The 57384-nt window shown below is 60.7% G+C and carries 49 protein-coding genes and 1 tRNA gene; 26 read left to right on the top strand and 24 right to left on the bottom strand.

Features of this window, described 5'->3' with window-relative positions; genetic code table 11:
* Positions 1-22 precede the first annotated feature (22 nt).
* Complete coding sequence (locus tag V7756_RS13625) at positions 23-2908, bottom strand: ribonucleoside-diphosphate reductase subunit alpha (RefSeq protein WP_335610733.1); 2886 nt, start codon at positions 2906-2908, stop codon at positions 23-25.
* 445 nt (positions 2909-3353) lie between these two features.
* Here V7756_RS13625 and V7756_RS13620 point away from each other — a divergent pair, with 445 nt between their 5' ends.
* A complete protein-coding gene (locus V7756_RS13620; RefSeq protein WP_335610732.1) occupies positions 3354-4088 on the top strand; it encodes a response regulator transcription factor in 735 nt (244 codons plus the stop codon).
* Entirely contained in the window at positions 4085-5680 is a 1596-nt protein-coding gene (locus V7756_RS13615) for an ATP-binding protein (RefSeq protein WP_335610731.1), read from the top strand. The genes V7756_RS13620 and V7756_RS13615 overlap by 4 nt, the downstream gene beginning before the upstream one ends.
* Before the next feature lie 149 nt (positions 5681-5829).
* On the opposite strand, the gene V7756_RS13610 is transcribed toward V7756_RS13615, so the two are convergent.
* The 4 genes from V7756_RS13610 to V7756_RS13595 all read right to left on the bottom strand — a co-directional run bounded on the left by V7756_RS13610 (position 5830) and on the right by V7756_RS13595 (position 9852).
* A complete protein-coding gene (locus V7756_RS13610) occupies positions 5830-6453 on the bottom strand; it encodes a QsdR family transcriptional regulator (RefSeq protein WP_335610730.1) in 624 nt (207 codons plus the stop codon).
* A gap of 359 nt (positions 6454-6812) precedes the next feature.
* On the bottom strand, positions 6813-7574 hold the full coding sequence (locus tag V7756_RS13605) for an SDR family oxidoreductase (protein WP_335610729.1): 762 nt from the start codon (positions 7572-7574) through the stop codon (positions 6813-6815).
* Positions 7575-7744: 170 nt separating this feature from the next.
* On the bottom strand, positions 7745-8614 hold the full coding sequence (locus tag V7756_RS13600; RefSeq protein WP_335610728.1) for an alpha/beta hydrolase family protein: 870 nt from the start codon (positions 8612-8614) through the stop codon (positions 7745-7747).
* A 371-nt stretch (positions 8615-8985) separates the two neighbouring features.
* A complete protein-coding gene (locus V7756_RS13595; protein WP_335610727.1) occupies positions 8986-9852 on the bottom strand; it encodes an alpha/beta hydrolase family protein in 867 nt (288 codons plus the stop codon).
* Positions 9853-10407: 555 nt separating this feature from the next.
* Here V7756_RS13595 and V7756_RS13590 point away from each other — a divergent pair.
* The 3 genes from V7756_RS13590 (at position 10408) to V7756_RS13580 (ending at position 16230) form a co-directional block, all read left to right on the top strand.
* The gene (locus V7756_RS13590) at positions 10408-11034 is read left to right on the top strand and encodes a flavin reductase family protein (RefSeq protein WP_335610726.1); all 627 of its coding nucleotides are present in this window, start codon (positions 10408-10410) and stop codon (positions 11032-11034) included.
* Positions 11035-11179: 145 nt separating this feature from the next.
* Positions 11180-13279, top strand: a complete 2100-nt coding sequence (locus V7756_RS13585) for a PQQ-dependent dehydrogenase, methanol/ethanol family (RefSeq protein WP_335610725.1) — start codon at positions 11180-11182, stop codon at positions 13277-13279.
* 251 nt (positions 13280-13530) lie between these two features.
* Entirely contained in the window at positions 13531-16230 is a 2700-nt protein-coding gene (locus tag V7756_RS13580; protein WP_335610724.1) for a LuxR C-terminal-related transcriptional regulator, read from the top strand.
* A 274-nt stretch (positions 16231-16504) separates the two neighbouring features.
* Here the strand turns inward: V7756_RS13580 and V7756_RS13575 are convergent, their stop codons facing one another.
* Entirely contained in the window at positions 16505-17878 is a 1374-nt protein-coding gene (locus V7756_RS13575; RefSeq protein ID WP_335610723.1) for a DUF1329 domain-containing protein, read from the bottom strand.
* 16 nt (positions 17879-17894) lie between these two features.
* Complete coding sequence (locus V7756_RS13570; RefSeq protein WP_442909001.1) at positions 17895-19592, bottom strand: DUF1302 domain-containing protein; 1698 nt, start codon at positions 19590-19592, stop codon at positions 17895-17897.
* A 349-nt stretch (positions 19593-19941) separates the two neighbouring features.
* Between V7756_RS13570 and V7756_RS13565 the strand changes: the two genes are divergently transcribed.
* Together V7756_RS13565 and rmuC are read left to right on the top strand one after the other, a co-directional pair.
* Positions 19942-21435: a helicase HerA-like domain-containing protein gene (locus V7756_RS13565; RefSeq protein WP_335610721.1), complete on the top strand. Its 1494-nt coding sequence runs from the start codon at positions 19942-19944 to the stop codon at positions 21433-21435.
* 285 nt (positions 21436-21720) lie between these two features.
* Entirely contained in the window at positions 21721-23295 is a 1575-nt protein-coding gene (rmuC, locus tag V7756_RS13560; protein ID WP_335610720.1) for a DNA recombination protein RmuC, read from the top strand.
* A gap of 59 nt (positions 23296-23354) precedes the next feature.
* Here the strand turns inward: rmuC and rnk are convergent, their stop codons facing one another.
* The gene (rnk, locus tag V7756_RS13555) at positions 23355-23762 is read right to left on the bottom strand and encodes a nucleoside diphosphate kinase regulator (RefSeq protein ID WP_335610719.1); all 408 of its coding nucleotides are present in this window, start codon (positions 23760-23762) and stop codon (positions 23355-23357) included.
* Positions 23763-24058: 296 nt separating this feature from the next.
* Between rnk and V7756_RS13550 the strand changes: the two genes are divergently transcribed.
* The 10 genes from V7756_RS13550 (at position 24059) to V7756_RS13505 (ending at position 31852) form a co-directional block, all read left to right on the top strand.
* Positions 24059-24916, top strand: coding sequence for an urease accessory protein UreD (locus V7756_RS13550; protein ID WP_335610718.1), 858 nt, complete (start codon positions 24059-24061; stop codon positions 24914-24916).
* A 14-nt stretch (positions 24917-24930) separates the two neighbouring features.
* On the top strand, positions 24931-25233 hold the full coding sequence (ureA, locus tag V7756_RS13545; protein WP_335610717.1) for an urease subunit gamma: 303 nt from the start codon (positions 24931-24933) through the stop codon (positions 25231-25233).
* A gap of 10 nt (positions 25234-25243) precedes the next feature.
* The gene (locus V7756_RS13540; protein WP_335610716.1) at positions 25244-25549 is read left to right on the top strand and encodes an urease subunit beta; all 306 of its coding nucleotides are present in this window, start codon (positions 25244-25246) and stop codon (positions 25547-25549) included.
* A gap of 15 nt (positions 25550-25564) precedes the next feature.
* Positions 25565-27265 (top strand): urease subunit alpha, encoded by a 1701-nt coding sequence (ureC, locus tag V7756_RS13535; RefSeq protein WP_335610715.1) that lies wholly within the window; start codon positions 25565-25567, stop codon positions 27263-27265.
* 33 nt (positions 27266-27298) lie between these two features.
* Positions 27299-27784, top strand: coding sequence for an urease accessory protein UreE (ureE, locus tag V7756_RS13530; RefSeq protein ID WP_335610714.1), 486 nt, complete (start codon positions 27299-27301; stop codon positions 27782-27784).
* 34 nt (positions 27785-27818) lie between these two features.
* On the top strand, positions 27819-28490 hold the full coding sequence (locus V7756_RS13525; protein WP_442909006.1) for an urease accessory protein UreF: 672 nt from the start codon (positions 27819-27821) through the stop codon (positions 28488-28490).
* A gap of 13 nt (positions 28491-28503) precedes the next feature.
* A complete protein-coding gene (gene ureG / locus V7756_RS13520) occupies positions 28504-29151 on the top strand; it encodes an urease accessory protein UreG (RefSeq protein WP_335610712.1) in 648 nt (215 codons plus the stop codon).
* 1 nt (position 29152) lies between these two features.
* Positions 29153-29737 carry a HupE/UreJ family protein gene (locus tag V7756_RS13515; RefSeq protein WP_335610711.1) on the top strand — a complete coding sequence of 195 codons (585 nt, stop codon included), beginning with the start codon at positions 29153-29155 and terminating at the stop codon, positions 29735-29737.
* A 209-nt stretch (positions 29738-29946) separates the two neighbouring features.
* Positions 29947-30420 (top strand): CreA family protein, encoded by a 474-nt coding sequence (locus tag V7756_RS13510; protein WP_335610710.1) that lies wholly within the window; start codon positions 29947-29949, stop codon positions 30418-30420.
* 79 nt (positions 30421-30499) lie between these two features.
* Positions 30500-31852, top strand: coding sequence for a TAXI family TRAP transporter solute-binding subunit (locus tag V7756_RS13505; RefSeq protein ID WP_335610709.1), 1353 nt, complete (start codon positions 30500-30502; stop codon positions 31850-31852).
* Here the strand turns inward: V7756_RS13505 and V7756_RS13500 are convergent.
* Positions 31792-32688, bottom strand: a complete 897-nt coding sequence (locus V7756_RS13500) for an alpha/beta hydrolase (protein WP_442909005.1) — start codon at positions 32686-32688, stop codon at positions 31792-31794. The genes V7756_RS13505 and V7756_RS13500 overlap by 61 nt on opposite strands.
* 124 nt (positions 32689-32812) lie before the next feature.
* Between V7756_RS13500 and V7756_RS13495 the strand changes: the two genes are divergently transcribed.
* From V7756_RS13495 to V7756_RS13475, 5 genes are all read left to right on the top strand, one after another.
* Complete coding sequence (locus tag V7756_RS13495) at positions 32813-33730, top strand: AAA family ATPase (RefSeq protein ID WP_335610707.1); 918 nt, start codon at positions 32813-32815, stop codon at positions 33728-33730.
* 8 nt (positions 33731-33738) lie between these two features.
* Positions 33739-34701 (top strand): DUF58 domain-containing protein, encoded by a 963-nt coding sequence (locus V7756_RS13490; protein ID WP_442909004.1) that lies wholly within the window; start codon positions 33739-33741, stop codon positions 34699-34701.
* Positions 34698-36752 carry a transglutaminase TgpA family protein gene (locus tag V7756_RS13485; RefSeq protein WP_335610705.1) on the top strand — a complete coding sequence of 685 codons (2055 nt, stop codon included), beginning with the start codon at positions 34698-34700 and terminating at the stop codon, positions 36750-36752. The genes V7756_RS13490 and V7756_RS13485 overlap by 4 nt, the downstream gene beginning before the upstream one ends.
* Before the next feature lie 48 nt (positions 36753-36800).
* Positions 36801-37265, top strand: coding sequence for a DUF3429 domain-containing protein (locus V7756_RS13480; RefSeq protein WP_335610704.1), 465 nt, complete (start codon positions 36801-36803; stop codon positions 37263-37265).
* Between the two features lie 98 nt (positions 37266-37363).
* Entirely contained in the window at positions 37364-38359 is a 996-nt protein-coding gene (locus V7756_RS13475) for a hypothetical protein (protein WP_335610703.1), read from the top strand.
* Positions 38360-38432: 73 nt separating this feature from the next.
* Here V7756_RS13475 and V7756_RS13470 read toward each other — a convergent pair whose 3' ends face one another.
* The 6 genes from V7756_RS13470 to V7756_RS13445 form a co-directional block, all read right to left on the bottom strand.
* Positions 38433-38771: a zinc ribbon domain-containing protein YjdM gene (locus V7756_RS13470; RefSeq protein ID WP_335610702.1), complete on the bottom strand. Its 339-nt coding sequence runs from the start codon at positions 38769-38771 to the stop codon at positions 38433-38435.
* Between the two features lie 111 nt (positions 38772-38882).
* Positions 38883-40265, bottom strand: a complete 1383-nt coding sequence (locus V7756_RS13465) for an MFS transporter (RefSeq protein WP_335610701.1) — start codon at positions 40263-40265, stop codon at positions 38883-38885.
* A gap of 117 nt (positions 40266-40382) precedes the next feature.
* Positions 40383-40685, bottom strand: a complete 303-nt coding sequence (locus tag V7756_RS13460) for a YrhK family protein (RefSeq protein WP_335610700.1) — start codon at positions 40683-40685, stop codon at positions 40383-40385.
* Positions 40686-40716: 31 nt separating this feature from the next.
* Entirely contained in the window at positions 40717-41130 is a 414-nt protein-coding gene (locus V7756_RS13455; RefSeq protein WP_442909000.1) for a GFA family protein, read from the bottom strand.
* A complete protein-coding gene (locus V7756_RS13450; protein ID WP_335610699.1) occupies positions 41127-42272 on the bottom strand; it encodes a YbaY family lipoprotein in 1146 nt (381 codons plus the stop codon). Before V7756_RS13450 ends, V7756_RS13455 begins: the two co-directional genes overlap by 4 nt.
* 83 nt (positions 42273-42355) lie before the next feature.
* Entirely contained in the window at positions 42356-43537 is a 1182-nt protein-coding gene (locus tag V7756_RS13445; RefSeq protein WP_335610698.1) for a BamA/TamA family outer membrane protein, read from the bottom strand.
* A gap of 228 nt (positions 43538-43765) precedes the next feature.
* On the opposite strand from V7756_RS13445, the gene V7756_RS13440 reads away from it, so the two are divergent.
* Positions 43766-44080, top strand: a complete 315-nt coding sequence (locus V7756_RS13440; RefSeq protein WP_335610697.1) for an EthD family reductase — start codon at positions 43766-43768, stop codon at positions 44078-44080.
* Positions 44081-44149: 69 nt separating this feature from the next.
* Here V7756_RS13440 and V7756_RS13435 read toward each other — a convergent pair whose 3' ends face one another.
* The 9 genes from V7756_RS13435 to V7756_RS13395 all read right to left on the bottom strand — a co-directional run bounded on the left by V7756_RS13435 (position 44150) and on the right by V7756_RS13395 (position 54380).
* Positions 44150-46468, bottom strand: a complete 2319-nt coding sequence (locus V7756_RS13435; RefSeq protein WP_442909003.1) for a fatty acid cis/trans isomerase — start codon at positions 46466-46468, stop codon at positions 44150-44152.
* Positions 46469-46670: 202 nt separating this feature from the next.
* Positions 46671-47426 (bottom strand): DUF2238 domain-containing protein, encoded by a 756-nt coding sequence (locus V7756_RS13430; RefSeq protein ID WP_335610696.1) that lies wholly within the window; start codon positions 47424-47426, stop codon positions 46671-46673.
* A gap of 14 nt (positions 47427-47440) precedes the next feature.
* The gene (locus V7756_RS13425) at positions 47441-48283 is read right to left on the bottom strand and encodes a DMT family transporter (RefSeq protein ID WP_335610695.1); all 843 of its coding nucleotides are present in this window, start codon (positions 48281-48283) and stop codon (positions 47441-47443) included.
* Between the two features lie 93 nt (positions 48284-48376).
* Complete coding sequence (locus V7756_RS13420; protein ID WP_335610768.1) at positions 48377-48784, bottom strand: PaaI family thioesterase; 408 nt, start codon at positions 48782-48784, stop codon at positions 48377-48379.
* A 42-nt stretch (positions 48785-48826) separates the two neighbouring features.
* A complete protein-coding gene (locus V7756_RS13415; protein ID WP_335610694.1) occupies positions 48827-49762 on the bottom strand; it encodes a PA2778 family cysteine peptidase in 936 nt (311 codons plus the stop codon).
* Between the two features lie 3 nt (positions 49763-49765).
* The gene (locus V7756_RS13410) at positions 49766-50161 is read right to left on the bottom strand and encodes a PA2779 family protein (RefSeq protein ID WP_442909002.1); all 396 of its coding nucleotides are present in this window, start codon (positions 50159-50161) and stop codon (positions 49766-49768) included.
* A 220-nt stretch (positions 50162-50381) separates the two neighbouring features.
* Positions 50382-51665 carry an NAD(P)/FAD-dependent oxidoreductase gene (locus V7756_RS13405; protein WP_335610692.1) on the bottom strand — a complete coding sequence of 428 codons (1284 nt, stop codon included), beginning with the start codon at positions 51663-51665 and terminating at the stop codon, positions 50382-50384.
* 104 nt (positions 51666-51769) lie between these two features.
* Positions 51770-53356, bottom strand: coding sequence for a DHA2 family efflux MFS transporter permease subunit (locus V7756_RS13400; RefSeq protein WP_335610691.1), 1587 nt, complete (start codon positions 53354-53356; stop codon positions 51770-51772).
* Entirely contained in the window at positions 53349-54380 is a 1032-nt protein-coding gene (locus tag V7756_RS13395; RefSeq protein WP_335610690.1) for an HlyD family secretion protein, read from the bottom strand. Before V7756_RS13395 ends, V7756_RS13400 begins: the two co-directional genes overlap by 8 nt.
* Before the next feature lie 103 nt (positions 54381-54483).
* On the opposite strand from V7756_RS13395, the gene V7756_RS13390 reads away from it, so the two are divergent.
* The 3 genes from V7756_RS13390 to V7756_RS13380 all read left to right on the top strand — a co-directional run bounded on the left by V7756_RS13390 (position 54484) and on the right by V7756_RS13380 (position 57268).
* Positions 54484-55386 carry a LysR family transcriptional regulator gene (locus V7756_RS13390; protein WP_335610689.1) on the top strand — a complete coding sequence of 301 codons (903 nt, stop codon included), beginning with the start codon at positions 54484-54486 and terminating at the stop codon, positions 55384-55386.
* Between the two features lie 81 nt (positions 55387-55467).
* Positions 55468-56943 carry a glutamate--tRNA ligase gene (gene gltX, locus V7756_RS13385; protein ID WP_335610688.1) on the top strand — a complete coding sequence of 492 codons (1476 nt, stop codon included), beginning with the start codon at positions 55468-55470 and terminating at the stop codon, positions 56941-56943.
* Between the two features lie 249 nt (positions 56944-57192).
* A tRNA-Ala gene (locus V7756_RS13380) sits at positions 57193-57268 on the top strand.
* The last annotated feature ends 116 nt before the right edge of the window (positions 57269-57384 follow it).

The raw sequence follows: 57384 nt of genomic DNA, 5'->3' as shown, positions 1-57384 counted from the left end.
GAGGCTTGCCGCTGGGCCTGCCTTATTGGCAGGCCTCGCAGTCGGGATCATCGATTGAGCAAGCCTGCGGCACGGGCGCCGGGCCAGCGGGCGCGGCGGCTGCCGTTGGCGCGCTGCCGCTGGACACGGCGTTCAGCTTGCCGGTGTTGACGGTCGACTTCTCGGTGCTGGTGGCGGCCAGGGCGCGGAGGTAGTAGGTGGTTTTCAGGCCACGGAACCACGCCATGCGGTAGGTCACGTCCAGCTTCTTGCCGGAGGCGCCGGCGATGTAAAGGTTCAGCGATTGTGCCTGATCGATCCATTTCTGGCGGCGGCTGGCGGCTTCGACGATCCACTTGGTTTCCACTTCAAAGGCGGTGGCGTACAGCGCCTTGAGGTCATCCGGGATGCGGTCGATCTGCTGTACCGAGCCGTCGTAGTACTTGAGGTCATTGACCATGACCGAGTCCCACAGGCCGCGCGCTTTCAGGTCGCGTACCAGGTAGGGGTTGATCACGGTGAATTCGCCCGACAGGTTCGATTTAACGTACAGGTTCTGGTACGTCGGCTCGATGGACTGCGATACCCCGGTGATGTTGGCGATGGTCGCGGTCGGGGCGATGGCCATGATGTTGGAGTTGCGAATGCCTTTCTTGGCGCGCGCACGCACCGGCTCCCAATCCAGGGTGCTGCTGCGGTCCACTTCAATGTACTTGGCGCCGCGCTGCTCGGTGAGGATGTCGAGCGAGTCATAGGGCAGTATGCCCTTGGACCACAGCGAGCCCTCGAAGCTGGAGTAGCTGCCGCGCTCTTCGGCCAGATCACAGGAGGCCTGGATGGCGTAGTAGCTGATGGCTTCCATCGACTGGTCGGCGAAGGCCACGGCTTCATTGGAGCCGTACGGGATGTGCTGCAGGTAGAGCGCATCCTGGAAGCCCATCAGGCCCAGACCCACCGGGCGGTGCTTGAAGTTGGAGTTCTTCGCCTGCGGCACCGAGTAGTAGTTGATGTCGATCACGTTATCGAGCATGCGTACTGCGGTGCGCACGGTGCGCTCGAGCTTGGCGGTATCCAGCTTGCCATCGGTGATGTGGTGCACCATGTTGACCGAGCCCAGGTTACACACGGCGATTTCATCGGCGCTGGTGTTCAGGGTGATCTCGGTGCACAGGTTGGAGCTGTGAACCACGCCGGCGTGCTGCTGCGGGCTGCGCAGGTTGCAGGCGTCCTTGAAGGTCAGCCAGGGGTGGCCGGTCTCGAACAGCATGCTGAGCATCTTGCGCCAGAGGTCGGCGGCCTTGATGGTCTTGTGCAGCTTGAGCTTGCCGTACTCGGTGAGCGCTTCGTAATACTCGTAACGCTCCTCGAAGGCCTTGCCGGTCAGGTCGTGCAGATCGGGCACATCGGACGGGGAGAACAGCGTCCACTGGCCGTCTTCGAACACGCGCTTCATGAACAGGTCGGGAATCCAGTTGGCGGTATTCATGTCGTGGGTGCGGCGACGGTCGTCACCGGTGTTCTTGCGCAGCTCGAGGAATTCTTCGATATCCAGGTGCCAGGTTTCCAGGTAACCGCACACCGCGCCCTTGCGCTTGCCGCCCTGGTTGACCGCGACGGCCGTGTCGTTGACCACTTTCAGGAAGGGCACAACGCCCTGTGACTGGCCGTTGGTGCCTTTGATATAGGCGCCCATGGCGCGCACGGGGGTCCAGTCGTTACCCAGACCGCCGGCAAACTTGGACAGCATGGCGTTGTCGTGGATCGCGTGGTAAATGCCGGACAGGTTGTCGGGCACTGTGGTCAGGTAGCAGCTGGACAGTTGCGGGCGCAGGGTGCCGGCGTTGAACAGGGTTGGCGTGGAGGCCATGTAGTCGAAGCTGGAAATCAGGTTGTAGAACTCGATGGTGCGCGCGGTCTTGTCTTCCTCTTCAATCGCCAGGCCCATGGCCACGCGCATGAAGAAGATTTGCGGCAGTTCGATGCGGGTGCCTTCGCGGTGCAGGAAGTAGCGGTCGTACAGGGTCTGCAGGCCCAGGTAACCGAACAGCTGGTCGCGGTCGTGGTTGATCGCGGCGCCCAGGGCTTCTAGGTCGAACTCGGCGAGTTTGGCGTCGAGCAATTCGTATTCGATACCGGCCTGGATATAAACCGGCAGCGTCTTGGCGTACAGCTCGGCCATGTCGGTGTGGGTGGCGCTGGTGGCGACGCCGAGGTGGCTGAGGGCTTCGGCGCGCAGGTTGTCGAGCAGCAGGCGGGCGGTGACCTGGCTGTAGTTGGGCTCACGCTCGACCAGGGTGCGGGCGGTCATCACCATGGCGGTGTTGACGTCGAGCTGGGTTACGCCGTCGTACAGGTTCTTCAGGGTTTCCTGCTCGATGTGGTTGGCGTCGACTTCGGCCAGGCCATCGCAGGCTTCCTGAATGACGGTGCGCAGGCGGCCCATGTCGAGCGGCTGACGGCTGCCGTCGGCCAGGGTGACGCGGATGCTGGGGTGCGCATCGGCCGGCGCGGTGGCTTGACGCTCCTTGCGCTGACGCGCGTGCTCTTCACGGTAGAGGACGTAGCTGCGCGCGGTCTTCTGCTCGCCCGAACGCATTAGCGCCAGTTCAACCTGATCCTGAATCTCTTCGATGTGCAGGGTGCCGCCGGAGGGCAGGCGGCGCTTGAAGATGGCGCTGATGGTGTCGGTCATCTCGTCCACGATCTGGCGGATGCGTGAAGAGGCGGCGGCCTGGCCACCCTCTACGGCGAGAAACGCCTTGGTCATGGCGACGCGGATCTTGTCGTCGGTGTAGGGCACCAGGGTGCCGTTGCGTTTGATGACGCGCAGCTGGCCCGGTGCGCTCATTTGCAATTCGTCGTTCTGCTGCTCCTGCTCGGCATGCACGTTGGTAGTTTCGTTACTGCTGGCTGACGGGGTGACGTGCATGACAGGCTCCTTTGTTGGGCACAAACACTATATGTAGTATCGGTTGAGGCGCTGCCGTAGTAATGGTGGCAGGGCGATCTATCAATAAAATGGGTGGTTTCAGCACTTGACGTCGCCGGGTAGGCTGTGAAGGTTAACCATATATATGGTTGTCTGAAACGACATTGGCACAAGATAGTGTGTGATCTGGGATGTGGCAAGCCGATTTTTTCATTGTTTTTTGCGCTCAGGGTCTTGACCAATGGCTTACGCGAGAGCCCATGCCGCTTTCGCGGGATTTCTGCCCTCAACTAGATGTAGTGATACTGTGCGCTGTGCCGCAAGCACGGGTGATCCCGACAAAATACTGTTGCAGGCAAGGCCTCTGCCGGGAGCCCCGAGGCTGTCTCGCTGGTGTTACAATCGCCGACCAAACGCGGTGAGCAGTCTTGGCAAGGTGGTGGGGATGGAAACAGACAAAAGTACGCTTCAGGACCACGGCACTATTCTGATTGTCGAGGACGACCACAAGCTGGCCGGCCTGATCAGTGACTTTCTGCAGCAGCAGGGCTTGAGCGTCGCGCTCGAGGCGGATGGTAGCGCTGCGGTGCAACGCATTCTCGATAGTCAGCCAGCGTTGGTAGTGCTTGATTTGATGCTGCCCGGCGAGGATGGTCTGTCCATCTGCCAGCGAGTGCGTGAGGCGGGTTTTGCACGACCCATTCTCATGCTGACGGCGCGCAGCGAAGACCGCGACCATATTCGCGGGCTTGAGCTGGGGGCCGATGATTACGTCAACAAGCCGGTGCGCCCGCAAGTGTTGTTGGCGCGCATTCGCGCGCTGCTGCGCCGCACCGCAGAGCCGGGCGAGGGCGGCACGCCCACGCGCCTGAGCTTCGGCAACCTGCTGATTGACAACGACCGCCGCGAAGCCTGGTTGAACGGCGATCTGATCGAACTGACCGGCGCCGAGTTTGACCTGCTCTGGTTGCTGGCCAGCAACGCCGGGCGCATCCTCAGCCGGGAAGAGATCTTTGTCTCGCTGCGCGGTATCGAGTACGACGGCCAGGACCGTTCCATCGATGTACGTATCTCACGCATTCGCCCCAAGATTGGTGATGATCCCGAATTGCCGCGCATCATCAAGACGGTTCGCAGCAAAGGCTACCTGTTTGTGGCGCCGGGCCCGGACCCGCAGTGAACTCCATTTTTATCCGCATCTACGGCGGCATGCTGTTGGTGCTGATTGCCGTGTCCTGTCTGGCGTTGATCAGTATTCGCCTGGTCAATGATGTGCGCGCCGAAGACTACCGTGAGCGCATGGCCACCGGCACCTTTCGCCTGATGGCCGACAACCTGCAACCCATGGATACTGCCGAGCGGCAGAAGGCGCTGGCGGTATGGTCGCGCTTGATCGGTGTGCCGCTGGAGATCAACTCGCTGGATGAACTCGGCCTGGAAGCCAGCAACTGGTCGCGGCTGATTCGCGGACGCGTGCTGGTGCGCGCGCGCGGCGCCGATGAGGTACGGGTTTTCAGCCTGATTGACCTGAGCGATGAGGCGGTACTCACCGCCGACATTCAGCGCATCTCCGAGCAGTTGGGGCGCGCGACGCTCTTTCTGATCGCCGATGAGCTGGTGCGTCATCCGGACAGTGAAATGCCACGTTGGCTTTCCGAACTGCGCCGCGACAAGGGCTTTGGTTATCCGCTGCGCCTGACCCGTCTGGCCGAAGCCGACATGGATGCCGACCAACTTCGCCGTCTGGATGAGTTCGACACAGTGCTGAGCCTGGGGCCGGAAGGCAATTCGGTGATGATGTACATGAAGATACCCGACACCGAGTGGGTGCTGAGCATGGGACCGGTGTATCAGATGCAGGAATATCCGACCGAGATGTTGCTGATAACCGGGTTGCTGGCGCTATCCCTCTCGGGGCTGCTGATCTATCTGCTGGTGCGCCAACTGGAGCAGCGCCTGATGAACCTGGAGTCGGCGGCGCTGCATATTACCCGGGGCAATCTGGACGCCCGCGCCGAAGTGATCGGTTATGACTCGGTTGGCAGTCTGGCGCGCGCTTTCAATGCCATGGCGCGCCATCTGCAAAGTCTGATGGCCGTGCAGCAGGAAATGATCGGCGCGGTATCACACGAGCTGCGCACGCCCGTGGCGCGCTTGCGCTTTGGTCTGGAGATGGTGGAAACGGCCGGCAGCGAAGAAGCGCTCAAGCGATATCTTGACAGCATGGACGGCGATCTCACCGAACTGGACCGGCTGGTGGACGAGATTCTTACCTACGCGCGGCTGGAGCAGGGCGCGCCGGCGCTGGTCATGGAGCCGGTCGACGTGGCTGCCGTGGTGGAGCAGGTGCTTGCCGAGCTTGCGCCGATCAACCCGCAGGTGCGCATCGAGCACGTTGACCGCTCGCGCGGCCGCGCGGGCTGGGTAGATGCCGAGCGGCGCTATCTGCATCGTGCCATCACCAATCTGGTGAGCAATGCGGCGCGGCACGCAACCGATCGGGTGCTGGTGACCACACGGGTAGTAGGCGGGCGCTGCCAGATCTGCGTGGAGGACGATGGTCCCGGCATTCCCGAGGCTTTTCGTGAGCACATCTTTACGCCCTTTTTGCGGCTGGATGACAGCCGCACCCGCGCGAGCGGCGGCTACGGATTGGGGCTATCCATAGTGCAGCGGGTGGTCTATTGGCACCGCGGCCACGCCACGGTAGAGGGTTCCCGCGGCCTGGGTGGCGCGGCCTTCATGATTGAATGGCCGCTGCGGCGGGAGTAGGGAAAGGCAGGTCAGTTCCCAGCCCTTATGGTTCAGGCTGGACGGCAATGCAGGGGGCTTTGAAGGCATGTGGTTGCCCGAGCGCGCAAGCATAGGTTTGCTGTGTTGCGCTTCAGAGCCCCATTGGGTCGATTCGGGACGTCGCTGACTTAAGCCTGGTGACCGTTTACCAGCAGGCGGAAGGCAGTAGCGGCGGGCGTCGGGTCGGGCTTGCGTGCACAGATCAGGTCACAGTAGATGGCACCTTCACCGATCTTGACGATGTACAGCGCCAGGCTTTCGGCGTCCATCTCCGGTTTGATCTTTCCAGCCTTTATCTGCTCTTCAAACATCCTGCGCCAGGTTTCCATCAGGCGCTCATGCAAGCCCGAAACACGCGAAGTCAGCAACTGCAGCCCCCATTGTGGCTCAGCCTGCAGAAAATCGTGCATGGGCTTGGCGTTGATCAAGGCAACGTTGATTTCGGTGTAGATCTGGGTCAGGTAATCAATGCCGTCCAACCCCGGGGTCTGATCGGCACGGGCGATCGCCTCATCGTAGATACGCTTGTACAGCGACCAGAGAATCTCGCCCATCAGCAGATCCTTGTTACCCACCCAGCGCATCAGGGTAGCGCGACCGATCCCCAGCTCTTCAGCCAGCAATGACAGATTGAGACGACGCCCTTCAAGCCACCAGGTGCGAGCCATACGAAAGGCACTCAGAGGCGTGGCGCGTTCATCTGATTTGCGTTTGGATAGTGCCATCGCCAAAGGTGTTTGATGGGTGCTCATTTTTGTCTGCCTAGCCAGTCTGATTTTGTATCGGCTATGGTAGCAATGACGATACCAAGAAGGAAAGTGTCCCGGCGGTGAAGCATCCTTTAATCGTAAGTAAATAAGACTTTATGCTCAGAAGCTGCGCGGGTTTCAACTTTTTATCAGAGGCGGATGACGTCGGATTTTTCGATTAACAGGGTATGTGTATCGGTGGTGGACAGACTCCGTACACTTGCTGCGGTGAACTTGCTCTAAAGGTCGGACGGATGACCAACGCCATCCGCCATGGCGGCGCGCCTGGGACCTTGTTCGCGCCGCAAAAAAGTACGCGGCGTTTGACCGGTATGCCGCACCGGCTTAGCGTAGTGCAGCGATTATCCGCGCCCGATAAAGGGCATCTTAGTCGCCATGATGGTCATGAACTGGATGTTGCTCTCCAGCGGCAGCGCCGCCATTTGCGCTACCGCCTGGGCTACGTGCTCCACATCCATTACCGCTTCGGCAGCAATCTCGCCATTGGCCTGGGGTACACCGCGTTGCATGGGAATGGCCATGTCGGTAGCGGCGTTGCCGATGTCGATCTGGCCGCAGGCGATGTTGTATTTGCGGCCATCCAGCGAGGTCGACTTGGTCAGGCCGGTCATGGCGTGTTTGGAGGCAGTGTAGGGCGCTGAGTTGGGGCGCGGGGCGTGGGCAGAAATGGAGCCGTTGTTGATGATGCGCCCGCCCATGGGCGCCTGCGCCTTCATCAGTTTGAACGCCTGCTGGGTGCAGAGAAAGGCGCCGGTAAGGTTGGTGTCGATGGTGGCGCGCCAGTGTTCGAACTTTATATCTTCCAGCGGCACGGGCGGCGCACCGGTACCGGCATTGTTGAACAGCAGATCAAGGCGGCCGTATGTCTTGCTGATCTGTGTGAAGAGCGCGGCAACCGAAGCAGGGTCGCGCACGTCGGATTCCACCGCCGTCGCGTGTTCTGCCAGCTCCGCCGCATCGTTAAGCGTGGCCTGCAGTTTGTTGGCGTTGCGACCGGTGAGCACCACCTGGTAGCCGGCGCGCAATAATGCCAGGGCAGAGGCGCGGCCGATGCCGCTGCCAGCGCCGGTTACCAATGCGACTTTGCGGTCGGGGTTGGTCATCGTTGTTCTCCTGTTGACGGTTTGCGGCAAGCATACAACAGCGCGGCAGAGGTATCTGTCGCCTGCAAGACAGGGCGGGAGAACCGGGATGCAGAAAAACGGCGGGCTGCCGAAGCAGCCCGCCGGGGTTTAGCCAGATAGCGCAAGCCCTTGGGCCATGCGCGATGAGCTTAGTTGATGCCCTTGCGGCGCACAGTCCAGCTGAAGTCGCTACACAGCTCGCAGTTACTCCCGTAGAAGGTATCTTCTGCGGCAGCATCATCCATCAGATGGTAACGGAACCAGGCAGTCGCAGGGCCGCGGAAATCGCCGGCATTGCCCACTGGCTCAAAGTGGCTGGCGCCACGTAGCTCACCCCAGAAAACCGGTACATTGGCGCGGTTGTAGACTGGCGCCTGGTTCAGCGTGGGTGTTGCAATGGTATCGGAGCCGCCCGAGATCAGGAACATGGGGCCGCTCTGGTTGCTTTGTGACGAACTGCGATGACCAAGGCCAATGGTGTAGGGCTGGAAGGGCACAGTGGCTTTGATGCGGTAGTTCTGACCAGCCATGATGGTGCCGCCGCCGCCTTGTGAGTGGCCCGCTGCGCCGATGCGGTTGAGGTCGAGTTTGCCAGCATAGGTGCCAGTGCTGCGATTGTTCTGATCCACCAGATAGTCGACACAGTTGAGCATGTCTTGGCCGGTGCCGGCGTTGGAGGTATTGGCCGCAACCACTACAAAGCCGTGGCTGGCCCAGTGATCCAGAAGACTGCGGTAAGTGCTTGGCGACGCGCCGGTACCATTGCCCCAGACGATGATGGGATGCTTGCGGTTATTCGCGCCCAGGGTGCTTGGACGATATACGGTGCAGCTAAAGCCAGCACTGCCGCTGGTGGTAGAAAACGAGCCGCTGCCGCTGAAGCTGGAAACGCCGGGAAAGCCAGTGCCGGTTGGATCACTGCTACCACCACCGCCACCACCCGGGTTGGTTGCGAGGGCGATTGAAGAAATACTGACGCCAAGGGCTAGTGCAGCGAACTTGAGAACAGGTGTTTTCATTGGGAAATTCCTTTCTGGTTCATTGTTTTTGTCTGGGCATGCCGAATCGTTGAGAGTTCGATTGCAGCAGAAGTTGAACCATAGTTATTCAATTCAATAAATAAACTCGCCTATTCGGGTGGCAGGCTGCGGCGGTATTTTATTTGTCTTGGCAAGTGTTATGAGTAAGTTTTCGTAATGTGATGATCTTGTTTGCTTTTGTTGATAGTGCATGGCGCACAATAAATCACCGGCGGGCAGTCATTAGCCCGAATGGGTGAGGGTGTGCTAACAAAGTTTATGGGGTAAGCATGAAGTTATTGAGGTGAAAGGCCGGGAACCGAAGGCGGAGCAACGTGGTTGCCCCGCCTCTTTCATACCAGGCTCAAGGCTTAGTTGATGCCCTTGCGACGGACTTCCCAATCGCTATCGGTGCACAGATCGCAGTTGCTGCCGTAGAAGAGTTCACCGGCGCTCTGATCATCCATCAGGTGATAGCGGAACCAGGCGGTGGAGGGCCCGCGGAAATCACCCGCGTTGCCGACCGGTTCAAAGTGGCTGGCACCGTCGAGCTCACCCCAGAACACCGGCACGTTGGCGCGGTTGTAGACCGGTAGCGAGTTCAGAGTGGGGGAGGCAATGGTATCGGCGCTGCCAGACATCAGGAACATTGGACCGCTCTGGTTGCTCTGCGATGAAGTGTTGTGGCCCAGGCCGATGGTGTAGGGCTGGAAGGGCGCGGTGGCTTTGATGCGTGGATCCTGCCCGGCCATGATGGTGCCGCCACCGCCCTGCGAGTGGCCGGCAGTACCCACGCGGTTGAGGTCAAGCTTGTTGGCGTAGGTGCCGGTGCTGCGGTTGTTCTGGGTAGTCAGATAGTCCAGGCAATCGAGCATCTCTTCACCGGTGCCGGCGTTCGAAGTGTTGGCGGCGATAACCACGAAGCCTTGGCTGGCCCAGTGCTCCAGCAGGTCGGCGTAGGTGGTGGGGGAGGCGGTGGTGCCGTTGCCCCAGACGATAATCGGGTGCTTGAGGCCGTTCGCGCCCAGGGTACTGGGGCGGAACACGGTGCAGCTCAGGCCCGCGCTGCCATCGGTAGTGGAGAATGAACCGGTCGCGGCAAAATCGGTTACGCCCGGAAAGCCGGTGCCGGTAGGGTCAGCGCTGCCACCGCCGCCGCCCGGGTTGGTCGCCAGCGCAGCCGTGGACAGAGCCATGCCCAGAGCGAGGGCAGTAAACTTGAGTGCGGATGTTTTCATGATGAATCCTTATTGTTGATATATTGTTTTCTGCAGTATGAGCAGCGGTTCATATCAATAGTGCTGCTCGTGGACTGGGACGCTAACTTTCACACTTTTATATTGATCTAACCTGAATGGGTGAATTACTGAGTTTTCGTGAAGTGGGTCCGCTATTGTTATACGCGCTGTGCGGCGCTTCTCAGTTTTCCCTGGCAGATGATTTCATTGAGATATCAGGTTTATGTAGCCCGCACTCAAAGTGTGCGGCCGCAGCGGTTTGTTCTGGCGCTGTTTTTGTTTCTGGAACGAGACTTAAATAAACTTGCAGTGGAACTTGTTGCGCTGAACAGTGTTCGTTGAGTTCAGGCTTTTGTGGTGAAGTGGCTCGTTAGCGGGGCAGGCTGTTGCCAGATATTCGATCACGGTAACCAGGCTTGCACGTACCACCCGATCGCAGCGGCGCGCACATCTGCGCGCGCCGAGCATCCATTCTTTGCTGGCGGACGGTTGGCGCGGGCTCGGGGATGGGCTACAAAGGGACTTGTTTGCCTGATGTATAGCCGGGAAGCCAAGATGTCTGACGATCAGTATTACTACGAACCCGCGCAGGGCCATGGCCTGCCGCACGACCCATTCAACGCCATCATTGGTCCCAGACCGATTGGCTGGATTTCTTCGCAGGACGCCGAGGGCCGCCTCAATCTGGCGCCCTACAGCTTCTTTAACGCCTTCAACTACACGCCGCCGATCATCGGCTTCGCCAGCGTGGGCCGCAAGGACAGCCTCAACAATATCGAGCAGACACGAGAGTTTGTCTGGAATCTGGTTACCCGCCCGCTTGCCGAGGCGATGAACCAGAGCTGCGCGGCTGTGGCGCCCGAGGTTGACGAGTTTCAGCTGGCCGGTCTGACGCCGGCTGCGTCACGCGTGATAACGGTGCCACGGGTGCAGGAGAGCCCGGTCAGTTTTGAGTGCCGGGTGACCCAGATACTGCAGCTGCAGGGGGTGGATGAAGTGAAGGTGCCGACCTGGTTGGTACTGGGAGAGGTCGTGGCGGTGCATATCGCCAAGGCCTTGTTGAAGGACGGTATTTACGACACCGCCGCTGCAGAGCCGGTACTGCGCGGCGGCGGCCCGGCCGACTACTTTCAGCCCGGACCTGAGTCACTGTTTCGCATGTGGCGGCCATCGCTGAACTGAACCGGGCAAAGGCGCAGGAAGCTCCGCGTCCGGGCCAGATGAAGGCGTCGCCAGGCTGGCCGCCATACCCCCCACAAGGGGGGTAATGATTGCCTCCTCGGCTGGCTAGCATCGGTGTCATGTATAAAAAGACGAAGAGAAAGCCATGACACATTTGATTCGGGGCGTTGGCCCCCTGCTGCGCCTGGCTGGCCTGGGTTTGAGTGCAGGACTGGCCAGTTTGAGCTGGATGACCACAGCACAGGCCGCCGACGTCGATGCGGCGGCAATGCAGGCATCGATTACCGATGGCAGCGAGTGGCTGAGTTACGACCGTACCTGGGCGCAACAGCGCTTCAGTCCGTTGCAGCAGATCAACACCGAAAGCGTCGATAAGCTGGGTCTGGCCTGGTCTATCGATCTGGACAACAAGCGCGGGCTGGAAGCTACACCGCTATATCACGACGGCGTGCTCTACACCTCATTGTCCTGGAGCCGGGTGATGGCCGTGGATGCCGGCAGCGGCGAAATCCTCTGGAGCTTCGACCCGCAGGTGAACAAGGCCAAGGGCCGTGATGCCTGTTGCGATGCGGTCAATCGAGGCGTGGCGCTCTGGCAGGGCAAGGTGTACGTGGGCACGCTGGATGGCCGTCTGATCGCGCTGGATGCCAAGACCGGCAAGCCGGTATGGACCCAGCAGACCACCGACAACAGCCAGCCCTACACCATTACTGGCGCACCGCGCGTGCTCAAGGACATGGTATTGATTGGCAATGGCGGCGCCGAATACGGGGTGCGAGGATATTTTTCTGCCTATGACGCGGCAACCGGTGAGCTGCGCTGGCGTTTCTATACGGTGCCGCGTGACCCGTCACAGCCGCAGGAACATGCCGAGTTGAATGAGGCGTTGAAAACCTGGAGCAAGGATACCGACTGGTCGTTGGGCGGCGGCGGCACTGCCTGGGACAGCATGGCCTACGATCCGGAGCTGGATCTGCTGTATGTGGGCACTGGCAATGGCTCGCCCTGGAACCGCGAAGTGCGCAGCCCTGGCGGCGGCGACAACCTCTATCTGTCCTCGATTCTGGCGCTCAAGCCCGAGACCGGCAAGCTGGTCTGGCACTATCAGGTCACCCCAGGCGACAGCTGGGACTTCACCGCAACCCAGCAGTTGACCCTGGCTGAACTGGAGATCGACGGCAAGCAGCGCCAGGTGATCATGCAGGCGCCGAAGAACGGCTTCTTCTATGTACTGGACCGCGCCACCGGTGAGCTGCTGTCTGCGGAGAAGTTCGGCAAGGTAACCTGGGCCGAGCGTATCGACATGGCCACCGGACGGCCGGTGGAAACTGCCGAAGCGCGCTACCAGAAAGAAACGCTGGTGATGTGGCCCAGCCCCTTTGGTGCGCACAACTGGCACTCGATGTCGTTCAGCCCGCTGACCAGGCTGGTCTACATCCCGTATCAGGAAGTGCCCGGCACCTACAGTAATGAGGCTGGCAGCTTTGTGCGCAAACGCGCCTTCAATACGGCGGCAGGGTCTTCCGAAATTACCGAGCTGCCGCGCGAATACACCTCCGGCGCGCTCTTGGCCTGGGACCCGGTCAAGCAGACTGCAGCCTGGCGGGTGGAGCGGCCCAACCATTGGAACGGCGGCACGCTGGTAACTGCGGGTAACCTGGTGTTCCAGGGCACCTCCGCTGGCCACTTGGAGGCTTACAGCGCCGACCAGGGCCAGGCATTGTGGCAATTCGATACCCAGACCGGCGTAATCGCGGCGCCCATGACCTATCAGCACAAGGGAGAGCAATACGTTGCGCTCATGGCCGGCTGGGGTGGCTCGGCGGCGCTTTTCGGGGGTGACGCCGCAGTAGCGACTGGCGTGCGCAATGTCAGCCGCATGCTGGTATTCAAGCTGGGCGGCGACAAACAGCTGCCAGAGCTCGCACCGGTTGCCGACAGTGAGCGGGTCCCCGAGCCGGTGGTGGCAGCGGCCAGCGACCTGGCTGCGGGCGAGACGCTTTATGCCCAGTATTGTGCCGTTTGTCACGGCACCGGTGTGGTGGGTGGCGGAGTATTGCCCGATCTGCGCCACAGCAGCGATGCGGTGCGCGGCGCCTGGGAGGCCATTGTGTTGCATGGCGCCTATCAGGCCAATGGCATGGCGGCGTTCGGCGATAGCCTCAACAGTGAGCAGGCCCAGCAGATCCGGCTCTATACCATGCAGCGCGAATACGCTACCTGGATCCAGAAAGCCAGGGAGTAGCACGAACCCGTCCAGGCTTCGGGTCAGACGATGACCCGAAGCATCTCTAGAGTCTTTACTCTAATATCACCAGATCTTATCATGGGCGCGCCAGCATGGTTTCGGGCGTGTCTCGCTTTTTCTGCCTGCTATGCTGACCCCAAGGCTGCTTGAAAACGGCCTGACAACAATAACAATAGATCGCAACAACGGCCGCTGACGGCACCTGCCGCGAGCCGACATAAGCGATCCGCGTTCAGCATGGATAGTTCATGAACATCAGATTCGGTGTGCAGCAGTGCGCCACCGCTCCAGACCCGGGGCAGGGCAGCGACGTTCCGCTTCTTTTGAAAACCAAGATCACTGCGCCGCGCCGCGGGCGTGGAATATTGCCGCGGCCACGTCTGGAGCAATACGCCAGCCTATTGAATGAGCGCCGACTGGCGATTCTTACCGCGCCCCCGGGCTTTGGCAAGACAACGCTGGCCAGTATCTGGGCCGAGGCGCTGCAGGCGCAGTCGCATGCTGTGGCCTGGCTCTCGCTGGACGCCGAAGACGACTCGGCCCAGCGGCTGCTGTTTTATCTCGCCGCCGCGTTGAAACAGGCCGATCCCGCGCTGGGGCAAGCCTGCCTGAGCCTGCGAGCCGAATTGACCCTTTTCTCGACCGAAACCCTGGCCAGCCTGCTGATCAACGAGCTCAGCCGCAGCGAGCAGCCCATCACCCTGTTTATTGACGACCTGCATTGCATTGACGATGCCGTGCTGGTGGACGCCCTGCGCTTTCTGCTACAGCGCGCGCCGGCCCACTTTCATATGGTATTTATCAGCCGTAACGAGCTGCCGGCGGCGCTGCTGGACCACCTTTACGCCGATGATCTGTTGCAGATCGATAGCGCTCAGTTGCGCTTTGAACTGGAAGAAACCCGCGACCTGTTACGCAAGGCCGGTTACGAGCCACAGGAGTCCAGCGACATCGGTCGTATTCAGGAATCGGCCGAAGGCTGGATTGCCGCCCTGCGCGCGTTTCTGCTGACGCCTGGCCACAACGTGGCACGTATTGCCCCCCGCAGCATCTGCAACCTGTTCGAGGAAGTGGTGCGGCATCTCGACGAGCCGCTGCGCCAGAGCCTGTACCCACTGGGCCTGCTGGAAAAGTTCAGCGAAGGTCTGCTGTCCGCTCTGCTTGGCCGGCAACAGGCCCGGCAGTTGCTCGAGCAACTGCAGCAGCGGCAGTTGTTTGTCACGGCGCTCGACCCTGACGAGACCTGGTTCAGCCTGCATCCGTTGTTTCGCGAGCACCTGAAGAAGGCCTATCTGAGGCAGCATGAAAACGAGGCGCGCGAGGTGCTGGTGCAGGCCGCACAATGGTTTGCCGAGCGCAAGCTGTGGCTGGATGCGATCAGGCTTGGGCTGGACAGCGGCGAAGTCTGGCAGGTCAAGGTCTGGATCGAGAACTGCGCAACCACATTGATCGAGCAGGGTGACTTCACCACTCTGGTCATTCTGGAAAAGCGCTGGAAGCTGCAGGCAAGCGATTGCCCCTTGCCGTTGAAAATGGCACGCGCCTGGGCCATGGGGTTGTCGCTGGAAATCGGGCCGGCGCACAAGCTGGCCAAACAGATAGAGGCTGAGCTCTGGGCCGAGCCGGACAGGGGGCAAAGCACTTCCATCTATTGGGAGGTGCAGGCGCTGCAGGCCATGCTGCTGGGGCTGGGCGATCACAACGTGCGTTCCGGTCCCTGGGCGCGGCGCTGTTATGATGCTGGCGTCACCCGACCCTGGGTCACCAACGTGCTGCTTAATCTGATGAGCGGGAGTCTGCTGCGCGATGCCAACTGGGAGGCGCTGTATCAACTGCCGCCGACTGCCGATGCACAGGACGGCAACCGCGGATACTTCCTGCATGAATGCTACCGTCAATCACTGACCGCGCTTGCCGAAGGCGCGCAAGGCCGTATTGGTTATGCGGTAGAGGGGCTGCAGGCTCTGGTCGATCAGATAGATCAGAACTTTTCGGACGGGCTGACCACGCCCAATCCGGTATTGCTGGCGTTGCCCAATGCGTTGCTGGCGCATTTTCACTACCTGCGCGGCGATAGCAGCCAGGCCGCTCGCTACCTGCAGGGCAACCTGGATTACATCAACATGGGCGGCTTTCTGGACGTTATCGCGCTGGCCTTTGTTACCACTGCGCGCCTGCAAGCACAGCAAGGCCAAGGGCTACGGGCGCGGCAAAGCCTGGAACAGATGGCTGCGCTCGCACTTCGGCGAGAGTGGCCACGCTTGCAATCCTGGACCTTGATGGAACGTGTGCGACTCTGCCTGCAGGAGCGCCGGGTACGTGAAGCCGCCGGCTGTGTACGCGAGCTGCAGCAGCTCCAGGCGCTGGCGCTGGACGATGGTGGCGTTGACCGTCGCCAGTTTGCTCTCCTGGCTGAGGTTTGGCTGGGGCTGGCTGGCCATCCCGTGCGCGCCGAGTTGATCGCCGATGCACAGGATCTGCTGATCGAGCTGCGAGATCGGCAGTTCTGGTTGATGACCGCCGAGCTGGGACTGGCGCTTGGCTTTTACCTGGCGACTCAGGGCCAGGAAGGGGACGTGCTGCTGATCGAGGCCTTGGGCTTGATACGGGACAGCGGCGCCGTAGCCCTGCTACGTGATATCGGCGTGGCCGAAGCGTGCGCAAGCCTGTCTGCCCATGTGCCGGCAAACTGGCGTGCAGAGGTCACCGCGCTGCTTGGTCGTAGCGAAGGAGCAGAGCAGGAAAGTGGCAGCTGTGCAGCCTTGCTGACGCTTACCGTCAAGGAACGTCAGGTCATGCAACTGGTGGCCGAAGGCAAGTCGAACAAGCAGATTGCCAAGGATCTGAGTGTTACTCCGGAAACCATCAAATCGCACATGAAGAGCATCTTCGCCAAGCTAAAGGTGGAGAGCCGAGCGCAGGCGGCGGTGATGTTGCAGCAGGGGTAGGCGCAGCCTTTGGCTGCGCCAGCTGCAAGCTGCAAGCTACAAGCTACAAGCCAAAGCAAAGGCAAAGGCAAAGGCAAAGGCAAAGGCAAAGGCAAAGGCAAAGGCAAAGGCAAAGGCAAAGGCAAAGGCAAAGGAAAAGCAAAGGCAAAAAACAGCGTTGGGTTTGGGTTTGGGTTTGGCTTGCAGCTTGCAGCTTGCGGCTTGCAGCTCAGAAGAGGGGGGTGCCCTGTCGCCCGGAGCAGCGGAAACGACAGGGGCTTGGTGTTGCTCGGTACTAGCGGATACCCGCCGCGCGCAGGGCGTTGGGGGTAAAGTCCGCGGAGGATGCTTCAAAGTCAAAGTCGTAGTTCTTGCGCTCTTCGTTGGTCATGCCCAGTGCCATGTAGCGACCGTTCTGCAGGTCGTACAGGGTTTCAGCGGCATAACCTGGTACTTGCTGGTCGAAGCGCTGCAGGGCGATGGACTCGGCCACACGCCACAGGCCGCCACGGCCGTCATAATGGTCGATTTCACCGGCCTGCCAGTTGTCTTCATCAATAAAGAAATGACGCTTGGCGTACACGTGGCGCTGGCCTTCGCGCAAGGTGGCTTCTACCTCCCAGACACGGTGAACCTCGTAGCGCACCATATCCTGATTGATATGCCCCTTCTGGATGATGTCGTCATACTCTACCTCACGCGAGGCGATGGCGAAGTTGTTGTAGGGGATCAGCAGTTCGCGCTTGCCCACCAGCTTCCAGTCATAGCGATCTGGCGAGCCGTTGTACATGTCGTAGTTGTCGGACACCCGCGTGCCATCGGCGCTCAGGGCCGGACCGTCGTAAGCGACCTGTGGTGCGCGGCGTACTCGGCGTTGACCGGCGTTATACAGCCAGGCGGCGCGCGGCTCTTTGACCTGGTTGATGTACTCGTGTACCAGCAGTACGTCACCGGCCAGACGTGAGGGCGAGAGCACCCGCTGAGTGAAGTAGAACATCAGATTGTCGGATATCTTCGGGCCATAGTCGGTCAGCGCGGTGGCAAAGCTGAAGGCATCCTGCAACACCACATAGGTGTTGGAGCCGTTGGCCTGCGGCGTGGCCTGTGCAATGGTGCGGGTGAAGCTGCCGCCGCGGTAGCGGGTGATGTGGTTCCAGATCACCTCGACGCCGCTTTGTGGAATCGGGAAGGGATAGGCCGTATCAAAGTTCTCCAGGCCGTTGCCACCTTCGGCCAGCCTGGTGTTCACCGCGTTGCGTGCGACGGCGTCAAAGACCTCCTGGGGGACGGTGGCGGTGCGTTTGGTCTGGAAGACGCGCAGCTTGTAGGTCTCGGGGTAGCGCTGCAGCATGGCCTTCTGGCCGTCGGTCAGCAGATCCTTGTATTGATCCATGTTGGCGGCGGTGACCACGTACTGGGGTTGCTCACCGGCAAAGGGGTCACCGTAGAAACCGTCTTCATCGACACTGGCTGCATTGGTCGCCATACCGCCGGTCCATTCGGGAATGGTGCCGCTGGCATTGCCGGCGCGCTCGGCGCCGAGCGGCGTCAGGGTGGTTTGCAGCTTGGCTGCTTCTTCCTGGGAAACCGCAGCGCTGACCGACAGGGCCAGGGTGCTCAGGGCCAGTACGCCGATCGTCTGGAGTTTCAGTTTTTGTAATGAGGTCATATGGTTCTCCGTTTGATCAGAAGTTCACGCCGACGCTGACTGCAGCAAAATCCCGGTCGGTGTTGGCGTTGTAGTCGCCACCGAAGAAATTGGTGTAGTTGATGCTGGCGTTGTATTTGTTGTTGTAGACCGCAGTCAGACCGAGGTTGGCGGCCATGGCGCCTTCGTTGAAGTTGGGGCCGTAACCATCAACATCGTGTGAGAAAGCAAAGGCGGGCTTGAGGGCGATGCCGGCAAAACCGTTGTAATCGAGCGCTGCGACCAGGCGATAGCCCCATGAGCTGTCGGTATAAAAGCCGTCATTGCTGCACTGCGATGGGTCGGCGGCATTGCTGCCTTCGCAGACTCCGGGTGTGGTCAGCTCGCCTGAGCCGTACAGCGAATCGCGGCCAAAGCGCAGCTCACCTGGTCCGGTATCTATACCGCTGATGTAGTTGTAGCCGGCTTCACCGATCAACGTCAGACGCTCGGCCCCCAGTACGTTGTCGATGAAGTTCAGCACCGTGACCTGTGCCTGGGTTACCGGCAGACGCTTGTAGCCGTGCAGATCGCCATCGGCACCAATTTCTGCTACCGCCGGGTTGGGTACACCCAGTACGGCGCCCGTCAGGTCATTACTGCTGATCTGCAGCGGCTGATTGGGTCGATAGCTGACTTCGCCAGATACTGCCGTGGTGCCGATATTGGTCTGAAAGCTCGCGCCATACAGGCGAATGTCTTCGGGGTATTCGATGAAATAGGATGAACCGGCAATCACCGACGGCACCTGAGCCACAGGTACGTTGTGGAAGCCGGCCGGGCCGCCAACCGCGTTCAGGCTGGTGCTGTAGATAGGGTTGCGGCTGTGGTAATTCATTGCGTAAACGCCGAACTCGGTCTGATTCAGGTTTTCGGCGTAGTAACGGAAAGATACGCCAAACTGGCCATCATCCTTTGCGTCGCGGTCTGCTCCGCGCGGTACGTAAGCGAATACGCCGGCGCCGTTGGCGTCGTTCTGGGTGCCTTGCACGCCTACGTAGTCGCAGCCATCGGCAACGGTGTCGGTGAAGGAGAAGAACGTGCCGCAGTTATCCAGCACCGTTTGGTCCCACTCCAGCTGATAGAACATCTCCATGCCGAGGTTGTCGGTCAGACTCTGTGACAGGAACAGCATATTGACCGGAATCAGTCCCTCCTTGACCTCTGCACCAGGCCGGCGAAAGGCAGCCACGTCAATCGGGTTGATGGCGTTGATGCCATTCTGGATAAAGGTGCTTTCGCCCCAGCTCACCACTTGCTTGCCGACCCGCACCGAACCCGGTTTATCGCCAATGCTGTAGTTGTGGTAGAGAAAGGCATCGAGTAGCTGCACACCGGACGACTGGGCCGCCGTCTTGCGGTTCTCATCGCTGATATCGTACAGGTTGCGATGCTCGTCCTTGAGCTCGAAGTCGTACCAGTACTTGCCACGCAGAAAGACGCCGGTATCGCCATACTGAAGGGACAGATCGTGGATGCCCTTGAAAATCTTGGAAAAGGTCTCGCCCTTGTCGAAGTTCAGACGATTGTCATCGGAATTCCCAGCGTTTGCCTTGCCGCCATTGCCTGCCCAGACCAGATCATCGTCAATCCCGCTGGTGCCCCAACTGGCACCGATGGACATCTGCGAATCGAACTGGCCCTGGACCTCGCCAAGATCAAATCGCACCGCATGGGCCGGCAGGGCCGAGGCCATGGCGACAGCCACCACCAAGGGCTTTATTCCAGCCTTTAGAGCATTTCTTGTTATGTGTGTCATGAGGATCCTCGCGCCGGGCGCTTGTTGTTATTAATAATCCCTGGCAAGTGATGCAGTGCAGCGCATTGGCCGTGTGCATTCACATCGCTCGACTCTATGTGGGCAGGCGGGGCGGCTATACCCCCCTAATGGGGGGGAGCTTCGGTTGGAGTCGGGGTTGGCGATTTGCAAGCCAGGCACGGCGGTCCATAATTCGCTGGCACAGCGCGGGTTCATGCGCGATGCTCGAAGCAACATGCGCGCAGCAGCGAGAGTTGCGCCGTAGCCCATCAGGGAGAGAAGTTTGATGCCGGATTCGCACATAGCACCGCTGCTGATAGGCGGTAATGACTGGGCCAGCGTGGCCATTGAGCCGCGCATGGCCAACCGCCATGGATTGATCGCCGGGGCCACTGGCACCGGCAAGACCATTACCTTGCAAGTATTGGCGCAGAGCTTTTCGCAGTTGGGCGTGCCGGTGCTGGTGCCGGACATCAAAGGGGATTTCTCCGGCATCGCCAAAACCGGTACGGCGAGCGAGAAGCTGCAGCAGCGGGCCGCTAAGGTGGGCCTGGGCAGCATGACGCTGCGCGGTGCGCCCACGGTGTTCTGGGATGTATTTGGCCAGCAGGGGCATCCGCTGCGGCTGACGATCGCCGAGCTGGGGCCAATGCTGCTGTCACGGCTACTCAATCTCAATGAGACCCAAAGCGGCATCATCGACATTCTGTTCCGCGTGGCCGACGACAACGGCTGGCTATTGCTCGATCTGAAGGACCTGCGCTCAATGCTCAGTTATCTGCATGAGCAGCGCGCCGAGCTTGGCAAGCGCTATGGCAATGTCTCTGCCGCCAGCCTGGGCGCCATTCAGCGCGCATTGTTGCGGCTGGACGGCGAGGGCGCCGAGCAGCTCTTTGGTGAGCCGGCCATCAGTCTGGACGATTTTCTGCAGACCGATGAGAGCGGCCAGGGCGTGGTCAATGTACTGCACGCGGCGCAGCTGTATCAGACCAGCCCCCTGGCCTATTCCTGCATTCTGCTCTGGCTGCTGTCGGAGTTGTTCGAGCAGTTGCCCGAGGTGGGCGATGCCGACAAACCGCGCTTTGTGCTCTTCTTTGATGAAGCGCATCTGCTGTTCAGCGATACGCCCAAGGCATTGGTCGATCGCATCGAACAGGTGGTGCGCCTGATTCGCTCCAAGGGGGTGGGTGTGTACTTCGTTACCCAGAGCCCCTTGGATATTCCCGAGAGCATACTCGGCCAATTGGGTAATCGGGTGCAGCACGCGCTGCGCGCCTTTACCCCGCGCGATCAGAAAGCCGTGCGCGCCGCCGCGCAGACTTTTCGCGCGAATCCTGAACTGGATACCGAGAGCGCCATCACCGCGCTGGGCGTCGGTGAGGCGCTGGTCTCGGTGCTGGACGCCAAAGGCACGCCGGGAATAGTGCAACGGGTGCTGATTCGCCCACCCGATAGTCAGATGGGGCCGATTGATGACGCCGAGCGCGCGGCCTTGATCAAGGCTTCACCGCTGGCCGGTGCCTATGACGAGCTGGATGATCGAGAGTCGGCCTACGAGATCTTGCAGGCGCGTGCAGACAAGGCATTGTCAGAGGCGAAACCGGTGGTAAAGACCCAGAGCCAGGCCCGCAACAAGCGCGGTGGTGCGGCTGACAAGTCGATTGGTCAGGAGCTGGCCGACATGTTCAGTGCCTTTGGGCGCAGCGCCATGCGTTCAGTGGGAACCCAGGCTGGCAGGGCAATAGTGCGCGGCATTCTGGGGTCGTTGCGCAGCAAGTAAGGTTTTACCTGTAGATACGTTACCTTCCCGGGAAGCGTCAGATGGGTAGGGCGAGGTCCATCTCGACCAGCGGCGCAAGCCGCGCCATCGCAGGCGGGTATGGCACCGCGTGGCCGCAGCAACCCGCGCGGTAATGCGCGCCGTTCCGGGCCTGTCGACGGCAAACGTGCTGAAAGAGTGGGGCTGCAGTGCGCCCGGTTTTGCGGCATTCATATCAAGACTGTGATCAGGCGTTTTAATGCACCCGTCGGCCGTGGATAATACGGCCAGCCCAAGGAGAAGTGCATGCCCCTGTCTGACCTCACCCATCTGTATCCCGTCATCTGTCTCGCCCTGCTGGCCGGCTGGGGGCTGACCGCCACCCTGCTGCTGCGCCGGCAAAGCGCGCTGCGTGAGGAGCTCGCGCAAGCTCAGCAACAACAGTCGCAGTTGCGTGACGACCTGCAGAGCGCGCAGCTGGAATTGCATCAGCAGCACGCCCAGCACAGCGGTCTGCAAACCCGTATCGAGCATCTGCAGGAAACTGTGCAGGAGCTGCGTCAGCAGCAGCTGCAGCAGGCGGAGCGTTTAAGCAGCGCGCAGGGGCAGGGGCAGGAATGGCAGCTGCAGGCCGAGCGCGCGCAAACCCTGAGCCGTGAGCAGGGCAGGCAAGTGGACGAGCTGCGCGGTGAGCGTGACCAGCTGCGCGCGCGGCTCGATAGCCTGCAGCACGAGCACGAGCAGTTGAAGGTCGAGCACTCCACATTGCAAAGCAGCCTGGAGCAGCGTCAGCAGCATTTCAGTGAACAGCAGCAGCTGCTGAAAGACAGTCGCGATCAGTTGAAGATGGAGTTCGAGCAATTGGCCGGCAAGATCTTCGAGGCCAAGGGCCAGGCCTTCTCGCTGCAGAATCAGCAGTCGCTGGATGCGCTGCTCAAGCCCTTCCGTGAGCAGATCGACCAGTTCCGCAGCAAGGTGGAAGACATCCATCACAAGGATACCCAGCAGCAGGCCACGCTGGCGGCCGAACTCAAGCACCTGAAAGACCTGAACCTGCAGATCACCCAGGAGGCCCATGACCTGAGCACCGCCCTGCGCGGGCAGAAAAAGACCCAGGGCAACTGGGGCGAGCTGATTCTGGAAAACGTACTGGAGCGCTCCGGTTTGCGCGCAGGCATTGATTTCAAGCGTGAGGTCAGCATGACCAACAGCGAGGGCCAGCGTCAGCGCCCGGACGTGCTGGTCTACCTGCCGCAGGACAAGCACCTGATCATCGACGCCAAGGTGTCGCTGAACGCCTATACCCGCTACATCAACAGCGAAGACGAGGCCGAACGGCGGATTGCGCTGGGCGAGCATGTGGTGGCGGTAGGGCAGCGTATTCGCGAGCTGTCGGATCGCAACTATTTTGAGCTGCCGGGACTCAATGCGCCGGAAATGGTGTTCATGTTCATCCCTATCGAATCGGCTTTTGTCGAGGCGTTGAAGGCCGATGAAACCCTGTTCCAGAAAGCCATCGAGCAGAACGTGTTGGTGGCCACGCCCACCACGCTGCTGACCAGCCTCAATATAGTGCGCCAGCTCTGGCGCTTCGAGGATCAGAACCGCCACACCGCCGAGCTGGCGGAGCGCGCCGCCAAGATTCACGACAAGCTGCGCACCTTTCTCGGCAGCATGGATAACATCGAGAAGAGCCTGGACAAGGCCTCGGACGCCTACCGCAAGGCCAAGGATCAACTACTGGGCGGTCGGGCGAATCTGGTCAAGCAGGTCAACGATTTCAAGGAGTTGGGTGTGTCTGTTAAAGCAGAGCTTGGAGAGGAGTGGACCGAGCGCGCTGCGCTGGAACTGGGCCATGAGAGCCCCGATCCGGCCGAATAGTCGTTAGGGGCAAGGCGCGCCCGAGGCAAGCTCGGGGCGCTTGAGGGTAACAACTGGTGTCAGAGGTGATAGTCACCGCTGGCTTCTGGTTGATACAGAATATCCATGATCTTCAGCTTCAACGGGCGCCCCTGTGGGCCTTGCCAGTTGATGCACTGACCCACCTTCAACCCCAGCAAGGCAATACCCACCGGCGCCAGAATAGAGATGGTGCCGGGTCGCCCGGCCTGCTCGGGGTAAACCAGTGTCAGTACAAACTCCCGCTCGCTGGCCTCATCGATAAACCGCACTGTCGAATTCATGGTGACCACGTCGCTGGCGATGCGCTTGTGGCTCACCACGCGGGCGCGCAGCACCTCGTCTTCCAGCGCTTCGAGCAGGTCCAGTGGTGCCTGCATGTTGTCGAGCACCTTTTCCAGGCGCTGTACATCCAGGCGGGTCATTACGATGGCAGGGGATTTGTTCATGGCGAGCGGCATTACTCCTTGGCTAGAGTTTGGTTAAACAAAGTCGGGATTGCTGAATATTTGCCCAGCAGGACGCTGGTCAGCTGACGTTACCAGACTGGAGAGCAGTTACAAGTCTCAAGGTGTATCCAATTATGCCCTTTTATGGTGCCTTGAAATGCTGTCCAAATGGTCAGTGGATCATTTTGGTGCGTCGCGCTGTGGGCGCTAATCGTGCATCCCGCGAAATACAGGAGTAACAGGGTGGCATGGCACTTGCTCTGTAATTGGCCAACGTTAACGGTTGGATACGCTATATGACCCTTGCCTGGCACCTTGAACAGCATGACAGCGCGCTGAACTGGCAAGCCGGCCTGAGCCTCGGGTTTATCCGCAGTGCAGAGCGCACTCAGTTGGCGCACACCAGTCACCGAGGCCCGCTGCGCATTCAGCGCCCGTTTTTCCCCGAAGGGCCCGATTGCCCGCATCTTTATATTCTGCATCCGCCCGGCGGCCTGGTCAGCGGCGACACCCTGCGTTTGCAGGCAGACATGCAGGTTGGCGCGCAGGCGCTGTTGACCACACCATCCTCGGGCAAATGCTACCGCGCGCGGGACAACGGCACCTTTCAGGTGCAGCACAACCGCTTCACCCTGGCTGCCGGCAGCAGTCTGGAATACCTGCCGCAGGACACCATCGCCTTTGAAGGCTGCAACGCCAAGCTGATTACCCGTATTGACCTGAGCGGCGATGCCCGCTGCTGCGCCTGGGACCTGCTCTGCCTGGGTCGCCCGGCGGCGGACGAGGGCTTTACCCATGGCGCGGTGGAGCAGCGCCTGGATGTGTGGCGCGATGGCCGGCCGATCTATATCGAACGCAACTGTTTTGTTGGCGGCGAGACCTTACTGGACGCACGTTGGGGCTTGGCTGGCGCAGGGGTCAGCGGCACCTGGCTGGCAACCTTGCAACTGGATCGCCAACAGCTGGATGACCTGCGCGAGAACTTTGCGGACTATCCTCAGTTGGCACTGACGCAGCGCAACGGCTTGCTGATCGGCCGTTACCTGGGTGCCGAGGCCGAGCACGCGCGCAACACCTTTATTCGTTTGTGGCAGCACCTGCGACCGCTGATCAATGGTCGTGCTGCCTGCTCACCCCGTATCTGGAATACCTGAATGGAGCCCGTTTCATGGAGCTGACACCGCGCGAAAAAGACAAACTTCTGCTGTTTACCGCAGCGCTGCTGGCCGAGCGCCGGCTGGCACGTGGGGTAAAGCTGAATTACCCGGAATCGATGGCCTACATCAGCGCCGCCATCATGGAAGGCGCCCGTGACGGTCGCAGCGTCGCCGAGATGATGAGCTACGGCCGTACCTTGCTGAGCCGCGAGCAGGTGATGGACGGCATTCCCGAACTGCTGGCCGAGGTGCAGGTGGAAGCGACTTTCCCCGACGGCACCAAGCTGGTCACCGTGCATAACCCGATTCCCTGAGGAGAGCACCATGATTCCAGGAGAAGTACAGACCCGTCCGGGTTCGCTGCAACTCAACGAAGGGCGCGAGACGCTGGTGATCAGCGTGGCCAACAGCGGCGACCGTCCGGTGCAGGTGGGCTCGCACTATCACTTTGCCGAAACTAACCCGGCGCTGCAGTTCGATCGCGCAGCGGCACGCGGCTTTCGGCTGAATATTGCCGCAGGTACGGCGGTGCGTTTCGAGCCGGGCCAGAGCCGCGAGATAGAACTGGTGGCCTTGGCGGGTGAGCGCAAAGTGTATGGCTTCCGTGGCGACGTCATGGGCAGTCTCTGAACATAGGAGAAGACGATGGAAATCAGCAGACAGGCCTATGCCGAAATGTACGGCCCGACCACCGGCGACCGCGTGCGTCTGGGCGACACCGAACTGTGGATCAGCGTCGAAAAAGACCTGACCCGCTACGGCGAGGAAGTGAAGTTCGGCGGTGGCAAGGTAATCCGTGACGGCATGGGGCAAAGCCAACGCACCCGCGCCGAAACCCCGGACACAGTGATCACCAATGCCCTGATCCTCGACTGGTGGGGCGTGATCAAGGCCGATGTGGCGCTCAAGGATGGCAACATCCAGGCCATTGGCAAGGCCGGTAACCCGGATATTCAGCCCGGTGTCGACATCATCATCGGCCCCTGTACCGAGATAATCGCCGGCGAAGGCATGATTCTGACGGCGGGCGGCATCGATGCGCACATTCATTTCATCTGCCCGCAGCAGATTGATGAAGCGCTGATGTCGGGCGTGACTACCATGATCGGCGGCGGCACCGGGCCGGCTACCGGCACCAACGCCACCACCTGCACTCCGGGCGCCTGGCACCTGGGCAAGATGCTGCAGTCGGCCGAATGCTTCCCGATGAACCTCGGCTTTCTTGGCAAGGGCAACGCCAGCCTGCCGGACGCCCTGGAAGAACAGATTGAAGCCGGCGCCATGGGCCTGAAGCTGCACGAGGACTGGGGCACCACACCGGCCGCCATCGACTGCTGCCTGAGCGTGGCCGATGCCTACGACGTGCAGGTGGCGATCCATACCGACACCCTGAACGAATCCGGTTTTGTTGAAGACACCCTGGCCGCGATCAAGGGCCGGGTGATTCACACCTATCACACCGAGGGCGCGGGCGGTGGCCACGCGCCGGACATCATCAAGGCCTGTGGCGAAGCCAACGTGCTGCCGTCCTCGACCAATCCGACGCGGCCCTACACGGTCAACACGGTGGACGAGCATCTCGACATGCTGATGGTCTGCCATCACCTTGATCCGGCGATTGCCGAAGACGTGGCCTTCGCCGACTCGCGTATCCGCCGCGAGACCATTGCCGCTGAAGACATCCTGCACGATCTGGGCGCCTTCTGCATGATCTCGTCCGACTCCCAGGCCATGGGCCGGGTGGGCGAGGTGGTGACCCGTACCTGGCAGACCGCGCACAAGATGAAAGTGCAACGCGGCCCGCTGGCGGGCGATGATGACTGGTCCGACAACGCGCGCGCCAAGCGCTACATCGCCAAGTACACCATCAACCCGGCGATCACCATGGGGCTGGCCGATGTGGTCGGCTCAATCGAGGTCGGCAAACTCGCGGATCTGGTGCTGTGGAAGCCGGCGTTCTTCGGTACCAAGCCCAGCCTGATCCTCAAGGGTGGCGCCATTGCTGCGGCGCCCATGGGTGATCCGAATGCCTCGATTCCGACGCCACAGCCGGTGCATTACCGGCCCATGTTCGGCGCCTTCGGCAAAGGCATGGACAGCACCTGTGTGACCTTTGTCTCCAAGGCTGCGCTGGACGCCGGTATTGCCGACAAACTGGGCTTGAATCGGCGGCTCGAAGCGGTGCGCAACACCCGCACCATCAGCAAGGTAGACATGAAGCTCAACGATTACATGCCCGACATCAGCGTTGATCCGCAGACCTATGTGGTCAAGGCCGATGGTGTTGAGCTGCTCTGCGAGCCGGCGACCGAGCTGCCGCTGGCGCAGCGGTACTATTTGTTCTGACTGTTCTGAGATTTTTTGAAGGAGAAAGACTGAATGCTGGAATGTCATGAGTGGCTGGAGGGCGAGGGCGGCCATCAGCATGTGCTTGAGCTGACCTATGAGCTGCGCACGCGCAGCCGTCTGCGAGCTGAGACCCAGGACGGACTGGAGGTCGGCCTGTTTCTGCCGCGTGGCCGCGTGCTGGCCCAGGGCGACCGCCTGCAGTGCAACGACGGCAGTGTGCTGATGATCAGCGCCGCGCCAGAGCAGCTGTCACGCGTGCAGTGCGACGATGCGCTGTTGCTGGCGCGCGCGGCCTACCATATGGGCAACCGCCACGTGGCGCTGGAAGTGCGCGCCGGTGAGCTGCGCTACCTCTGCGATCACGTGCTGGATGCCATGCTGCGCGGCTTTGGGCTGGAGGTAGCGCAGGTCACCGCGCCGTTCAATCCCGAGTCGGGCGCCTATCACAACCACAGCCACAGCGTGGCCACCCCGGCGGCACCTTTCCTGCGCCTGGCCGGACACGACCGTGGCTGAGGCCAGAGTTGAAGCCAGGTCTGAAACCAGAGTAATGACCGACCTGGCGCTGCTGCGCGTGTTGCAGCTGGCGAGCCCGGCCCTGCCAATTGGCGGCTACGCCTACTCGCAAGGGCTGGAGTACGCCATCGAGCAAGGCTGGGTAACGGATATCGACAGCGCTGCCGGCTGGCTTGGCGGGCTGCTTGAGCATTCGGCGGCGCGGCTGGACATACCCATTCTGCTGCGTCAGTACGAGGCGCTGGAGCGGGCTGACGACGGCGCGCTGTTCTCCTGGAATGACTGGCTGCTGGCCAACCGGGAAACCGCCGAGCTGTATCTGGAAGACAGCCAGCAGGGTGGCGCCTTGTTGCGCCTGTTGTGCTCGCTGGGTGTGCCCAGTGCGCAGGAATGGCCGACCGGCGAGCCGCTGGCGCTGGTGACGGGTCTGGCCATGGCCGGGCAGCACTGGAACACCGGCGCGCATGCACTGGCGCTGGGTGCGCTCTGGAGCTGGCTGGAAAACCAGGTGGGCGCAGCAACCAAATTGATCCCGCTGGGCCAGACCGATGCCCAGCGTCTGCTTGACCGCATTTTGCCCAGCCTGCCGGGCGTCGTTGAGACAGCGCGGCAGCTCTCCGGCGATGAACTGGGCGCTGGGCTGCCCGGGCTGGCCTTTGCCAGTGCCCGGCACGAACACCAATACACCCGATTGTTTCGATCATAAGGAGCTATAAACCATGACTTCCAGACCTGCGCTGCGGGTAGGCATCGGCGGACCGGTTGGGTCCGGCAAGACCGCACTGGTGCGTATCCTGTGTGAACGCCTATACCCGCACTACAACCTGGGTGTGATCACCAACGACATCTACACCCGCGAAGACGCCGACTTTCTGCTGCGCCACGACGCGCTGCCGGAAGATCGTATCCTTGGCGTGGAAACCGGCGGCTGCCCGCACACCGCTATCCGTGAAGACGCCTCGATGAACCTGGCCGCGATTGCCGAGCTGCAGGAGCGTCACCCCGAGATGGAGCTGGTGCTGGTCGAGAGTGGTGGTGACAACCTGGCCGCGACTTTCAGTCCTGAGCTGTCGGACCTCACGCTCTACGTCATCGACGTATCCGCCGGCGACAAGATTCCACGCAAGGGTGGGCCGGGCATTACCCGTTCTGACCTGCTGATCATCAACAAGACCGATCTGGCCCCACTGGTGGGCGCCGATCTGGGTGTGATGGATCGCGATGCCAAGAAAATGCGTGGCGAGCGCCCCTTTGTATTCTCCAACCTCAAGAGCGGCCAAGGTGTGGAGGACATCATCGACTTTATCGTTCGTCAGGGCATGCTCAAAGCGTTGCCCAATACCGACCAATCCAAACAAGGAGCCTGACATGACCTCGATTCGTACACACCTGGCACTGGCTGCCGGCCTCACGCTGATGCCAGTTATGGCTTACGCCCATCCGGGGCACGGCACTTCTGGCCTGGTCAGCGGCCTGAGCCACCCGCTGTTTGGTCTGGACCACCTGTTGGCGATGGTCGCTGTCGGGCTGTGCGCGGCTAAACTCGGTGGTACCGCGCGCTGGCTGCTACCTCTGTTGTTTGTGGGCGTGATGGTGCTGGGTGGTGGCTTGGCCATGGCCGGCATGCACCTGCCGGGTGTTGAGCTGGGTATTGTTGCCTCGGTGATCGTACTGGGCATGCTGCTGATCTTTGCGCGCAGTGGCGCAACCGTTCCGGCAGCGGTACTGGTAAGCGGCTTTGCCCTGTTCCACGGTTACGCTCACGGCGCAGAGATGCCCGCAGGCGCCGGTGCTGCGGCTTATGCATTCGGCTTTGCGGTGGCAACCGCTGCGTTGCATGGGCTGGGTCTGGTGGGCGGCCAATGGTTGCAGGCGCGCCATTGGCAGCGTGTGGTACAGGTGCTTGGCGCGCTGATCAGCCTGGCGGGTGTGAGCATGGCGCTCAGCATGTAAGCTTGGTCTGCACTAATAAAAAGCCGCGCTCCGGTTTCGGAGCGCGGCTTTTTTGTTTTCATGCCCGCCGGTAGCTGCGCCGCGCAGGCGGACCAAGTAGGCAAATCAGTACAGAACCAAGCGGCGCAGAGCTGTCAAAGACAGGGCATCAGCGATAAAAAATATTTCAACCGATCTCGATGGGTTGGCCACAGGAACAGGAAGTGACCATGAAGAAAGTACTATTGGCGGCAGGCCTTGTCGGCCTGCTTGCCGGCTGCTCGGACAACGAAGTGGGTGACGTCTCCCTGGGTGTGTTCACCCTGAAGGACATCAAACTGAACTCCCTGGTGGACCCCCAGGTGCCTGGGGTGACCTGCCATATTGCGTCGGTCGAGGCGAACCTGAGCTTGTCTGACCCCAGCGACAGCGCCATCTCCTGCCGCCAGACCGGCGAAATCACCCCGGACATGATCGCGCAGATCGATAAAAGCGCCTCGGGTGAGATCGTCTTCCGAAAGTCCAAGAGCATTTTCTTCAAGACCATGAAGGTAAGGCGTATCTATGACCCGGAAAACCAGACGCTGATGTACTTGTCCTATTCCACCAAGGAAACCTCCGGGAGCTTCAAGCACAGCCTGTCCACCGTGCCGCTGTGGGGCACCATGGCCTATCAGCAAGCCGGCGTGCCTTTGGCGCAATAGTCTGAACCGCGGGTAGATTTTTCGCGCGAGCCGGAGTCGCCGTTTAGACTGAAGATACATTTGTTGCTGGAGTGGCAGGATGCAAAGGCTGAAGCATATCGGGCTCTTTATTCGCACCAACCTCTGGATCATTCCACTGGCGCTGTTGCTGGTGTGGTTGCTGTTTCGATTTCTCGATCCGGCGCCGCCCAAGGTGGTAGTCATGACCACGGGTAGCGAAACCGGCGGCTATCATCAGTTTGGCCTGGCGTTGAAAGAAGAGCTCGCCAAGGAGGATATCGATCTGCAGCTGCGTACCAGCCGTGGCTCATTGGATAATCTGCAGCGCCTGACGGACGGCGCCGGTGAGGTGCAGCTCGGGCTGATCCAGAGCGGCACAGAGCTGCTGTTGCAGCCTGCTCAACGCAGGCGTCTGGTGGGTCTGGCGTCGCTTTATCATGAGCCGCTCTGGTTGTTTCAACGCAGCGGGCTGGCCATTACCCGGTTATCTGATCTGAACGACAAACGCGTCGCGGTGGGCAGCGAAGGCAGCGGTACCTGGTCGGTGCTGCGCGGACTGTTTATCGAGCGCCAGGATGAACAGCGTCTGCAGCAACTCAACAGCGGGCTCTGGAGCAAGATGGGCAGCTCGGCAGCGGTGGACGCGCTCTTGGCAGGGCAGCTGGACGCAGCCTTTCTGGTCTTGCCCGCAGACAATCATCTGATTACGCGCCTGGCGGCGCATCCAGAGATCAGCTTGATAAACCTGGCGCAGGCCGATGCCTTTGCCGCCCGGCTGCAGTTTCTGGAAGCCCTGGAGGTACCCAGAGGTCTGCTCAATATCGCGCAGAACGTGCCGCAGCAGGACACCAAGGTGTTGTCGCCGGTGGCCATGCTGGTGGGCAATCAGTATTTTCACCCGGCCCTGACCGCCGTCGTGCTGGAAGCGGCGCGCAAGGTGCTGCGTGAAGGCAATCTGCTCGATCCGCCAGGGCGTTTCCCGGCCGGTGAACCCATGGGGCTGGAGCTGAGCAAGGAAGCTGACTATTACCATCGCGAAGGCGTGCCCTTCTTGCAACGCTACCTGCCGTTCCAGGTCGCTTCGGCAATCGATCGTTACGTAGTGCTGCTGATTCCTTTCATCGCCATCATGATTCCGCTGCTCAAGAGCATGGGTCCGCTATATCGCTGGCGGGTACGCGCGCGGGTATTTCGTTGGTATGAACACCTGCGGCGTATCGACAAGCTGATCTACAGCGGCAAGATCAAGGAACGCTACGCGGAAGAAATCGATGGTCTCAACAAGCTGGAGGGCGAGTTGAATCACGTGGATGTTCCGCTCTCCTACGCGCACGAGCTATACAGCCTGCATTTGCATGTGCGTTACATGATTTACCGGCTGGAAACCTTGCAGGCCGAAGACGAAGGGACCGAGAAGCCCGGACCAGCCTGAGCGCTGATAAAGCAGGTGACCTGTTCCATGACCGGCGTCCAGTTTTGAAAGGGTGCCGCCAGGGCCAGCAGAATCTTGATATGCCCCATGTCATCCAGCACCTGACTCTGGGTGGCTACCCCGGCGGCGCGTAGCGCCTTGGCCATCTGCACCGTGTTGCGTTGCGGGTCGACCAGCTCATCCTCGCGGCCATTCAGCAGTAGCGCTGGAGGGCTCGCTTCACTGACATGCATCAGTGGCTGCGAGTCCACCGGGGTATCGGGATGGTAGAAGACCGGCTGCACATCGGGATTGATGATGGGTAGAAAGTCGTAGGGGCCAGCCAGGCCGACCCAGCCGCTGAGAATTTTCGGACTGAGCTGCTCCTGCTGCAGCCAGCGAGGATCAAGCGCTACCATCGCGGCGTTATAGGCGCCGGCGCTGTGCCCCATTACCAGCAGCGGACCGGTCTCCTGCTGCCAGTCCTGCTGATGGGCATGTGCCCAGGCGAGCGCCTTGGCACTGTCACGCAGGAAATCGGGGTAGCGGACTTCGGGGAACATCCGGTAGTCGGGTATCAGGGTAATGAAACCGCGGCTGGCCAGCGCCTGCCCGACAAAGCGGTAGTCGGCCCGGTCGCCACCGCGCCAACTGCCGCCGTAATAGAACACCACCACTGGCGCGCCAGGCTGTAGTTGATCGGGCAGATACAGGTCCAGTTTCTGGCGTGGCAGTTCACCGTAGGCGATATCGCTCACACGCTGATAACCGCTGCTGGAAACCAGCCAATTGACCGGCGTAAGGGCCGAGCAACCGCTTAATAGCGTGGTGATCAGCAGAAAAACACGACGCAGCAACATGACGGTATCCTTGTGGATGAGTGGGCCGCAAGCGCACAAGCTGTTACAAGCCGTTGCCTGTGGCTTTCGCGCAGCAGCGCTTGCACCTACCATGGGATGGTAACCCGAAGACGAGGTGAGCATGAAGGATGCGTTAACAGCGGCGCAGAACGCGGTAGATCAGGTGCTGCTCGGCAAGTCCCGCGCTGTCAAACTGGCTCTGACCTGTATTCTGGCCAAGGGACACCTGCTGATTGAAGACCTGCCCGGCATGGGCAAGACCACCCTGTCGCAGGCTTTGGCCTCGGTGCTGGGGATGAGTTACCAGCGTATCCAGTTCACCAGCGATCTGCTGCCTGGCGATATTCTGGGTACCTCGGTGTTCGATCGCAACAGCGGCCAGTTTACCTTTCACCCCGGACCGATTTTCGCCGAGCTGGTTCTGGCTGATGAAATCAACCGTGCCACGCCCAAAAGCCAGAGCGCCTTGCTGGAGGCGATGGAAGAAGGCCAGGTAACGGTTGATGGCGCCACGCGGCCGCTGCCTGATCCTTTCTTCGTGATTGCTACGCAGAACCCGGTCTCGCAGGGTGGCACCTTCGCCTTGCCCGAATCCCAGCTGGATCGCTTTCTGATGCGGCTGTCTCTGGGTTACCCCAGCGAGCAGGCAGAAAAAAGCCTGCTGCTGGGGGAGGACCGCCGTACCCGGCTGGATCGCGTGGAGCCGCTGCTGAATCGCAACGAACTGCACCGCCTGCAGGCGCTGGTGCCGCAGATAACCGCCAGCGAAGCGCTGGTCGACTATATTCTGCGGCTGGTCAACCACACACGTAACAGCGATCTCTGCGCCTGGGGTCTATCACCGCGCGCGAGTCTTGGCCTGCTGGCGGCGGCCAGGGCGTGGGCGTTGCTGGAAAAACGCAGTTATGTGATCCCCGAAGACGTGCAGGCGGTGCTGCCAGCGGTGGTCAGTCACCGCCTGCGGGCAGCCAGCGATCCGGCCGGCCATGGCGGCGACAGCCTTGCCCTCTGGCTACTCAACGAAGTGCCGGCGGTGTGAGCGAGGGCCTGCGAGCGCGTGGCCGCGCGCTGCATCAGCGTTGGTTGAAACGACGCATTCCGGCGGCGCAGCAGATCAGCCTGGATCACCGGCGCATCTTCATTCTGCCCAGTCGTGCCGGCATGGCCTTTCTGCTCCTGCTGGGCATACTGCTGCTTGGCGCCATCAATTATGAAAACAGCCTGGTGTACGGTCTCACCTTCGTGCTGCTCAGCCTGTTCTGGGTAGCGCTGCATCACAGCTATCGCAATCTGGCTGGTATCAGTTTGCGCGCTACCGGCGGGCGTCCGGTGTTTGCCGGCGAACAGGCGCCGCTTGGGCTGGTGCTGTTGAGCCCCCGGCGCGAGCGTCAGGCGTTGCGTCTGGGTTGGCCGCAGACGTTGGCGCAGCAGCTGGATGTCCCGCGCGATGGCGAGCTTGCTATCACGCTTTACTACCCGACCAGCCAGCGCGGTTGGCTGCAGCCTGAACGCCTGCGCATTGAAACCCGGTTTCCGCTGGGCTGGTTTGTCGCCTGGAGTCTGCTGGATCTGAACTGGCGCGTACTGGTCTACCCGCATCCGATCAAGGCACCGCTGCCACTGCAGTCTGCCGGACCGGGTGAGGATGAACGTGCGCAGGTTCAGCTTACCGAAGGTGTGGATGACTTTCAGGGCTTGCGGCATTATCGCCCCGGCGATTCGCGCCGGCGCCTGGACTGGCGCGCCTATTCGCGCGGGCAGGGCCTGCATAGCAAGGTTTTTGCCGAGCCCCAGCAGCAGAGCCAGTGGCTGGACCTTGAACAGGCGCCGGCAGCGGACCTTGAGCAACGTCTGGGTATGCTGACCGGATGGGTGCTTGAACTCGAAGCGGCGGGTCACCCCTACGGTCTTGCGCTTGGCGGCTTGCGCCTGCAACCGGCGCTGGGTGAAGCACATCGCGATGCCTGCCTGAGCGCACTGGCCTTGCACGGCCTGGACCTGTCGTCATGACTGCCACAGGTTTGATTCCACGCAACAGTCTGGCCTGGCTGCTGACCGCCCAGGTGGTGGTGTTGTTGCCGCATCTGCCGCGCCTGCCCTGGTGGGTGGCGTTGCTTTGGATCGGCTGCGCGCTGTGGCGCGTGCAGATACAGCGCATGCGTTGGCGCTATCCGGGCAGCCTCTTGAAGGCGACAGCGCTGTTGCTGATTCTGTTTGGCGTGTTCGTTACCCAGGGCACGCTGATCGGACTGGATGCCACCGTAATGTTCCTGATCATGCTGTTCATGCTCAAGCTGCTGGAAATGCGCAGCCCGCGTGACGCCCTGGTACTGGTTTACCTGGGTATCTTTGTACTGGCAACCGCCTTTCTGTTCGATCAGGGCATCCCGCTTACGTTATACCAGTGTGGCTCGCTCCTGGTGCTGATTGCCGCTCTGGTGGGGTTGCAGCAGAGTCCGGGCCGCAACGATCCCATGCGCGCCTTGCGTAGCGCTGGGGTCATGCTGCTGCAGGCCATTCCATTGTTGTTGGTATTGTTCATCTTCTTTCCGCGGCTGGAGCCGTTGTGGTCCGTCAACATGCCGGGCGGTAGCGCCAAGACCGGTCTGTCGGAAAACATGTCTCCGGCCGATATCGCCAATCTGGCGCGCTCACCGGAGTTGGCTTTTCGCGCCAGTTTCGAAGGCGAGATTCCGCCACTGCGGACCCTCTACTGGCGTGCGCTGACGTTAAGTCGCTTTGACGGGCGCAGCTGGTCGCAGGATCGCTGGTTGAACAATCTTCCTGCTCCGCCGTTGGACACCAGCGGCGAGGCAATCGAGTATCGGGTGATTGCCGGTGCGAGCGGTCAGCCCTGGGTCTTCAGTCTGCGCGGCGGCACCTCGGAGGATCCTTACCTGCGGCGCAAGCATGACTTCACGCTGCAGTCCATCGCGCCGCTCAACAGCACTTTTGGCTACAGTGCCAGCTCCTACGTGAATGCCGCGCAGCAGCCCGAGGGCCTGAGTGATCTGGAGCGCAAACGCCAGCTCGAACTACCGGAGCAGGGTGACCCGCGCGCGCGCCAATGGGCCACTGAATTGCGCGCGCAACATAGCGATGACGCCGCGCTCGTGCAGGCATTGCTCGGCTACTTCAATCAGCAACCTTTCTATTACACGCTCAATCCCACGCCGCTGGGCCAGCACAGCAATGACGAATTTCTGTTTGATACCCGCCGTGGCTTCTGTGAGCACTATGCCGGCGCCATGACCTTCGTGCTGCGCGCCGCCGGTATTCCTGCCCGTGTCGTGGCGGGCTACCAGGGTGGCGAAGTGAATACCCGGGGCGGCTATGTGCTGGTGCATCAGTTCGACGCCCACGCCTGGGTGGAAGCCTGGTTGCCCGGGCAGGGCTGGGTCTCGCTGGATCCGACTTTTCAGGTCGCGCCGGAGCGTATCGAGCGAGGGCTGGAAGAAGCCGTGCGTGGTGAGGGCAGCTTTCTGGAGGACGCCTACCTCTCGGGCTCACGCTATCGCGGAGTGGGCTGGCTGAATGAGGCGCGCCTGGCATGGGACAACATCAACTATCAATGGCAACTGCGGGTGCTCAATTTCAAGGGTGAGCAGCAGATGGGCTTGTTCCGTCGCTGGCTTGGCACCGCCGACTGGCAACGAATAGGCCTGGTGGTGCTGGCGCTGGCAGGCACCATCATGCTGCTGCAGGCTGCCTGGTGGCTGCGGCCCCAGCGGCAGCAGGGCAGCGCCCAGCAACAGGCCTGGGCGGTACTCGATCGCCGCCTGACGCGCCTGGGTCTGCAGGCTCAGCCCGGAGAGGGCCCGCGCAACTGGCAACAGCGCCTGCGGGCTGCGTTACCGGGCCAGCGCAGCGCCGTTGACGGCTTCTTTGATGAGTTTGTGCGCCAGTCCTATGCCCTTGCCGACAACGCTGAGCCGGCAGAGCAGCAGCGTTTGCGACAGCACCTGCGTGTGCTGCTCGCGGCGTTGCCACGCAAGCGTCCCGCAGCGGCCAGCCAGTTGTTGCACGATAGCCGTTTGTCGCAGGGCGACGAGCCTCTATAATTGCCCCAGCGCCAAGTTGGCGCGTGACAGTCGAACTCTGGAGTAGGCATGCATCCATTCAGCGCAACGCGTCCCCCGAAACTGGCCCTGGGGCTGGGACTGGTCGGGCTGATTCCCTTTGTCAGCGGCGCTCTGGGGCTCTGGGTGACGCCGGAAGCGTGGCGCGAGCGAGTGCTGGAAGAGCTGCTGGCCTACGCGGCCATAGTGTTGGCGTTCATGGGGGCTATCCATTGGGGGCTGGCCATGCGCGCCGACGCGGAAAGCGGCAAGGCGCCGATCCAGCTGGCGCTCTCGGTGGTGCCACCGCTGCTGGGCTGGGTAGGGCTGAGCCTGCCGATCAATCTGGCCCTGCCAATCTTCTTCATAGCCTTCGCCATTTTGTATTTTGCCGACCTGTGGGCGGTCAACCACGGTTTGGCTCCGGTCTGGTACCCGGCACTGCGCAAGCCCCTGAGCATCCTGGTGGTATTGAGCCTCGTGGTAGCCTGGCTGGCGGTCGGGCGTATTCCCTGACCTGGCGCGGCAGCAGCAGGGTTCACCAATTCGGGTGATGGGCGCGCGCCGCCGCGTATGCTCAAGTAGGGCCACACCAACACACCCTGGCCCTCTTTATGGAACACCCTCTGCACAGTATCGATTGCCGCTGGCTGCTGGCATTGTATGCCGTCATACCCGTGTCTATTGTGCTGGTGCTGCTGGATCTGTTGCTGTGGGATGCCTGGCTCGCCAACGAAGTGCTGCCGGGCGATCCCAATGATTGGCCCATCTGGGCGGTGCTTTTTGGCCTGCCGCACATTATTGCCAGCCTGCTGACCATGGCCAACGGCGAATATGTCGCCCATTACCGACGCACTCTGTTGCCGCCGTTCTGTCTGTTTCTGCTGATTGCCATCGCCGGTCATTTTGGACCGCAGCCGGTCAGCTACAACCTGTTGTTCGTGTTCCTTGCCTTTTACACCATTTATCACGTGCTGGCGCAGCAACTGGGGTTGACCCTCATGATGCTGGGTACGCGTCCGGACCGACTGTACAAATGCTGGAAATGGTTGGCCATCCTCGCCGGCTTTGCCATCTACATCAATGTGTATGGCATGCGTTTTCTCGGCCACTGGGAGCTGGCTGGCGTCAGTGGTTATCAGTTGATGTCGGCGCTGGGGTCGGGACTCTGTGCGGCCGTTGTGGTGCTTTCGTGGCGTCTGGCGCGGCGAGCCGAACCGGGAATTGGCCGCTGGTATCTGTGGGCCAACGCCGCGATGCTGGTGTCGGCGCTCGTCATCAACGAGGCAGGTTATACCCTGTTCGTGATACTGATTCCGCGGGTGATTCATGACCTCACAGCCTATAGCGTGTACATCACCCATGATCGCAATCGCAACCGTTCGGGCTCTGGCAGCCTGTGCTATCGCCTGACGCATACCAGCGCCTGGTCACCCTTTGTGGTATTGCCGCTGAGCTCGCTGCTGATCGCCTACGCGCTGACCAGCTACCAGCATTTTCCCTGGGTGAATATCGTCATCCTGACTCTGTCGTTCCTGCACTATTACTACGAAGGCTTCATCTGGCGGGGGCCCAACCCGCACCGGCAGTACGTGGCCTTCAAGCATTAGAGGGGAGTGCTCCGGCGTGCCGGAGAGCAAGCCGGGAGGCCAATGGGGAGTGGCGGGGCCGCCCGGCAGAAACTTAGGACTTCTTGACGAACTCCGACTTCAACTTCATCGGGCCGATACCCTCGATTTTGCAATCGATGTCGTGATCGCCGTCCACCAGACGAATGTTCTTCACCTTGGTTCCGACCTTCACCACCAGGGAGGAGCCTTTGACCTTGAGGTCCTTGATGACGGTGACGGAATCGCCGTCGGCAAGCGGATTGCCGTTGGCATCCTTAATACCGCTGCCGCTCTCCTGAGCAGCTTCCGCCTGTTGTGGCCATTCATGGGCGCATTCCGGGCAAACGAACATGAGGCCGTCTGCATAGGTGAAGGCGGAGTCGCAGTTGGGGCAGTGGGGCAGTTCGCTCATCGGTTACCTTGCGGGTCATGACCCTGCGTTATGCAGGGTTTTTCAGCCGCGCATAATGCCGCAAGCCGGACTGGTTGTCCATGCGCCGGCTTTACCGAAAATGGCAAAACGCTAGAGTGCAACCGCTGTCGCTGCGGGTTGGCGCAACTGATAGCGGCTATAGGTGCCGGCCGACGCAAAGGCAAATATGCCGGCAGTCAGACTGAGCAGTGCGAGGCTATCGACCTGCGCGCTGCTCACCGAGCTGGGGCTTGCCTGTAGCGGAAAGCCAATCAGATCCAGACCCACCCCGGCCACTAGATAACCGGCCGCCGCTGCCATCTTGCCGGTGAACGAGATGGCGCTGAAGAAAAAGCCCTCCTGCTGCAAGCCGCTTTCGTCAGCGTGCTGCTGGGCGACATCCGCCATCATGGAAGCGCCGGAAATCATCGCCAGACCGGAAGCGGCGCCACCCACAAACAACAGTAGCAGGATCAGCGGTACGAAGAGGGCGCTCTCGGCCCCGGGGAATATTCCCATCAGTTCAAGGACGACCGCGATATTGCCGGCCAGCGCGGCAATCAGTGCCGCGCCCACGATGGTCGGTTTCTTGTCGAAGCGCAGGTGCAGCGGCCGGGCCAGGAGAATACCCGCCGGCCAACCCAGGAGGACACCAGCGCCGAGCAGGGCGATGCTGTTGCTGGTCAACCCCCAGAAATACACGTTCAAGTGCATGTTCAGGGTCTGGGTGATGCCGATGGAAATGGCTACCAGCAGGGTCCCAAGAAAGAGCGCGCGAAAAGACGCGTTGCGCCAGATAGCTGCCAGGTTCTGACGCAGCGATATTCTGGGTAGCTGAGGGTCGCGCGGCACGGGCAAGGCTTTCCGCCCGCGCGTGCCAAGGGTGCACACTAGAATGCTCACCGCCATCAGTACGGCGCCACTCAATGCCACCAGCGGGTAGCCCGCCGGGTTCAGTAACCCGTTCTCGAATGCTGCAGTTTCGGGAAAGAACAGCGGCACACCCAGCAGCACAACCATAGCGGCGCCGCTGACGCCGCAGAAACCGCGCCACGCGGCTACCGAGGTACGCTCGTGATAATCGGTGGTCAGTTCCGCGCCCAGCCCAAGGTAGGGGACGTAGTAGAGCGTGATGGCGCCGCGCACCAGGACGGCAAAGCCAGTGAGCCAGAGGAACAGCCCCATCTGGCCGAGGCCCGCAGGCGGGGTAAACAGCAAATACCAGGCGAGTCCCAGCGGTAACGCCGCGGCGAGCATGAAGGGATGCCTGCGGCCAAAACGTGAGCGGCTGCTATCGGATATATGCCCGGCCAGTGGATCGGTCACGGCATCGAATATCAGCGCAATCATCACCGCCACACCGGCCAGCGAGCCCGATAGGCCGAGCACCTGGGTAAAAAAGAAAAACAGGAAGATATTGAAGCCGGTGCCCTTGATGGATTCGGCTATCTGGCCCAGCCCGTAGGCGAATTTGGTGGTGCGACTCAATGCCATATGACTCACCTGTATTGTTGTTTTTCTGGTGCAGTGCTGATGCTGGCAAGTATTGTTCAGCGGCTCTGTGCGTACAAGTGTTCACTCGGGGAAATCATTGCAATTCATAACCGCAGTTCAGTTTTCCCAGTTGCTGGCGCTACTGTCTGAAGAGCCTCTGCGGCGCTGCAGATGCATGTGGCTGACCAGACGAATACTCGGCCGTATGAGGAACTGGGCGCTGCCAATAATGAAAAAATAGATGGCGGGCTTTTCGTACTGCGGGAACAGAAAGAGCAGGCTGCCGAGCAGAAACCAGATAGCGATGAAAAAGTCGTTGATGATACTCAGCACTTCGTAGCGACGACGTATTACCAGTTGCTCATCTCCCAGGGGAAGGGTCAAGGGGTTTTCCTGGCGTTTGCTGCGGTCTTGCGTCATGCATTACCTCGCTGGATTGGTAGGTCGCTTTTCATCGCGTTGGCGGGGGCGGGGCGCCTTCCGGGTATTGCGGCAGCTGGTCGTTGATCCGCCACCAGTTGGCAGCCGAGGCGGTGTAAGCGTGGAATCCTGGACGGACAGCAAGATCCTGGTCCAGGCTGCCGGCACGTAGCCGGATAGTCCCCGGATCGCTCAACCTGTGACTGTACAAGGGTGAGCCGCAATGACTGCAGAACACCCGTGCCTTTCCCGGCGAAGAGGCATACTCCTTGAGCAGATCAGCGCCCTGAAGCAGTTCGAACTGCGCTCGCGGCACCGGGATGTTGCTGACAAAGGGCGTGCCCTGCGCCTTGCGGCATTGTTGACAGTGACACAGCTGAATGGGTTCGAGTTCCCCACTGATGCGATACTGCACCCCACCGCACAGACAGCCGCCGCTTATCACGGCTGTATCTCGCTGGCGGGCTCGGCGGCGCGCGCCTTGATCGTGCGGTTGTCGCTGGTCATCAGCAGCAGCGCGCCGGTTTCGTCCAGATCGAAGCGGGTTACATCGCCGAGCACGTCAAAGAAGTGATCATCCTGAGCCATCAAAGCAGGGGCGCAGGCTTTCTGCGTGGCGGCGATGGCCTGAGTGCTGAGGCCTTCGCCGGTCAGTTGGAAGCTGGTGCTGTACTGGTTGCAGGCGGCGCGGCCGCCGAGCAGGCCGTCGTTGGTAAAATTCAGACTCATCTGGGTATTGTCTACCACGCCCTTGCGGTCCACATCTTCGACAATCCACTCGCGACCGGTCAACAGAGACTGCGCTGCGCCGCCGCAGCCGTTCAGGGTGTCGCCGTTGACCTTGACCTCTACCCTGTAGGGGTAGGGCATGCCGGTCATGCTGTCGCGGCATAGCTGGGGCGTCACATCGACAATCACCGAATTGGCTTCGGTACTGGCATTCAGGCGATAGCGCTCGCCTTCGCGGGTGGTGGTCGGTGTGGGCGTCAGGATGGTCGTGGGGTCGTTCTGTCGGCTGAGGCTCATGCGCTCGCTGTCGATTTTCAGCGTCCAGCCCGGCTCATTTCCGCGTGCCGCTATGGGCAGAAAAGCCGCCACGTCGACGATCTCGGCATTCTCGGCTATGGCACCGGTGACCTTGATCATCATCAGGGTACCCAGGTCTACCCTGGGTTGCGTCACGTCGATCAGGTTGGCGCTGTCGGTGGTCCACAACAGTTGTCCTTCGGCGCTACGAATCTGCGCCGACACCGAATAGTTCAGGCGCAAATCAAACATCGCTGGCTCGACCTTGAGCGCGAAGGGAATGGGCACCGATTTGCCGAACAGGGTGGTGTTCTGTTCGGCCAGTACCGTTGCCTCGGCGTCGGCACGCGACACGTCGCTCAACTTGATATGCGCTACGCTGCCCGGCGGCAGGGCGATGCGCTCGCGATAGCTGAGGCTGCCGGTTACCTGCTCGGTAGCCGGGGCGGCGCGCTCTTGCTGTGCGTCGTTGGCGTCCGGGTGCTGGGGCGCGGTCGTGCAGCCGGCCGTGAAAAGGCTTGCGATACCCGTCAGCATGAGTAGTACGGAGGTTGATTGCATGCGGCGCTCCCTTTGATCATCTGGCCGTATCTACCAGCCATGTCCATTGCTGCCGATGAGTGTAACCCAAAGTTCGGCCTGGATTACCAGGTCGAGCCGGCCTGAATGTACACGGCAGTCTCCTCCGGCCCCCGGGCCAGATCGATACCCATATTGAAGCCGTAGCGCGCGGCAACCATATAGCGAAAACCGCCGCCCACGCTGTTTGCGGCCTCGGCATCGTCAAGGTCACCAAACTGCTCGGCGGCGCGGCCGGCCCCAGCAAAGGTTTTCAGCCGCCAGCGTGGGCTGATCTTCCAGGTCAGTTCGGCTTCGGCCACTGCCACGGCATTGCCCTGATAGCGGGCTGCGGGAATCCCGCGCAGATCGATGGAGGGCGCAATATAGGCAGGCAACAGGGTATTGTCGTCCACCGAGATGCCGTCGTATTGCAGGCGCAGGCCCAGGTCCCAGGTTGGGCTCAGATTCCAGTAGTTGGTACCTTTGAGCTGGAAGCTGGCGTAATCGTAATCGCTGCCAATGGCCTTGTCGTAAATCAGATATCGGAACTTGTAGTTGTAACCTTGTTGCGGGTCGAGCGGGGTGTCCAGCGAGTCGAACTCGGCGGTAATGCCCAGGCCTGAGGTGACTGTACTCTCGCCGAGGTAGTCATCCAGATAGCCGTTGATACGGTCTGCCAATGCCGGATTGGGCAGTTCTATGTTGTCGGTGAGAGTCAGCTTTACATTACGATAAACCTGTTTCGCGCCGATCAGCCAGTGGCTGTCTGCGACGCGCATCTGCAGTTCCTGGATGACGGCAGGACCCTTGATATTGAAGCCTATGGGTCGGTTGATGGGTATGCCGGCAAGGGAGTAGAAATCGATGTTGAAATCCGAGAACGCCAGAAAGCCCTTGTAACGGACGCTGTCGTCCAGCCAATAACCAAGGTGGCCAAGACCGTAGCCGCGGCTGCCGTTGGAGGTGAAGGCCAGGCCGCCGATGGTGATGTTTTCTGGTACCAGGCTGCCATCGGAGCCCTCGGTCTTCTGCTCTTCCGACTCCTGAAAGAAGACCAGTCCCAAGGCCAGGCCTGTCCCGACCGCGGGCTCGGTAATGATTTTCGGCACGGGTATGAAGGGCAGGGACCAGCGATCAATAAAACTGCCGGTATCGACCTCGGCGTCATCCGGCGCCGAAGAGTAATCGTGGTACAGCGATGCTGCAGCCGGCGTGGTGGTCAGCGACAAGCAAAGGGCCGCCAGGGTAGATAACGAAAACCGCATTCAGGCTCCTTGAACCAGCACCGATGGTTGCCATGCCAGCCTGCAAAATTGGCCGGCGCCACTACAGCATAGCCTGCCTATCGGCTTGTGGTGTAAAGCGGCAGCGCGCTGGCGCTACTGGCGCGATATTCGTCTGATTAATTCGCTATGGCTATTGGTGGCAGGGGTGCAAACTGAGTTTTTGTAGCGGCGGCAGATGAGCATACAGACAACCAAAGGAGCCCTCGGATGATCAAAGTCAGTGTGTTGTACCCCAATGTGGCAGGCAATGAATTTGACCACGATTACTATCGTGAGCAGCACATGCCGATGGTCAAGCGGCTGCTGGGAGATGCGTGCCTGTCTTTTGCTGTGGATCGAGGTCTGGCCGGTGGCGCCCCGGGTGCTCCCGCTGCTTTTGTGGCGATGGGGCATCTCTTTTTCGAGTCGGTGGATAGCTTCCGGACGGCCTTTGGTCCGCACGCCGCAACGATCCAGGCGGATGTTGCCAATTACACCAATATCGCCCCCGAGCTGCTGGTCAGCGAGGTAGTGAAAGCCTAGCCTTGGCCAACTTGCAACGCAGGCGGTGCTCGCCAGCCGCAAAAAGAGCGGCGGCGGGCATCGCGGGGCTTACAGATTCAGATAGCGATTGACGTCAAGGATGCCGGCTTGATCCGGTGCGACTTCGGCGGCGCTGCGCTGAAAGTCGGCCATGATGTTCCAGAACTCGGGATGGGTACGGCGCACGCCCCAGCGCTCTGCCAGGGAGTGCAGGCCTTGCTGGTCGTGAACTGCCGTCAGGGTTTCGATAAACTCGGGCAGTGCTTGCAGCCCGACATCAAAACTGAAGTTCGGATAACTACCGAGTGTGCCCTCCATGAGCGTCAGTGTGTCTTCTTCGGGCAGCAACCGCGCTTCTTCGCCGAACATGAACGCCACGCTGGAATGTGCGCGGTTGTGCACCAGTGTGTAAACCCAGCGCTGGTCGCCGTCGGTAACACGCAGGAAGGTGACCTCGGGCATCAAGGGTATTACCGGCAAACTCCTGCCATCGGCGCGGGAAAGCGGGCGCAGCGCAGCTTCGAGTTGCTGTTGCGCGCTGCTGACGGCTGGTCGATTGCAGTTCTCCTGCGAGCATCGGTTCAGGCTGTCGGCCGGCCCGCTGACCCGAGCGGTACGATCCATCAACAACTCACTGAAGCGCTGCATCACGGCCCGGTTGCTCTCGGCTCCCTGGTAATCCATGGCGGCGGGCGTGGTGGTATCCAGCCCGGTGTAGGTCAGTGCGTGTTTGATTTTGGCGCTGCCCTGGTACCAATGCGCATACAGGGATTCACGTTGATTGGCGGGTACGTAGCGCAGCATGTTGTGCTCGGCGCCATTGCGGATCAGGTCGAAATACAGCCGCGTCTGACCCTGATGGGAGACGCTGCCGAAAACATTGAAGTTGGCCACCAGTTCGTAGTAGGTGCGCTCCAGCAAGGGGTAATCCATCACCCAGATGGTACGCGGCACGCGGCCGTGCAGCCCGCGGCGCACCGAGGCGCTGTCGTGATGGCGGAAGATGGTCAGCAGGGCGTCCTGGTTCCAGTTGTCGCCGTCCCAGAGCTCATCCAGGGTGGCGCCCTGCGGTTTGCGTTTGGCGTAGTAGTGTCGACGCAGATCCAGGTACTTGTTGCGCTGCTCGTTGTATTCGATCCATTCCGGCCCGAGCGCCAGAAGATCACTCTTCTGACCGGGCAAGCCGAGCAATGGCGAAGTCTTCAGACGGTACTCGAGGTCATTGACGTAGGCCTCCTGCTCGGGATCTTCGAATACCGTCCAGAACTGGTCGCGGATCACGTCTGTGGCAATCTGGCCACGACACACAGGTCCGCGAATGAAGGTGCGCACGAAGTATTCAGCATCGTCGAGCAGAAACTGATAGCGCGCCTTGGCCGGAATCGCCGAGAAGGTGATGAAGGGGTTGGCACGCTCGGCGTAGCTGTACCCGGGCAGCGATCTCAGCTCCCAGGAGGACTCTAAGAAGAGGGACTGAAAGCGCTGCAGGCGAGTATCGCCCAGCTCGTAAGTGATGTGGGTCTTCTCCACGATGCTTTGCCGCATAGGCTGCAGCCGGTAGAAGAACGGCTGCTCGGGGTCATCGTTCGGGCGCACGGTGCGCAGTGGCTGCACCGGTTGCCCTGGTGGCGTGCTGGAGCGCACCAGCGAATAGAATTGGCGTTGGCCGCTGTCAGGAAAGTGCAGGTGAGCAGTAAACAGATGCTCGAACAGGTAGCGCGCTACCAATTGCTCGCGCATACCGCTCTGGTTGAGGAAGCTCTCCCAACGCGCAAGCATCTGCTGTTCGGCCTTGTTGGGCGTATAGGTCTGCGGCTGGACCACAGCGCCTTCGCTGATCCATTGGCTGACTCGGGCAAACTCCTCGTCGGTCAGGCCGGTGGCGCCGTAGGGCATGCCGCCGTGGGGAAAGTCATCAGCGTAGTCGGCGAATTGGTCATTGGTGGGACAACTGTTGCTGCGTGTAACGCCCAGGGTGACCTCATCCGGCAAGCGACTATTGGCTGGCAGTGGATTGGCGCGTGACAGCTGCAGCATCTTGTACAGCACTGATGCATCCAGCCCGCCAAGTTGGCCGTCTTCAGCCCCATGCAGTACCGAGAAAAACCCCTTTTCTCGCCACCCGGCAGTAGAGTCGGCATCGATCCCGAGCCGGGTTGGGGCCATGTCTTCCAGGCGGGAGCCGTCATACACCGGCAGTTTGGTAGCGCCCCGCTCAAGCCCCTCCGCGCTGGTCAGCTTGAGTTGGCAGGGGGCATCGTAGCAGCCGTGGCAGGCCATGCATTTGTGTTCGAATATCGGACGGATATCGCGTTGATAATCGTAGCTCTGTACCGCTGCGGCTATCGGCTGTTCAACGGGGTACTGTGGAATATTGGTGCAGGCGATGAACAAGCCGGCAATGACCAACAACAGGAGTACGATTTTCACCCTGGACATTCCCGGAATGAGCGCCATGTAGATTCCTTCAAACTATCTGGTCTGTCTGCCGTAATGCTCAAAGCGCTGCGACATCGCTGAACGGCAGCGCGCAGTGGCGCTGTTTCCGCAGCGGATATTACCACTTTGCATCCAGCAGGGCAGCCTGAGATCAGCGCTTGTGCTGTTCTGGCGCCTCGCTGTGGCGCAGTTGCTGCAAGCGCTCAAGCTCGTCTTCTCCCAGCGGGCGCTGGCGCTTGACGCGCAGGCTGTTGCGCCATTCGCTGCGAAAATCAGGATTAACCCGCAGGTTGATCAGCAGCACTATGCACAAGGTGGCAAAAGCACCGACAGTGGCCAGCAGCATGTCTTTATGGGCATCCCAGATGTCGCCCTGAGTGCCCAGATAGGCTACGCCCAGATCGCCGCCAAACAGGCTGGCGGCGCCCCATTCAAACAGCTCGTAAAGCATTGAGGCGGCCATCGCCAGCTCGAGTGGAAAAAAGTAACCCCAGAAGCCACGCGCATTGGCCACCCGGCAGTAGAGTTCACGGATCGGATAAACCAGCAGTGCGCCGAACAGAAAGTGCAGCACCCGGTCAAAATTATTGCGCTCCCAGCCCAGAAGTTCGTTCAGGCTGACACCGAATACACGGGTCACCCAGGCGTCATAAGGCACCTCGGAGTAGGTGTAATGCGCGCCGATTTCGTGCAGGCAGAGGAACAGGAAGATCAGCGTGTAGGACAGGCGTGAGAGCGGGAAGGCGCGGTAGCTGAGTCCCAGGGTCACAACGAACGCCAATACCAGCAGATTCTCCAGCGCCCAGTCACTGCGGTCATGCGGGCTGACGGCCAGCACGGCAAAGAGTAGCGAGAACAAAGCGGCAAGAATCAGCAGGTAACGCAGGTGGACATATTTCGCAGTCATTGACTATCGGCTTCTCAGGCTGGCTTGCGGTTATTGAGAACGACCAGGGCGATGCCGCCAAGAATGCTGGCGCAGGCAATCAGCAGCGGCAGGGTCAGAGCTTCGTTCAGCAGCACAATACCACCGATGGCGGTAATCACCGGCACACTCAACTGCACCGTGGCGGCAGCGCTGGTCGCCAGTAACGGCAAAGCCGCGTACCAGAGGGCATAACCTACCCCGGAGGCCAGCGCGCCGGACAGTAGCGCATAGAGTACACCGGGTTGATCGAATGAACGCGAGGGCCAGAGTAATAGGCAGAACAGCGCCGCGAAGGGCAGCGCGCGGATGAAGTTGCCCGCGGTAACGCGCGTCGGATCGCCGGCGCCGCGACCACGCACTGAATACACCGCCCAGGCCACCCCGGCGGCGAGCATCCATAGCGCCGCCTCCAGTGATGGCGCTGACAGTCCGGGCAACAGCAGCACCACCAGACCAATGATCGCCAGCGCCACACCGAGACATTGCAACGGCCCAAGCCGCTCACCACGGGCCAGGCCGTAACCGATCATGCTGGTCTGAACCGCGCCAAACAGCAGTAGTGCCCCGGTAGCGGCAGACAGCTGCACGTAGGCGAGCGAGAAGGCGGCGGCATAGGCAAAGAGTGCCAGTGCAGACCACCAGTTGCCCGCCCCGGCGTCACCACCCCGACGCAGCCGGATGATCAGCCACAGGGTAATCGCCCCGGCCGTCAGGCGAACGGCGGTGAAGCTGGCGGGGTCGATTTCGGTTTCCTTGAGTGCCAGGCGGCAGAGGATCGAATTGCCGGCAAAGGCCAGCATGGCAAGCAGGGTCAGGCTGAAGGCGCGCAGTGACACGGGCTATTCCTTGTTGAATTCGGCCTGGCTATCGCAGCCCAAGCGGGGCGGGCTGGCAATACGACGTTCGACAGCTTGCCCAGGTACCGCCGGTCAAAGGGGCAATGCATAGGTGCCGGTTACATGCGCAACCAGCTCATCCGGCTGGCCCGCACTATAGAGACCAACCTCGCACACGGCTTGTCTGCGCGTCATCCTCAGCAGCGTTGCTTTTGCCATTAGATCAACGGGTTGCGGGCGAGAGAGGAAGTTGATATTGAGGTTCGAGGTGACGGCCATCTCGGCCGGTCCAAGCTTGCCGAGAATCAAGGCGTACATGGCCGCATCGCCCAGCGCCATCAACGTAGGTCCCGACAATGTGCCGCCGGGGCGAATCAGCCGGCTGTGGAAGGGTATCCGCGCGAGGCTGTGCTGCTCGCTGACTTCCTCAATGCGCAGATCAAGGTCGTCGGCCTGCGGCACACCCTGGCGAATCAGCTGTTGGACCTGTTGCGCACTCAGCATGCCGAACGGCTCCTGTGATGGCGAAAGAAGCCGTCATCATCAGGGGCAGACCGGCAGGGGGCAAGCGGCATTCTGGTCATTCTCGGCACCGGTGCGGCTGCGCTGCTCGAAGCACTGCTGCGCTACCTTGGCTGCCTGCGGGCAGCCCATTTCATTCAAACCGGTGATCAGATTGTTCCAGCCTGCGTCCAGATTCGGGAATTGGCGAGTCAGTTCGCTGAAGTGGGCGACGGCGACGCTCCTGTCGTCCTGTTGCCAGGCTACATTGCCCAGTCCCAGTCGCGCTGCAGGCTCCCCCGGCCAACGGATCAGCGCGGTCTGATAAGCGCTTTTGGCGCTATCGAGCTTGTCGGTCTGCTCCAGATCACTGGCGGCGCGCAGGTAGGGCAGAGGCTCGGCAGTGGCAGGTAGTCGGTCGGCGGGCATGATCACTCGAGCCCAGTTCTCGGCCCGGTCCCAGGTGCGCAGAAACAGCTTGAAGGGTTCGCGCTGGGCTTCTTGCAGGCCGCTGTGCAGGATCAACTCCTGCGCGTTCAGGTCGTAGCCAACCACCACGGCGTAATGCCACTGCGGGAACCAGCTCAGGCCCAGGTTCTGCATGACCAGTACGGCGTTGCCGGCGTCGACCTCGCTGAGTATGGCCTGCAGCTCAGGTTCCAGCGGGTAGACAAGCATGCCCTGATCGCGGGCGGCGGCGACCATCTCGACCTGCAGACTGCCTTTGCGCTCGGGAATGTACACGCGCTCCTTGAGCGCCTCGGGTGTTATGTCTAGGTGCCGCTGGTTGAGCATCATGGCCAAGGCAGCGGGGCCGCATTGGTACTCATCCTGGGCGAAAAAGGGGACGTCGCCGAGCAGTTGCTGAGAGTGCAGATCAGGCGGTAATTGCGCGGTTTTGGGAAGAGTCTGAGTGCCGGCACAGGCTGACAGCAGTGCTGTCAGCCCGAGCGCGACGAGGACGCGAAAAGCGCGCATCCGTTAGCGGTTGATGCAGTGGATGAAGCTGAAGATGTCGGTTGCGCAGAGCATATCGGTGATGATGAAAATCACCAGAAACAGCACTATTACACCCACTACGCCAGCACCAGCGGGCGCTTCATCAAGCTGGGTGTTGAAGTAGGCCAGCTCATCGGCGGTCAGGCTGTCGATCCGCTGATCAACCTGATCTGGCGATACACCCATGCTGGCGAGTTTGTCCTGCACTGCCTGATCTTGCAGCATGCCTTTCAACTCAGCTCGGTCGACGCTCAGCTGTTGCTGGGCGATGACTTCGTCAGTGCCAACCATGGCAGCCTGAGCCTGGATACTGACCAGCGAGGTGAGCATGAACAGGGCGGCGAAAACAATGGACAGGTAACGCTTGCTGGATTGCATGAAAGTCATTGGAGTTACTCCTCATTCTTGGTCTTGGCTTCCTTGCTTGGAAGCTTTGCGCGCAGGCTGGTGCCTGCAAGTGCCATGCAGGGCATGGGTCACCCCTGATCAGACTGAAAAATTGCGGCGCGGTTCCGAGCTGCAGCACGCGTTGTGATCAACTTCACTGAAATCGCGGCACGGGTGCCGGGTTATCGGTGCTGCGGCCGCGGGCGCGCATTCAGAATCCCAGTTTGTCGCGCATCTGGTAATACCAGGCGCCCATGGCGGTGAAAGGCACGCGGAACAGGCGGCCGCCGGGGAAAGGATAGTGCGGCAGGCTGGCAAAGGCGTCAAAGCGTTCTGCCTGGCCGCGCAAGGCCTCTGCCAGGATCTTGCCGGCCAGGTGGGTGTAAGTCACACCGTGGCCGCTGCACCCCTGCGAGTAATAAATGTTGTCGCCAATTCGACCTACCTGGGGCAGGCGTGACAGCGTAAGCAGGAAGTTGCCGGTCCAGGCGTAATCGATCTTCACGTCCTTTAGCTGCGGGAAGGTCTTGATCAGATTGGGCCGCACCAGGGCTTCCACGTCGGCCGGATCGCGGGCGCCATAGACCACACCACCGCCAAAGATCATGCGCTTGTCGCCGGACAGGCGATAGTAATCCAGCAGGTAGGCGCAGTCCTCCACACAATAGTCTTGCGGCAATAGTGACTGTGCCAGTTCTTCGCTCAGGGGTTCGGTGGTGATCACCTGGGTGCCACAGGGCATGGACTTGGCGGCCAACTGCGGCAGCAGGTTGCCGAGGTAGGCGTTGCCGGCGACGACCACATAATTGGCGACTACCTGGCCTTGATCGGTGTGCACCACCGGCTTGGCCCCCTGATCGATGCGGGTCACTCTGGAGTGCTCATGAATGACGCCGCCCAATGATTCGACCGCAGCCGCTTCACCCAGGACCAGATTAAGCGGGTGAATGTGGCCACCGCTCATGTCGAGCATCCCGCCCACGTACAGCTCGGTATTGACCACTTCACGAATACGCTGCTCGTCGAGCATTTCCAGCTGGGTGTGGCCGTAGCGCTCCCAGAGTTTCTTCTGGGCTTCGAGATGGCCCATCTGCTTGTCGTTGAAGGCAGCGAATACGCCGCCGTCCTTCAGGTCGCACTGGATGTTGTATTTGGCCACCCGCTCACGAATGATGCGGCCGCCCTCAAAGGCCATCTCGCCCATCAGTCGCGCCTGCTTGGCGCCAGCGGTGCGCTCGATCACATCGATATCGCGGCTGTAACTGTTGACGATCTGCCCGCCATTGCGGCCCGAGGCGCCAAAGCCTACCTTGACTGCCTCCAGTACCGTGACCTTGAAACCTTGCTCAAGCAGAAACAGCGCGGTCGAGATGCCGGTATAGCCAGCGCCAATCACGCACACATCGGTTTCATGGCGACCCTGCAACGATGGCCTTGCCGGAGCTGCATTGGCGGAGGCGGCGTAATAAGAGGTGGTGTGCTGGGCTTCGGCCATGATGTACCTGCTGACAATGAGTTGTTGAAAATATTTTACATTTCCGGCCGATGCTACCCGCTGGAAGGGACTATTTCCAGAGGGTGCTCAAAAAAAATTACAGGTCAGGGGTGGGTTGCTTCGATGTTGGCATCTGCTGCATGCGCGGGCTTGGCCGCAGCAGGTTTGGGAATGGCGCGGGTCAAGAGTACGAACACCATGGAACAAGCCAGCATGATGGCAATCAGGTGGAAGGCGTCATTGAAAGCCATGATGCTGGCCTGCTGGTGCACCTGGTTGCTGAGCAATTGAAAAGCACTCTGCTCGTTGCCCAGCTGTGCGGTTAGCAGCTCCATGCGCTCGGTGAATGCCGGGTTACCCGGTGTGACGCTTGCGCGCAGTATTTCGTAATAGTGCTTGGCCCGGCTGTCGAGAATGGTAGCTAACGCGGCAATGCCGATGGCGCCGCCCAGGTTGCGCAGAATGTTGTACAGGCTGGAGGCGGAGCCGGCCTGCGAGGGCGGAATCATCGCGGTGGCGAGAATCGACATGGGCACCAGCACCATCGGCTGGCCAAAGGCACGGAAAATCTGGATGGCAATAAACTGATCGCCGGCAAAGTCGAGATTCAGGCTGCCGCTGAAGAAACTGGCGAAAGCAAACAGGAAAAAGCCGGCGGCGCAGATCAGCCGGGCGTCGACGAACTTCATCAGAATCGGCACCAGGGGAATTATCAGCAGTTGCGGAAAACCCATCCACATGATCACCTGGCCAATCTGCAGAGCGTTGTACTGCTGAATCTGCGCCAGATACACCGGCAACACGAATACTGTGCCGTACAACCCCACGCCCAGGCCGATGTTAGCCAAGCTGCCGAACAGGAAGTTACGCTCTTTAAGCAATCGCAGGTTCACCAGAGGGTTCGGCCGCGATAATTGCAGAATGATAAAGCAGACCAGGCTGACAAAGGAGATAACCGCCAAAGTAACCATGCTGCTGGATTCGAACCAGTCCTCGCGGTGACCCTCTTCCAGAAAAACCTGCAGACAGCCCAGGCCAGCGGCCATGGTGGCGATTCCCCAGTAGTCGCCCTGGCGCAGCAACTCCCAGCGCGGCGCTGCTTTATCCAGGCCGTACATCAAGCCGCTGGCCATCAGAATGCCGGGCACGATATTGATGTAGAAAATGTATTCCCAGCCAAAGTTTTCGGTCAGCCAGCCGCCTATGGTGGGCCCGATGGAAGGTGCAAAGGTAGCAGTGATGGCGAACATGGCCATGCCTTTGGGGCGCGATGCAGGCGGCAGTTTGGTCAGAATCAGGGTGAAGGCAAAGGGGATCAGCGCGCCCCCGGCCAGGCCTTGCAAAGCGCGAAACACGATCATGCTTTCCAGGTTCCAGGCCATGGAACAGAGCAGTGAGGCAATCACGAACAGGGTCGAGATGGCGACCGCAAAACGCCGTGGCGAGAAGATCGTGGTCAGCCAGGCAGCGAGCGGAATGATGATGATCTCGGCCACCAGATAGGAGGTGGAAATCCACGAGCCTTCCTCGATTGTAGCCGAGAGCGCGCCCTGAATATCCTTCAGCGAAGAGTTGATGATCTGAATATCCAGGATCGCCATGAAGGCGCCCAGAATCGCACTCAGCAGAGCAATCCAGTCGCGCCTGCCGGGTGGCGGGATCTCCTGCTCGGGAATCGCGGCCTCAGCCACGCAGATCAACCTTTACGTGCACGGACATGCCGGGGCGAATGCGCTCACTCAACGGGTGCTCGGCGTCGATTACCAGTTTCACCGGAATACGCTGAACCACCTTGGTGAAATTGCCCGTGGCGTTGTCTGGCGGCAGCAGGCTGAACTGCGCGCCGGAGGCCGGGAACAGGCTCTGGATCTGACCCGGCACCACGTCGTCGGGGAAGGCATCGAACACCAGCTCGGCGCTCTGGCCTTCGTGCATCGCCTGAATCTGGGTTTCCTTGAAGTTGGCCTTGATCCACAGCTGGTTGTGGGGTACTACCGCCATCAGGTGACTGCCGGGTTGTACGTTCTGGCCGACGCGGGCGGTGCGCTGGCCGACAAGGCCGGCCAGCGGTGCACGTATCTCGGTGCGCTCCAATGCCAGCTCGGCCTGACTGATGTCGGCTTCGGCGGCCTGGATCTGTGCTTTCAAGCGTTCGATATCCGCGTAGAGCGTGTCTTTGACCAGTCTTTGCGTTTGTACGTCGGCCTCGGCCTTTTTTACCTGTGCCTTGGCGACTTCCAGTTGCGCGCGGAAGTTGCTCAGCTGTTCTTCCGAGGCGTAGCCGGATTGACGCAAGGGTGTGATGCGCTTGATGTCCAGCTCGATGCGCCGTTGTTCGGCCTGGGTCGCCAGCAGGCTGGCTTCGGCAGCGAGGATCAGGCTGTCCTGCTGGGTCAGTTTAGAGCGTGCCTGTTGTTGTTCGGCACTGCGGGTGGCCAGGTTGGCGCGCGCGTGGGCCAAAGCCACGTCAAAATCGCGCGAGTCCAGGCGTACCAATGGATCGCCCGCCTGCACCAGTTGATTGTCATCCACCAGCACCTCGGTTACCTGCGCCGCCAACTGGCTGGAAATCAGGGTGATGTCCCCCTGGACGTAGGCGTTGTCCGTCTCTTCGTAATGGCGACCGACCAACCACCACTGGGCTGCAGCGGCGACACCGACCAGGGCGCAAAGCAGTAGAAAGGCAAACAGGCGTAGGCGAACGCGGGCAGACATGAACTTCCCCAATTTTTGTTATCGACGCACTCTAACACTGTTCCGCCTGACGCCAGAGGCGCTAGAATCTGGAAACTTTGTTGCAATACGGGAACAGTAACCGATGGGATTGGATGATGCGCTGATTTTTACCCGGGTGGTGGAGTGCCATAGCTTTACCAGCGCGGCGGCAACGTTGAGTATGCAGAAGTCCACGGTGAGCCGGCGCATCGCTCAACTGGAAGAGCGCCTTGGCGTGCGACTGCTTAACCGCACTACCCGCAAGCTGCGTTTGACAGAAGTGGGGCAAGCGTACTACGAGCGCTGTCGGCAGATCATGCAGGAATTTGCCGAAGCCGAGCAGGCCATCATGCAGTTGCAGCGCGAACCTACCGGGCTGCTGCGGGTCAGCTCACCGATCGAGTTCGGTCAGTTGTTTTTGGGTGGCGTGGTGGGCGAGTTCATGCGCCGTTATCCGGCGATTCAAGTGGAAGTGGAGCTCACCACGCGTACCGTGGATCCGGTGGAAGAGGGGGTGGATATTGTCGTGCATCTGGGTCGGCCCCAGGACTCCAGCCTGGTCGCGCGTCCACTGATGTCCAGCCCGCGGCAGTTGTATGCCAGCCCAGAGTATGTGGCCAAATACGGCATGCCCAAGCTGGCGGAAGAGCTGAGCCAGCATCGCTGTATCCATGCGCTGGTCGATGGCAGCCGAAAATGGCACTTTGTTCAGCCCCATCTGAGTGTGCCCATCAACCCGGTACTGGTAGTCAACAATATCACCTTCGCCCGTGAGGCCGCGCTGGCCAGTGCCGGCATCATCAATGTCCCGGCGTTTATCGCTGAGCCCTATGTGGCCGATGGCACTCTGGTGCGCGTGCTGGAAGGCGTGACCCTGCCTTCGAGCGAGCTGTATGCGCTCTATCCGTCGCGTCGCTTCCAGGCGATGAAGGTAAAGGCTTTCATCGATTTCGTGATCGAGAACCTGGAAGCGCGTCAGGATGTGCAAGTCGAGGTCGAGGCCTGATAAAATCGCTCGCCATGCAACGACCGTAACCCCCTTACTGCCACGCCGAGCGCTTGCTCGGCAGTCTGACTGAGAGACCCCATGACTGTTCGTACTCGTATCGCCCCCTCGCCAACCGGCGATCCGCATGTGGGCACCGCCTATATCGCCCTGTTCAATCAGTGTTTTGCCCGCCAGCATGGCGGTCAGTTCATCCTGCGAATCGAAGACACTGACCAGGTGCGCTCCAGTGCCGAGTCAGAGCAGCAGATTCTCGATTCGCTGCGCTGGCTGGGGCTGGAATGGGATGAAGGCCCGGATGTGGGTGGCCCCCACGGCCCTTACCGCCAGAGCGAGCGCAGCGCCATCTATCACCAGCACAGCGAAAAGCTGATCAGCGCCGGTCATGCTTTCCGCTGCTTCTGCAGCAGTGAGCGGCTGGATGCTCTGCGCGCCGAACAAATGGCCAACAAACAGACGCCCGGCTACGACGGTCACTGCCTGCACCTTGATGCCGATGACGTCGCCAAGCGCGTGGCAGCGGGCGAGTCCCACGTGGTGCGCATGAAAGTGCCGAGCGAAGGCATCTGCCAGGTGCAGGACATGCTGCGCGGCGAGATCGAGATCCCCTGGGAGCAGGTCGATATGCAGGTGCTGATGAAGGCAGACGGTCTGCCTACCTATCACCTGGCCAACGTGGTCGACGATCATCTGATGGGCATCACCCACGTGCTACGTGGTGAGGAGTGGATCAATTCCGCACCCAAGCACATTCTGCTGTATCAGTACTTCGGTTGGGACATGCCACAGCTGTGCCACATGCCGCTGCTGCGTAACCCCGACAAGAGCAAACTGTCCAAGCGCAAGAACCCGACCAGCATTACCTTCTACGAGCGCATGGGCTATCTGCCTGAAGCGCTGCTCAACTACCTGGGGCGCATGGGCTGGTCGATGCCGGATGAGCGTGAAAAATTCACCCTCGGTGAAATGGTTGAGCACTTCGACATCCAGCGGGTGTCCCTCGGCGGCCCGATCTTTGATGTGGAGAAGCTGTCTTGGCTCAACGGCCAGTGGATTCGCGAGCTGTCGGAGGATGACTTTGCCGCCGCGGTGCAGACCTGGGCGCTGAACCCCACTTACCTCAAGCCAATGATCAGCCTGGCGCAGAGTCGGGTTGAAACCTTCAGCGATCTGCCGGACCTGCTGGGCTTTTTCATGGCGGGCAAGGTGAACCCTGCGCCCGAGCTGTTCGAGCACAAGAAGCTGTCTGCCGACGAGGTGCGCAAGGTCATGCAGCTGCTGCTGTGGAAACTCGAAGCGCTGCGCGACTGGAACAAGGACGGGATCATGGCGACCATCAACGCCGTGGCCGCCAGCCAGGAGCTGAAGCTGCGCGACCTGATGCCGCTGCTCTTCCCGGCTATCACTGGTCAGGCCAGTTCGGTCTCTGTGCTCGATGCGATGGCGCACCTGGGGCCGGACCTGACCCGCTTCCGCCTGCGCCAGGCGCTGGAGTTGCTGGGCGGCACCTCGAAGAAAGAGAACAAGGCCTGGCAGAAGGAACTGGAGGCTATCTAGCCTCCAGCGGCAAGCGGCAAGCGGCAAGCTCCAAGCTCCAAGCTCCAAGCTCCAAGCTCCAAGCTCCAAGCAAAGGCAAAGGCAAAGGCAAAGACAAAGGCAAAGGCAAGACCGGGCCGCTGCCGTGCGGTGGCTCAGCGCTGCTTGTCGCTTGCAGCTTGAAGCTTGCCGCTGTTAAGTCGCTGTTTTACGTAAAATTCTGTTGACAGGGCGGGGCGTCGATCTTAATATGCGCCCCGTCATAGCGACGGGGCTATAGCTCAGCTGGGAGAGCGCCTGCATGGCATGCAGGAGGTCAGCGGTTCGATCCCGCTTAGCTCCACCAAGTTTTTTGGTCGACGTTCGCGTCGGCCTGTTTTATCACTGCTAAACAGATTCCAGCCTGTTCAGAGAAGGGATTGCGTCCCCTTCGTCTAGTGGCCTAGGACACCGCCCTTTCAC

It is taken from the genome of Halopseudomonas sp. (assembly GCF_036961105.1).
Classification (GTDB): domain Bacteria; phylum Pseudomonadota; class Gammaproteobacteria; order Pseudomonadales; family Pseudomonadaceae; genus Halopseudomonas.
The sequence above is the reverse complement of the archived record's forward strand: the minus strand, read 5'-3'. Positions and strand labels throughout refer to the sequence as shown.

What these genes read in the sequence shown, in the direction of transcription:
- gltX (WP_335610688.1), top strand. Translation starts at nt 55,468, where the DNA reads ATGACTGTTCGTACTCGTATCGCCCCCTCGCCAACCGGCGATCCGCAT.
- ureG (WP_335610712.1), top strand. Translation starts at nt 28,504, where the DNA reads ATGACTTCCAGACCTGCGCTGCGGGTAGGCATCGGCGGACCGGTTGGG.
- ureC (WP_335610715.1), top strand. Translation starts at nt 25,565, where the DNA reads ATGGAAATCAGCAGACAGGCCTATGCCGAAATGTACGGCCCGACCACC.
- V7756_RS13620 (WP_335610732.1), top strand. Translation starts at nt 3,354, where the DNA reads ATGGAAACAGACAAAAGTACGCTTCAGGACCACGGCACTATTCTGATT.
- V7756_RS13565 (WP_335610721.1), top strand. Translation starts at nt 19,942, where the DNA reads ATGCCGGATTCGCACATAGCACCGCTGCTGATAGGCGGTAATGACTGG.
- V7756_RS13595 (WP_335610727.1), bottom strand. Translation starts at nt 9,852, where the DNA reads ATGAAAACATCCGCACTCAAGTTTACTGCCCTCGCTCTGGGCATGGCT.
- V7756_RS13515 (WP_335610711.1), top strand. Translation starts at nt 29,153, where the DNA reads ATGACCTCGATTCGTACACACCTGGCACTGGCTGCCGGCCTCACGCTG.
- V7756_RS13465 (WP_335610701.1), bottom strand. Translation starts at nt 40,265, where the DNA reads ATGGCATTGAGTCGCACCACCAAATTCGCCTACGGGCTGGGCCAGATA.
- V7756_RS13390 (WP_335610689.1), top strand. Translation starts at nt 54,484, where the DNA reads ATGGGATTGGATGATGCGCTGATTTTTACCCGGGTGGTGGAGTGCCAT.
- V7756_RS13590 (WP_335610726.1), top strand. Translation starts at nt 10,408, where the DNA reads ATGTCTGACGATCAGTATTACTACGAACCCGCGCAGGGCCATGGCCTG.
- V7756_RS13610 (WP_335610730.1), bottom strand. Translation starts at nt 6,453, where the DNA reads ATGAGCACCCATCAAACACCTTTGGCGATGGCACTATCCAAACGCAAA.
- V7756_RS13470 (WP_335610702.1), bottom strand. Translation starts at nt 38,771, where the DNA reads ATGAGCGAACTGCCCCACTGCCCCAACTGCGACTCCGCCTTCACCTAT.
- V7756_RS13485 (WP_335610705.1), top strand. Translation starts at nt 34,698, where the DNA reads ATGACTGCCACAGGTTTGATTCCACGCAACAGTCTGGCCTGGCTGCTG.
- V7756_RS13575 (WP_335610723.1), bottom strand. Translation starts at nt 17,878, where the DNA reads ATGACCTCATTACAAAAACTGAAACTCCAGACGATCGGCGTACTGGCC.
- rmuC (WP_335610720.1), top strand. Translation starts at nt 21,721, where the DNA reads ATGCCCCTGTCTGACCTCACCCATCTGTATCCCGTCATCTGTCTCGCC.
- V7756_RS13505 (WP_335610709.1), top strand. Translation starts at nt 30,500, where the DNA reads ATGCAAAGGCTGAAGCATATCGGGCTCTTTATTCGCACCAACCTCTGG.
- V7756_RS13625 (WP_335610733.1), bottom strand. Translation starts at nt 2,908, where the DNA reads ATGCACGTCACCCCGTCAGCCAGCAGTAACGAAACTACCAACGTGCAT.
- V7756_RS13585 (WP_335610725.1), top strand. Translation starts at nt 11,180, where the DNA reads ATGACACATTTGATTCGGGGCGTTGGCCCCCTGCTGCGCCTGGCTGGC.
- V7756_RS13600 (WP_335610728.1), bottom strand. Translation starts at nt 8,614, where the DNA reads ATGAAAACACCTGTTCTCAAGTTCGCTGCACTAGCCCTTGGCGTCAGT.
- V7756_RS13440 (WP_335610697.1), top strand. Translation starts at nt 43,766, where the DNA reads ATGATCAAAGTCAGTGTGTTGTACCCCAATGTGGCAGGCAATGAATTT.
- V7756_RS13430 (WP_335610696.1), bottom strand. Translation starts at nt 47,426, where the DNA reads ATGACTGCGAAATATGTCCACCTGCGTTACCTGCTGATTCTTGCCGCT.
- V7756_RS13480 (WP_335610704.1), top strand. Translation starts at nt 36,801, where the DNA reads ATGCATCCATTCAGCGCAACGCGTCCCCCGAAACTGGCCCTGGGGCTG.
- V7756_RS13395 (WP_335610690.1), bottom strand. Translation starts at nt 54,380, where the DNA reads ATGTCTGCCCGCGTTCGCCTACGCCTGTTTGCCTTTCTACTGCTTTGC.
- V7756_RS13580 (WP_335610724.1), top strand. Translation starts at nt 13,531, where the DNA reads ATGAACATCAGATTCGGTGTGCAGCAGTGCGCCACCGCTCCAGACCCG.
- V7756_RS13570 (WP_442909001.1), bottom strand. Translation starts at nt 19,592, where the DNA reads ATGGCCTCGGCCCTGCCGGCCCATGCGGTGCGATTTGATCTTGGCGAG.
- V7756_RS13525 (WP_442909006.1), top strand. Translation starts at nt 27,819, where the DNA reads ATGACCGACCTGGCGCTGCTGCGCGTGTTGCAGCTGGCGAGCCCGGCC.
- V7756_RS13495 (WP_335610707.1), top strand. Translation starts at nt 32,813, where the DNA reads ATGAAGGATGCGTTAACAGCGGCGCAGAACGCGGTAGATCAGGTGCTG.
- V7756_RS13405 (WP_335610692.1), bottom strand. Translation starts at nt 51,665, where the DNA reads ATGGCCGAAGCCCAGCACACCACCTCTTATTACGCCGCCTCCGCCAAT.
- V7756_RS13510 (WP_335610710.1), top strand. Translation starts at nt 29,947, where the DNA reads ATGAAGAAAGTACTATTGGCGGCAGGCCTTGTCGGCCTGCTTGCCGGC.
- V7756_RS13605 (WP_335610729.1), bottom strand. Translation starts at nt 7,574, where the DNA reads ATGACCAACCCCGACCGCAAAGTCGCATTGGTAACCGGCGCTGGCAGC.
- V7756_RS13460 (WP_335610700.1), bottom strand. Translation starts at nt 40,685, where the DNA reads ATGACGCAAGACCGCAGCAAACGCCAGGAAAACCCCTTGACCCTTCCC.
- V7756_RS13415 (WP_335610694.1), bottom strand. Translation starts at nt 49,762, where the DNA reads ATGCGCGCTTTTCGCGTCCTCGTCGCGCTCGGGCTGACAGCACTGCTG.
- V7756_RS13550 (WP_335610718.1), top strand. Translation starts at nt 24,059, where the DNA reads ATGACCCTTGCCTGGCACCTTGAACAGCATGACAGCGCGCTGAACTGG.
- V7756_RS13410 (WP_442909002.1), bottom strand. Translation starts at nt 50,161, where the DNA reads ATGCAATCCAGCAAGCGTTACCTGTCCATTGTTTTCGCCGCCCTGTTC.
- V7756_RS13445 (WP_335610698.1), bottom strand. Translation starts at nt 43,537, where the DNA reads ATGCGGTTTTCGTTATCTACCCTGGCGGCCCTTTGCTTGTCGCTGACC.
- ureE (WP_335610714.1), top strand. Translation starts at nt 27,299, where the DNA reads ATGCTGGAATGTCATGAGTGGCTGGAGGGCGAGGGCGGCCATCAGCAT.
- V7756_RS13540 (WP_335610716.1), top strand. Translation starts at nt 25,244, where the DNA reads ATGATTCCAGGAGAAGTACAGACCCGTCCGGGTTCGCTGCAACTCAAC.
- V7756_RS13450 (WP_335610699.1), bottom strand. Translation starts at nt 42,272, where the DNA reads ATGCAATCAACCTCCGTACTACTCATGCTGACGGGTATCGCAAGCCTT.
- V7756_RS13475 (WP_335610703.1), top strand. Translation starts at nt 37,364, where the DNA reads ATGGAACACCCTCTGCACAGTATCGATTGCCGCTGGCTGCTGGCATTG.
- rnk (WP_335610719.1), bottom strand. Translation starts at nt 23,762, where the DNA reads ATGAACAAATCCCCTGCCATCGTAATGACCCGCCTGGATGTACAGCGC.
- ureA (WP_335610717.1), top strand. Translation starts at nt 24,931, where the DNA reads ATGGAGCTGACACCGCGCGAAAAAGACAAACTTCTGCTGTTTACCGCA.